The sequence below is a fragment of the Mesorhizobium sp. M0317 genome (assembly GCF_040321555.1).
Classification (GTDB): Bacteria; Pseudomonadota; Alphaproteobacteria; order Rhizobiales; family Rhizobiaceae; genus Mesorhizobium.
Window position 1 is genome coordinate 57672 of the sequence record NZ_JAMYRV010000020.1, and the last position, 42591, is coordinate 100262.

General features: G+C 60.6%; 35 protein-coding genes and 2 pseudogenes (1 of these 37 cut by a window edge). 15 read left to right on the forward strand and 22 right to left on the reverse strand.

Annotated features, from left to right (window positions below; all coding sequences use genetic code 11):
* The 3 genes from NKI88_RS15990 to NKI88_RS16000 all read right to left on the reverse strand — a co-directional run.
* Positions 1-820 carry the 5' portion of a GlxA family transcriptional regulator gene (locus NKI88_RS15990; protein WP_032888631.1) on the reverse strand. Its footprint begins 179 nt before the window's first position, so only the first 820 of its 999 coding nucleotides appear in the window; the start codon lies at positions 818-820; the stop codon falls past the left edge of the window.
* A 17-nt stretch (positions 821-837) separates the two neighbouring features.
* Complete coding sequence (gene folD, locus NKI88_RS15995) at positions 838-1737, reverse strand: bifunctional methylenetetrahydrofolate dehydrogenase/methenyltetrahydrofolate cyclohydrolase FolD (RefSeq protein WP_352656061.1); 900 nt, start codon at positions 1735-1737, stop codon at positions 838-840.
* A 355-nt stretch (positions 1738-2092) separates the two neighbouring features.
* The gene (locus NKI88_RS16000; RefSeq protein WP_352656063.1) at positions 2093-4390 is read right to left on the reverse strand and encodes a GumC family protein; all 2298 of its coding nucleotides are present in this window, start codon (positions 4388-4390) and stop codon (positions 2093-2095) included.
* 198 nt (positions 4391-4588) lie between these two features.
* Here NKI88_RS16000 and NKI88_RS16005 point away from each other — a divergent pair, with 198 nt between their 5' ends.
* Positions 4589-5884, forward strand: a complete 1296-nt coding sequence (locus NKI88_RS16005; protein WP_023701820.1) for a lipopolysaccharide biosynthesis protein — start codon at positions 4589-4591, stop codon at positions 5882-5884.
* Here NKI88_RS16005 and NKI88_RS16010 read toward each other — a convergent pair.
* Genes NKI88_RS16010 through NKI88_RS16020 form a run of 3 tightly spaced genes read right to left on the reverse strand, consistent with a single transcriptional unit; the run spans position 5881 to position 8764 of the window.
* Complete coding sequence (locus tag NKI88_RS16010) at positions 5881-6804, reverse strand: DUF6492 family protein (protein ID WP_023701821.1); 924 nt, start codon at positions 6802-6804, stop codon at positions 5881-5883. The two genes, NKI88_RS16005 and NKI88_RS16010, sit on opposite strands and share 4 nt — an antisense overlap.
* Positions 6801-7595 (reverse strand): WecB/TagA/CpsF family glycosyltransferase, encoded by a 795-nt coding sequence (locus NKI88_RS16015; RefSeq protein WP_023692393.1) that lies wholly within the window; start codon positions 7593-7595, stop codon positions 6801-6803. Before NKI88_RS16015 ends, NKI88_RS16010 begins: the two co-directional genes overlap by 4 nt.
* On the reverse strand, positions 7592-8764 hold the full coding sequence (locus NKI88_RS16020; RefSeq protein WP_023701822.1) for a glycosyltransferase family 4 protein: 1173 nt from the start codon (positions 8762-8764) through the stop codon (positions 7592-7594). The genes NKI88_RS16015 and NKI88_RS16020 overlap by 4 nt, the downstream gene beginning before the upstream one ends.
* Positions 8765-8937: 173 nt before the next feature.
* Between NKI88_RS16020 and NKI88_RS16025 the strand changes: the two genes are divergently transcribed.
* The 3 genes from NKI88_RS16025 (at position 8938) to proC (ending at position 12127) form a co-directional block, all read left to right on the forward strand.
* Positions 8938-9936: a glycosyltransferase family 2 protein gene (locus NKI88_RS16025; protein ID WP_352656066.1), complete on the forward strand. Its 999-nt coding sequence runs from the start codon at positions 8938-8940 to the stop codon at positions 9934-9936.
* A complete protein-coding gene (locus NKI88_RS16030) occupies positions 9905-11224 on the forward strand; it encodes an O-antigen ligase family protein (protein WP_023689342.1) in 1320 nt (439 codons plus the stop codon). Before NKI88_RS16025 ends, NKI88_RS16030 begins: the two co-directional genes overlap by 32 nt.
* An 87-nt stretch (positions 11225-11311) precedes the next feature.
* Positions 11312-12127 (forward strand): pyrroline-5-carboxylate reductase, encoded by an 816-nt coding sequence (gene proC / locus NKI88_RS16035; protein ID WP_023701824.1) that lies wholly within the window; start codon positions 11312-11314, stop codon positions 12125-12127.
* A 22-nt stretch (positions 12128-12149) separates the two neighbouring features.
* On the opposite strand, the gene NKI88_RS16040 is transcribed toward proC, so the two are convergent.
* From NKI88_RS16040 to NKI88_RS16075, 8 genes are all read right to left on the reverse strand, one after another.
* Positions 12150-13049, reverse strand: a complete 900-nt coding sequence (locus tag NKI88_RS16040; protein ID WP_023701825.1) for an MBL fold metallo-hydrolase — start codon at positions 13047-13049, stop codon at positions 12150-12152.
* A 262-nt stretch (positions 13050-13311) separates the two neighbouring features.
* Positions 13312-13704: a type II toxin-antitoxin system VapC family toxin gene (locus NKI88_RS16045; RefSeq protein ID WP_023689346.1), complete on the reverse strand. Its 393-nt coding sequence runs from the start codon at positions 13702-13704 to the stop codon at positions 13312-13314.
* The gene (locus tag NKI88_RS16050; RefSeq protein WP_023689347.1) at positions 13704-13946 is read right to left on the reverse strand and encodes a type II toxin-antitoxin system VapB family antitoxin; all 243 of its coding nucleotides are present in this window, start codon (positions 13944-13946) and stop codon (positions 13704-13706) included. Before NKI88_RS16050 ends, NKI88_RS16045 begins: the two co-directional genes overlap by 1 nt.
* Positions 13947-14017: 71 nt before the next feature.
* On the reverse strand, positions 14018-15340 hold the full coding sequence (locus NKI88_RS16055; RefSeq protein WP_352656069.1) for an NAD(P)H-dependent oxidoreductase: 1323 nt from the start codon (positions 15338-15340) through the stop codon (positions 14018-14020).
* Between the two features lie 152 nt (positions 15341-15492).
* The gene (locus NKI88_RS16060; RefSeq protein WP_352656071.1) at positions 15493-16887 is read right to left on the reverse strand and encodes a multicopper oxidase family protein; all 1395 of its coding nucleotides are present in this window, start codon (positions 16885-16887) and stop codon (positions 15493-15495) included.
* Positions 16888-17069: 182 nt separating this feature from the next.
* Positions 17070-20906, reverse strand: coding sequence for a caspase family protein (locus NKI88_RS16065; protein WP_352656073.1), 3837 nt, complete (start codon positions 20904-20906; stop codon positions 17070-17072).
* 477 nt (positions 20907-21383) lie between these two features.
* Complete coding sequence (locus NKI88_RS16070; RefSeq protein ID WP_352656075.1) at positions 21384-22385, reverse strand: tyrosine-type recombinase/integrase; 1002 nt, start codon at positions 22383-22385, stop codon at positions 21384-21386.
* Positions 22386-22539: 154 nt separating this feature from the next.
* On the reverse strand, positions 22540-23115 hold the full coding sequence (locus NKI88_RS16075; protein ID WP_352656077.1) for a hypothetical protein: 576 nt from the start codon (positions 23113-23115) through the stop codon (positions 22540-22542).
* A gap of 152 nt (positions 23116-23267) precedes the next feature.
* Here NKI88_RS16075 and NKI88_RS16080 point away from each other — a divergent pair, with 152 nt between their 5' ends.
* The 4 genes and pseudogenes from NKI88_RS16080 to NKI88_RS16095 form a co-directional block, all read left to right on the forward strand.
* The gene (locus NKI88_RS16080) at positions 23268-23474 is read left to right on the forward strand and encodes a helix-turn-helix transcriptional regulator (protein WP_352656079.1); all 207 of its coding nucleotides are present in this window, start codon (positions 23268-23270) and stop codon (positions 23472-23474) included.
* A gap of 547 nt (positions 23475-24021) precedes the next feature.
* Positions 24022-24546 (forward strand): hypothetical protein, encoded by a 525-nt coding sequence (locus tag NKI88_RS16085; RefSeq protein ID WP_352656081.1) that lies wholly within the window; start codon positions 24022-24024, stop codon positions 24544-24546.
* Between the two features lie 1458 nt (positions 24547-26004).
* Positions 26005-26490 (forward strand): ubiquinol-cytochrome c reductase iron-sulfur subunit, encoded by a 486-nt coding sequence (gene petA, locus NKI88_RS16090; protein ID WP_352656101.1) that lies wholly within the window; start codon positions 26005-26007, stop codon positions 26488-26490.
* Between the two features lie 14 nt (positions 26491-26504).
* Positions 26505-26813, forward strand: a pseudogene (locus tag NKI88_RS16095) (cytochrome b); the annotation flags it as partial.
* A 300-nt stretch (positions 26814-27113) separates the two neighbouring features.
* On the opposite strand, the gene NKI88_RS16100 reads toward NKI88_RS16095, so the two are convergent.
* The gene (locus NKI88_RS16100) at positions 27114-27356 is read right to left on the reverse strand and encodes a DUF982 domain-containing protein (protein WP_023669677.1); all 243 of its coding nucleotides are present in this window, start codon (positions 27354-27356) and stop codon (positions 27114-27116) included.
* A complete protein-coding gene (locus NKI88_RS16105) occupies positions 27356-27586 on the reverse strand; it encodes a hypothetical protein (protein ID WP_023832316.1) in 231 nt (76 codons plus the stop codon). Before NKI88_RS16105 ends, NKI88_RS16100 begins: the two co-directional genes overlap by 1 nt.
* 1767 nt (positions 27587-29353) lie before the next feature.
* Here NKI88_RS16105 and NKI88_RS16110 point away from each other — a divergent pair.
* Positions 29354-30592 (forward strand): putative hexosyltransferase, encoded by a 1239-nt coding sequence (locus tag NKI88_RS16110; protein ID WP_352656084.1) that lies wholly within the window; start codon positions 29354-29356, stop codon positions 30590-30592.
* Positions 30579-31202: a hypothetical protein gene (locus NKI88_RS16115; RefSeq protein ID WP_352500585.1), complete on the forward strand. Its 624-nt coding sequence runs from the start codon at positions 30579-30581 to the stop codon at positions 31200-31202. The genes NKI88_RS16110 and NKI88_RS16115 overlap by 14 nt, the downstream gene beginning before the upstream one ends.
* A 563-nt stretch (positions 31203-31765) precedes the next feature.
* Here NKI88_RS16115 and NKI88_RS16120 read toward each other — a convergent pair.
* From NKI88_RS16120 to NKI88_RS16130, 3 genes are read right to left on the reverse strand one after another with little or no spacing between them, the layout of a single operon-like run.
* A complete protein-coding gene (locus NKI88_RS16120; RefSeq protein WP_352562530.1) occupies positions 31766-32215 on the reverse strand; it encodes a GtrA family protein in 450 nt (149 codons plus the stop codon).
* On the reverse strand, positions 32193-32885 hold the full coding sequence (locus tag NKI88_RS16125) for a class I SAM-dependent methyltransferase (protein ID WP_352562531.1): 693 nt from the start codon (positions 32883-32885) through the stop codon (positions 32193-32195). The genes NKI88_RS16120 and NKI88_RS16125 overlap by 23 nt, the downstream gene beginning before the upstream one ends.
* Positions 32860-33927 (reverse strand): glycosyltransferase family 2 protein, encoded by a 1068-nt coding sequence (locus NKI88_RS16130; protein WP_352656103.1) that lies wholly within the window; start codon positions 33925-33927, stop codon positions 32860-32862. Before NKI88_RS16130 ends, NKI88_RS16125 begins: the two co-directional genes overlap by 26 nt.
* Positions 33928-35086: 1159 nt before the next feature.
* On the opposite strand from NKI88_RS16130, the gene NKI88_RS16135 reads away from it, so the two are divergent.
* Positions 35087-36919: an OmpA family protein gene (locus tag NKI88_RS16135; RefSeq protein ID WP_352656086.1), complete on the forward strand. Its 1833-nt coding sequence runs from the start codon at positions 35087-35089 to the stop codon at positions 36917-36919.
* Between the two features lie 905 nt (positions 36920-37824).
* Positions 37825-38190, forward strand: a complete 366-nt coding sequence (locus tag NKI88_RS16140; protein ID WP_352656088.1) for a response regulator — start codon at positions 37825-37827, stop codon at positions 38188-38190.
* Between the two features lie 63 nt (positions 38191-38253).
* Here NKI88_RS16140 and NKI88_RS16145 read toward each other — a convergent pair whose 3' ends face one another.
* Together NKI88_RS16145 and NKI88_RS16150 are read right to left on the reverse strand one after the other, a co-directional pair.
* Entirely contained in the window at positions 38254-39264 is a 1011-nt protein-coding gene (locus NKI88_RS16145; protein WP_352656090.1) for a sensor histidine kinase, read from the reverse strand.
* Between the two features lie 61 nt (positions 39265-39325).
* The gene (locus NKI88_RS16150) at positions 39326-39628 is read right to left on the reverse strand and encodes a hypothetical protein (RefSeq protein WP_352656092.1); all 303 of its coding nucleotides are present in this window, start codon (positions 39626-39628) and stop codon (positions 39326-39328) included.
* Positions 39629-40271: 643 nt separating this feature from the next.
* Between NKI88_RS16150 and NKI88_RS16155 the strand changes: the two genes are divergently transcribed.
* From NKI88_RS16155 to NKI88_RS16165, 3 genes are all read left to right on the forward strand, one after another.
* On the forward strand, positions 40272-41066 hold the full coding sequence (locus NKI88_RS16155; protein ID WP_352656094.1) for a PRC-barrel domain-containing protein: 795 nt from the start codon (positions 40272-40274) through the stop codon (positions 41064-41066).
* Positions 41067-41264: 198 nt separating this feature from the next.
* Positions 41265-41543 (forward strand): GlsB/YeaQ/YmgE family stress response membrane protein, encoded by a 279-nt coding sequence (locus NKI88_RS16160; RefSeq protein ID WP_352656096.1) that lies wholly within the window; start codon positions 41265-41267, stop codon positions 41541-41543.
* Between the two features lie 481 nt (positions 41544-42024).
* Positions 42025-42243 carry an Hpt domain-containing protein gene (locus tag NKI88_RS16165; protein WP_352656105.1) on the forward strand — a complete coding sequence of 73 codons (219 nt, stop codon included), beginning with the start codon at positions 42025-42027 and terminating at the stop codon, positions 42241-42243.
* Between the two features lie 15 nt (positions 42244-42258).
* On the opposite strand, the pseudogene NKI88_RS16170 reads toward NKI88_RS16165, so the two are convergent.
* A pseudogene (locus NKI88_RS16170) lies at positions 42259-42591 on the reverse strand (glycosyltransferase family 2 protein); the annotation flags it as partial.

The following is a 42591-nucleotide window of genomic DNA, read 5'->3' on the forward strand; positions in this document are numbered from 1 at the left end:
GCGTGACGCTCAAATGGCGCAGGAACAAGCGCTCGACCTGGCGCACCGACAGGCCCGCCGATTTAGCAAGCTGCACGGCTGATAGCGGCTCGTCGAGATGGTCGGCCATCAGTTCGACGATGCGCCTTAGCTTCTCCGACTTGCCGGTCAGGTCGCGCTCCGGCCCGACGCGCTGGCGGTCGCCGGCAGAGCGGATGCGCTCATGCTGGAACTGGTTGGCAACGCCGTTGGCGAGGTTCGAGCCGAAGTCGCCACGCACGATCTCCAGCATTAGGTCGATCGAGGTGGTGCCGCCGGCGCAGGTGTAGCGCTTGCGGTCGATCTCGAAGACGTTGCCGGTGCAATTGATGTCGGGAAAGCGCTCGACGAAGCCGGCGCGGTTTTCCCAATGGATGGTGCAGCGATAGCCTTCGAGCTGACCGGCTTCGGCCAGGAGGTAAGAGCCCACCGACAGCGCGCCGAGCGCATTGCCGCGCCGGCCCCAGCTGCGCAGCGCCGCCAGCACCTTGCTCTTGCCGGGGAACTCGACCGACAGGCCCACCGACACGAACAGGATATCGACGGGCGGCAAATCGGCGACGGCATAGTCGATCTTGAGCGGCAGGCCGTTGGAGGCCATGACGGGATCGCCGTCGGCCGAGACCGTCGTCCAGCCATAGAAATCGCGGCCGAGCAGGCGGTTGGCCGAGCGGAAGGTATCGATCGCCGCTGCCAGCGAAAACATCGAAAACTTGTCGACCAGCAGGAACGCGAATTGCCGGCCCCCTTGAACGGGATCATCCACGACCGGCCGTTCAGAGGGTATAGTAAGGTTCGGCAAAGAAGCTGCTTTCTGGGTCAGAAGGAAGGCCGCTTCAAGCCGGCCGCAAGGTAGGCAGAGGCTAACGTATTGGCCATCAGCATGGCAATGGTCATCGGTCCGACACCGCCGGGCACGGGGGTGATGGCGCCGGCGGCCTTGGCCGCTTCGGCATAGGCTACATCGCCGACGAGGCGGGTTTTGCCTTCGCCCTTCTCGGGTGCGGCAATGCGGTTGATCCCGACATCGATCACGGTGGCGCCGAGCTTGACCCAGTCGCCCTTGATCATTTCGGGCCGGCCGACGGCGGCAACCAGAATGTCGGCTGTGCGGGCCAGTGCCGGCAGATCCTTGGTGCGGCTGTGGGCGATGGTGACGGTGCAGTTGGCGGCAAGCAACAGATTTGCCATCGGCTTGCCGACGATGTTGGAGCGGCCGACGACGACCGCGTTGAGGCCGGAAAGATCCTTGCCGCGCACGCGTTCGATCAGAAGCATGGAGCCGGCCGGCGTGCAGGGCACGAAGGCTGTTTCGAGTTCGCCGGTGCCGAGCTTGCCGACATTGATGAAATGAAAGCCGTCGACATCCTTTTGCGGTGCGATGGCCTGGATGATCTTGCCGGCATCGATATGGGCGGGAAGCGGCAGCTGCACCAGAATGCCGTTGATGGCCGGATCGGCGTTGAGTTCGCCGATGATCTTCAGCAGTGCCGCTTCGGACGTGTCGGCCGGCAGCGTGTGCTGCAGCGAATGAAAGCCGCATTCCTTGGCGGTGCGCGACTTCGACGCGACATAGACCTGGCTTGCCGGATCCTCGCCGACGATGACCACCGCTAAGCCGGGCTGGGCCTTTCCCTTGGCGACCAGGTCCTCGGTCAAGGCCTTGACCTTCTGAACCACGTCTGCGGCGACGATCTTTCCGTCAATCACTTCGGCCATGAACCGTCCTCGACATCATTCCAGCCAAGGCGCGGCGCGCGCCTTGAACGTTGCTTCGTGCATGTCGTTGTTCCAAACGTTCCGCCCATTCGGGTAAAGCCCGACGGCAGCGCTTTTTGGGCGCCATGCTGCGCGGCATTGTCACGAAATTTGGCCTAAGCAATCCCGTCAAAGCGCCGTCACATGCCGTAAACTCGAAACCGGCAGCTTTTATTCTGTGCTGACGGGCTCAGAGCGACTCATCCTTTCACGGAAAGGCTGAACCGCTCTATTTCTTGTTTTGACGCAATTCCCAAGGGAAAGCGCGCTACGCGCTTTTCCCGGGAAAACCGTTTCACACTTTTCCTGGAATTGCTCAGAAATAGCGGCGGTGCGAACGGCTTTCGGTGAGTTCGCGCACCGCTTCGCGAAATTCGCGCAGGCTGGCGCGGATATCGTCGATTTGCGCCTGCTGGTCTTCCGGCGCCGCCCCAGCGGGCTGCGGAGAAGACCACGGCCCGGACGCCGCGGGCATCGGCTGAGCCTGCGAATAGGCATAGTCAGCCGGCTGACGAGGCTGCGCGTAGCCAGGCTGCTGCGCAGGGGAATTGGCGTGCGGAACCTCGTTCCGGAAGTCCGGCTGGCGATAGCCCACAGGCTCCTGCACCGGCCTTGTATATTCGGCGGCTGGTTGGGCGCGGTAGGTCTCGACGGGTTCGCCTGACGTCCCGCTACCCGGCGCGGCTTTGCGCATCGCCGAGAACAGTCCGTCGAACAGACCTGGGCTCCGGGCGGGAGCGGCCGCGGTCGGCAACACCGGAGGTGCTGCCGGTGGCGGCGCCACAGGCAGCGGCGCGCGATAGACCTTGTCCTCGACCGGAGGGCGGCGCTCGTCCATTCTGCCGCGCGAACGCGAATTGGCAGCGCCGCGCAGGCTGGCAAAGGCGCCGCGCATGGCGCCGACACCGGTGCCCGAAGCAAGCCCGAGCAGCAGGCCGGCCATCGCTATTACAGCCCGCGACGGTCCGTTGGGGTCGAGCGGCGGTTGCGCGGGGGTCATCAGATTAATGTTGGTGGTGTTGATGTTTTGCTGTTCGCCGGTCTCCTTGGCGCGCAGAAGGTACTGTTCGTAGACGGAGCGTTTGGCCGTGGCATCACGCTCCAGTTCGCGCAGGCTGACCAGATCGCTGTTGACGTCGCCGCTCTGGACCTTTGCCTGAGCCAGGCGGGAAGCGAGATCCTGCTCAAGCTGGACCGAGCGCTTCAAGTCGACCTGCAGCGACGAGGCTATGCGGCGCAGTTCGCCTGCGATGCGCTCGCGCGAGCCGTCGAGCTGGGCACTGAGCGCCTGGTATTCGGGATGACGCGGTCCCAGACGCACGGCGGCGCGGTCGGCCTCCTGCTTCAAAACTGCATATTGCGCGCGCAGTTCGCTCATCGTGTTGGAATTGATTTCTTCCGGCAAGGTGCCGTTGATGACCGAATTGACGTCCAGCGAACGCGCCGACGCGGCCCGGGCATTGAGTTCCAGCGTACGGGCCCGGGTGACTGAGAGCTGCTCGTTGAGCTTCAGCATCTGGTCGTCGCTGATCAGATGGCCCTGCGCGTCGACGAGATCATGCGTGGCCCTGAAATCCTCGACCTTGCGCTCCGCTGTCTCGACATTCTTGCGCAGGTCATCGAGCTTGGCCGTCAGCTGGTCCGTCGCGCGCCCGGCCATCCCGAACTGGTATTGGGCCGCCTCCTGCTGGAAAACGTCCCTGGTCCTATTGGCTATCTCCGCCGATTTGTCGGCGCTTTGAGTGGTGGCGCTGATGGAAACGACAAAGCTCTTGCCGCTGCGCTCAACCGACAGGCTCTTGGCCAGATTGCCGACCGCCAGCGCCTGGCGGCGCACTTCACCGCCGCCGCCAAGGCCATCCTGGCGCGACAGTATCGAGCGAATGAGCGACAGGACGCCAAGGCCGCCAGAGCCCTGTCCGTTGAATTCCGGATCGTCGACGAGATTGAGATCGGCCACGACCTTGTCGAGGACCCTGCCGGATGTCACCATCTTGATGCGGGTTTCGACAACAGCCAGCGCCGCATCGGGCTGCCCGACCGGTTGGGTGAGATCGTTGTCGGAAAGCTTCAGGTCGCCTGGCTCGATGACCATCTGTGTGGTGGCTTCGTATTTCTTCGGTGTCGAAACGGCGACGGCGACGCCGAGCACTGTGCCCAATATCGTCATCGAGACGATCAGCAACTTGGAACGAGTAATGCCGCGGACGACCTGGAGCGGATCGATCAGCGGCTTCCATTCCTGCCCGTCATCGTCGTCGCGGTCCGGTTGCTGCTCGTGGAAAGAGCGGGGCTCATAGGCCGCGCGGGAGCTAGGCTCCTGACGCCGGCCGGAAACAGGCTCCTCACGCGCGCTGGCGGCCGAAACGGGTTCGCCGTCGGCCTGGAACTGCGGCGGCTCGGGCGGTGACGTTGGCGCCGGATTCGACCGCGCCTCGCGTTGCGAGCGGGCTATGCGGTGACGCGTGGCGGCATCCTCGGGCCATGACGGATCGGCCCGGTCACCGATGGAGACCGCCGACGCATCCGCCGCCTCATCGCCGCGCACGGCTTTGCCGAGCGCCAGGAGGGAGCGCTCGCGCCTCCAGTCTTCACGGTTTTCCCTGTCGACCATTGTCTCGAAACTTTACCTTCGACGGCGCGGGAGCGGCGGTCGGCCAATCGTTAAGTCACGCTAAACAGGCATGGGAAACAAAAGGTTAATTTCCGAAGTCTGCAAGTGAAAGTTTCTCGCTTCGCCACGCATTGCCGGGATCTGTAAAATGGCGTCAGAACCGCACGTTAAGCTTTGCGGCTTACGGCTTTCCTCGATATGACGCAGGCCAGCGACATACCGCAAAGGCGGACACTCGCCCGCATCGGCACCTTCCTTGCCGAAAGACGGGGGCTGGTTCGCGACTATCTTTCAGCCATCAGCGGCGCCGGCGGGCGGCTGGTGTTCTCGCTTGCCTATTTCATCGCACTTGCCAACACGCTGTCGATTGCCGAGTTCGGCATGTTCGCCACCGCCTCGGCGGCCGGCGTCATGCTGTCGCGCATCCTCGCTTTCGGCTTCATCTCGGCGCTTTACCGCACAGCCACCATCCGCCCCAATCTGATCGGCACCTTCACCGCCGGCTTCCTTTTGCTTGGCGCCGTGTCCTTACCACTGCTGGCGGCGGCCTCCTGGGGCGTCTACCTGATCTTCTTCGCCAGCACCGTGCCTCTGGCCGTCTTTGCCGCAATCGTCTTTGCCGAAGCGCTTTTGTGGCGGCCGGTCGAGGTGGTGCTGATCGTCAACAACGGGCTCGGCAAATTCGGCCGCGCCGCGGTGCTGTCGATCGTGACCACGGCGTTCCGTGCGCTGGGCGCCGTGCTGTTCATGCTATCGGGCCAGCACAGCGTCTGGATCTGGTCGTTGTTCTACATCGGCGCCAACGCCGCCTCGCTGCTGCTGGCCTTCGGCTTCTATTATCCACGCCAGCGGCTGAGGCTGCGCACCGAGCTCTATCTCAGGCGGCTTGCCGATTCGATCTATGTTGCCGGCGCCGAAGTGCTGTTCTACCTGCAGTCGGAATTCGACAAGCTGCTCGTGCTGGCGATCGGCGGGCCGCATCTGGCCGGTATCTATGCCATCATCATGCGGCTGGTCGACCTGACGGCAATACCGATCCGCACCTTCTCGATGATGTTGGTGCAGAAGATGATGCGGGCGCCGGAGCTGTTGTCGCGACTGCGGGTCAAGAGCGGTATCGAAGCCGGCGTGTTCCTGGTGTCGACATTGGCGCTGGCCGCACTCGGCATCGTGCTGCATTTCTTCCCAAATGCACTTGGCCGGAATGTTGCCGAGGCGTCGCCCTTGGTGGCATTGGCAATCGGCGTGCCGGGACTGCGCAACCTGGTCGAATACCAGGCCGAGCTGCTGTTCGCGCGCGGCCAGACCGCGCTCAGGGCGCTCAACCTCGGCCTGCTGGCGGGGCTGAAGGCGGTGCTGTTGACCTATGTGCTGACCACGATTGCCGACACGCCCAGGCTTGTCGTATCGCTCAATGTCGTCTTCCTGCTGCTCTATCTCGCCTCGGCGCTGCTGACCTATTCGGCGCTGCGCAAGCCCGCCAAGGCAGTCTAAGCCAAACCGATCAAGCGGCGGATGCGGCCGATATCGGTGCCGATGAAAGATTGCATGCCGATCGCCACCTGCCCCGGTGCCATGGCAGCGACGAAGCTGCGGAATTCGTCATCCGACAGCGCCTCGCCGGTCCAGTGCACGCGGCAGAATTCCTCCGAGCCGTGGAAATGGCCAGCGCCCTTCAGCACATCGTCGACATAGCGGCCATAGATCATGCATTCGGAGAACCGGCGCACTGAAGCGATGACCTCGACCCAGCCGCGCGCGTGCACCTTCTCGATTTCGGCGCACATCGCTGTCACGGTCTGACGGCGCCAGGCGATCAGCGTCGAAATATAGTCGTGGTTCGAAACCTCGGATGCATCGATACCAATCGCCGAGGCCGCATTGCGCGACCAGATGCGATGCTCGTCGTGACCGTCGCTCGACAGCACGCCGTCGCGCCGGAACAGCCGCACCTTGCCGTCGCGCCAGAAGGCGCTCAGATCGAATGGCTTGAGGAAGGCGACGTCGGAATCACAGAAGATCAGCACGTCTTCTCCAGCATGCGCAGCGATGGCGATGCGGCGCAGCTGCTGCACATGCCAGCCGCGCAGCGGCTGGGCCTTGAAACCGAGCCAGATGCGACGGCGAAAGAGGCTCATCGGATCGTCGAACACACGCAGCCAGCGCGGCAGCAGGTCGCGCTCGTCGACAACGCTGCGGCGGTCGTTTTCCAACTGGCGAAACAGCGCCACGTCGCGGTGCTCGACCAGAATGTAATGATGCGCCACGCCGGAGACATGGCGGTCGAGGGTCTCGCACAACAGGCGGCAGCGTTCGAAATCCGGCGCATAGCTGGCGGTCACCACCGCCGCCGTCGGCGTTTGCGGCAGGGCACCGGTCTCGGCTGCAGGGCTCGGCACAAAGGGGCTGTTCACCGCAACTCTCCGGCGGGCTCGGGCCGATGTGAGAATTTCTGCCTGACGACACGCAGCAGGAACACCGGATTGCCAACGACGTAGCGGCGCCACAGCCGGCCGGGCTCAATGCACAGACGGAACAACCATTCGAGCCTCAGCTGGCGCATCCACAGAGGCGCCCGCGGCACCGTGCCGGAGAGAAAATCGAGCAGCGCGCCGACGGCGATCGGCAGCGTGCAGTGGCGGGCATCGATATGACGGGCGATCCACAATTCCTGGCGCGGCACGCCCATGGCCACAAGCAGCACGTCGGGCCGCAATGCCTCGATGCGATCGACGATCGCCTGCTCTTCGGCGGGAGAGAAATAGCCGTCATGGATGACGACGAATTCGTGCTGCACCGCCAGCGCGGCCAGCCTGACCGACGCCGCCTCGGCGTTGGCGCGGGTGGCCCCAAGCAACCCGACGGTCAGCGGCCTCGCCGATGCCTGCAGAAAGGCCGGAATGAGATCAGTGCCGTTGAGATTGTCCGGGAACGGCGCACCGTAGAGCAGCTTTGCCGCCAGATCGACGCCAACGCCGTCAGGCAGGATGAGGAAATCGTCGAGCGCCTCGGCAAAGACCGGATCGGTAGAGGCGATGTTGGCGTTGTGAGCGTTGAGAAAACTGACCTTGGTGAAGCGCCGCTCGGCAATCAGACGAGTGAGCAGCGCGATCGCGTCATCCCAGCCGATGGCAAGGACCGAAATGCCAAGGATCGTCTTCAGCGTATCGAGCCCGAAGGCGGCGCGGGCGGTGTGCATGTTCATGCAAACACCTCCTCCCCCACCGGCCCGAGCTTTTCCAGGCCGAGCCTGATGGCGGCATCCAGTGCCTTGATCTGCCGGCGATGGAAGGCGCTGCCATCGACATCCCTGACATCGGCCGCCGCTGCCTCCAGCGCGCCGGCGAAGGCGGCCGGATCGTCGGTGACGAAACAATTTGCCGGGCGATGATCGATGCCGCGCAGCGAACGGCTGGTGGCGACCGACGGCAGGCCGAGTTCGAAGGTTTCGATGGTCTTGAGCTGAACGCCGCTGCCCGCGGTGCTGATCAGTGGAATGACGGCGGCGCCGCGCACGAAATCCTGGGCGTCGGGCACGCGGCCGACAAATTCGACACCGGGATGGGCAGAGGTGATATCCGACGGCATGTTGCCGGCGACCCTGACGCGAAAACTCCGGCGAAGATGCGGCACGACCTTTTCCAGGAACCAGTCGAGGCCGATGCGGTTCGGCTGCCAAGTCCAAGTGCCGATCAGCGCCGCGTCGCAATCGATACGGCGCGGCTTGACCGGCTTTGGCGCAGTGGCAGTGGTCACCAGCGGCAGCACCGCCGAGCGGTCGTCGCTGGCAACGCCGAGTGCGGCGCGGTCTTCCTCGGCCAGCGTGAAGACGAAGCGAGCCCGGCGGCAGAGCCGCTCCTCCATGGTCTTGAGCAGCCTGGCCTCGCGGGTAAACAGCAGGCGCTGGAAGCGACTGTTTGCTGCCGCCGCATTCTCTTTGGCCGAACCATGTTCGACATTGTGGGCGACGAAAATCGACGGACGGTCGGCGAACAGTTTTTCGAAGGCGCCGGCAAACTGCACGGAATTCAGGACATAACCGTCGAAGGGACCGGCGCGCTCGATCGCGGCACTGACTTCGCTGTCGGAAACCGCGCGCAGCTTCACGGAAGCGAAGGTGAGCCCTGACAGCACCGCCTTGCCAAGCCAGGCGAGCTTCTGCCGCGCCGAGGCGCTTTCCGTGCGCACGTCGACGGCGCCGAGCACGATGGTGTTTTCGGGGTCGCTGGGCGCCTTGCCCGGCCAGATGAAGCCGATGACGGTGAGGCGCACGCCGGCGCGCCGCAAGGCGGCGATGATCGCAGCGTTGGCGATCTCATAGCCCGAAGCGAGAGCGCCGTCGGGCACGATCGATGTGGCGAACAGCAGATGCATCTCACCTATCCAAGCGTCAGCCACTAGCAAAGCTGGGTGAACCCTTGATTAAATCATGCGACGCAACGGCTGAAAGGCGCGGACCGGCAGGCGCCGCTGCGAAAGGTGATTAACGAAACGTTATCGTCGCGGTGTTATCAAAAAGTCAGATTCAAAACATGCGGCTGGAGCGGATGATCCCTTTGCCATCGGACGGTTCGGTATCGATTGCGGGACGCTCTGCGGGGCTCGCCGCAGAGACGATCGAAGCCGTCGTCACGCTGCCGACCTTCAAGCGGCCGCAACTGCTGCTGGAAACGCTGGCGTCGCTGAAGGCACAGCAAACCAGCCGGCGCTTCGCCGTCATCGTCATCGAAAACGAGGCCAAGGCGCGTGAGGGCGCCAACGCGGCCGTGCCGCTGTTCGAACGCGACGATATGAAGGGCATGGTCATCATCGCGCATGAGCGGGGCAATTGCAGTGCCTACAATGCCGGCTGGCAGACGGCGATCCTGCATTTTCCGGATTTCCGCCATTTGCTGGTCATCGACGATGACGAGATCGCCGACGCGGACTGGCTGGAGCGCATGTGCAAGACGGCGGAGACGCTTGGCGCCGACATTGTCGGTGGCCCGCAAGTGCCAGTGTTTACCGATCCTGCTCACGCCAAATGGGCCGAGCACCCCGTGTTTGCGCCGCCCTATCGCCAGACTGGGCGCGTGGCCGCACTCTATTCCTCTGGCAACCTTCTGGTCGGGCGCAATGTGCTCACCATCATGGGGCCACCCTTCCTCGACCTGCGGTTCAACTTCATGGGCGGCGGCGATTCCGACTTCCTCAGCCGCTCGGCGCAGAAAGGTTTCGTGCTTGGCTGGTGCGCCGAGGCAAAGGTGCGCGAAGGCGTTCCGGCCCGGCGCGTCGAGGCTGACTGGATCCGCGCCCGATCCTTACGCAACGGTGTAATCTCGACGCTGGTCGAAAAGAAGAAGCGCGCCGGCACGCCATTCGCCGGCGCCAAGGTGTTTGCAAAAAGCCTGGCGCTGCTGATAGCCTCGCCCGTGCGCGGCGCAATCAAATTGGCGCGGACAGGATCGCTGTCGACGGCGCTTTACCCCGTCTATGTCTCGCTCGGCCGCGTGCTTGCCGAATTCGGATACGCCAATGAGCAATACAGGCAGCCTGAGAAGAACTGACGAGCTGCTGCTGGGCGGCATCGTCACCCGCGACGGCGTGGCGACGGCGATTGCCGCGCTGTTGTTTGCCGTCGTCATCGTGTCGTTCCGGCCGTTTCAGCCGGCAGGCGCGGAACTGACCGGCGACGGCGGCGACATCGTCAACCAGCTCGGCTTCAGTTCGCTCGGCGCCATTTCGATCTTCTCACTGCTGACGTTCGCCGACCCCAAGGTGGTGCGCTCGCTGCTCAGCCCGTCCTGGATTCTGATGCTCGGCTTTTTCATGCTTTCGGTCATCAACGCGACCGACCCGTCCTCGGCCATGCGCGCGGCCTTCTTCACGCTGCTTGGCGTTCTGACGATAGCGACGGTCCTGGTGCTGCCGCGCGATGCCGACAGTTTTTCGAAAGTCATCATATTCTGCGCGATCGTCGTTATTGGCCTGTCCTATATCGGCCTCATCGTCTTTCCGCATGAGGCCCTGCATACGGCCGATTCGCAGGAGCCCGAACATGCCGGCCTGTGGCGTGGTGTGTTCGCCCACAAGAACATTGCCGGACCAATCATGGCCTGCTTCAGCTTCGCCGGCCTCTATCTCTTCCGGCGCGGCCAGAAATTCTGGGGCGTGGCGATCTTCGGCGCGGCGATGATCTTCATGCTGCACACCGGATCCAAGACGACGGCCGGCCTGGTGCCGTTCTCGATCCTGATCGTCGTGCTGCCGGGCCTGATCGGCATGCGGTTCGGCACGCCGATCCTGTTTGCACTGGCGATCATTGCGACGGCCATCGGTACCTTAGGCATCGTCTTCATCCCGCCGGTGAAAGAGCTGGCGGCCACCTATTTCCCCGACCTCACCTATACCGGGCGCACGACGCTGTGGGAGTTCTCCGGCGAGATGCTGGCGAAGAAGCCTTGGACCGGCTACGGCTATGAAAGCTTCTGGGGCACGCCGCTGCTGCTGAGCCAGGACCAGCCTTTCGACCGGGCCTGGGACATCCGGACCATCGTGCATGGCCATGACGGCTATCTCGACATTGCGGTGCTGATGGGCATCCCGGCGCTGTGCGTTGCCGTCTACACTTTCGTGATCGCGCCGCTGCGCGACTACATGCGCATCCCGCCGCGCAAGGAGAACATCTATCTCGGTGATTTCTTCATGATGGTGGTGCTGTTCACGGCGCTGAACGCGTTCCTGGAAAGCTTCTTCTTCCATCGCGGCGACCCGGTGTGGCTGTTCTTCGTGCTCGGCGTGCTTGGCTTGCGGCAAGTGTCGCTGCGGCCGATCGCGGTACGCCGGCGACCTTGACCGGCTGGCCTGATCCAGCACCCCTTGAGGGGCTTTCCCGTCTGCCCGCTAGCGTCTAAGGAGAACCCTTGTCTCGGAGGGCTCTCAATGACGATCAGGCTTGTTCTCGCCGGTTGCGGCAATATGGGTTACGCCATGCTTGCGGGCTGGCTGAAATCCGGCAAGCTTGCCCCGCAAGCCGTGTTCGTGGTCGAGCCCAATGCCGAATTGCGCAAGCGCGCCGAGCACCTCGGTTGCAGTGTCGCCGCGGGCGCGAACGGGATCCCCGCCGACGCAGAGCCCGACCTCGTCGTCATCGCCGTCAAGCCGCAGGTGATCCGCGACGTCACCGCCGCCTACAAGCGCTTCGGCGACGGCAGGACCACCTTCGTCAGCATCGCCGCGGGCACGCCGGTCGCCACCTTCGAGCACATCCTCGGCCATCTCGCGCCTGTTATCCGCTGCATGCCCAACACGCCGGCCGCGATCGGCAAGGGCATGATGGTGGTCTATTCCAACCCGCTGGTGACCGACGACATCAGGCGTTTCGTTGCCGAGCTGCTGTCGGCGAGCGGTGTGGTGACGACGATCGACGACGAAGGCCTGATGGACGCGGTGACGGCGGTTTCGGGGTCCGGTCCGGCCTACATCTTCCATTTCATCGAGGCGCTTACGGTTGCAGCCGAGAAGGCCGGGCTGCCGACCGAGACCGCCAGGCTGCTTGCCATGCAGACCGTCTATGGCGCTGCTGCACTCGCTGCCGAAAGCGGCGAGGAGCCCGGCGTCCTGCGCCAGCAGGTGACCAGCCCCAACGGAACCACGGCAGCCGCCCTTGCCGTGCTGATGGGCGAAGACCGGCTGACGAAGCTGCTGACCGAGGCGGTGGAAGCCGCGCGGCTGCGGTCGGTGGAATTGGGGAAGTAGCCCAGACGCTCGCGGGGCCGTATCAGCCCCACTTCATCTCACCCTTGGCGACCTTTGCGCCCAGTTCCAGGGACGAGACGTCCAGAAGATCGGGATAGCGCCGCTTCATCGCTGCAATCAGCTCGACGCTGGATTTCGATTTCCCGGCTTCCTCGTTGAAGGCTTCGAGGTAGGCGCGGGTGAATTCCACGGCCGCCAGACCGTCCGGTGCACCGGCTACCTGATGGGACGGCACCACGATGTTGGGTTTGCGGGACGCGATTTCGTTGAGCGCAGCAATCCATTTTTTACGGTCGTCTACGGTTGGCTCGTCGGCAACCCAGACATGCACGCCCGACGAGATCAGCACGCCGCCGAACACCGCTTCAAGGCTGGGCACCCAGAGATACCGCCGGTCTTTCAGATCGGCGACGGTGACGATCTCGATCTTGTTTCCTTCGATTTCAAGTGAGGTGATATCGGATGCCTCGGGAATGACGACATCCGCCAGGACCTTCGGTCCATTGTCCTTGAGCTGCGGGCCCCAGACATCCAGCTTGGCTTGCACATTGGCTTTGATGGCCGCCACCGTCGCAGCGGCCGCGATGATCTTGGCGCCGGGGAAAGCATCCGCGACGGGACGCAAGCCAAAATAATAGTCAGGGTCGCTGCAACTGACATAGATCGTCGTCAGGGTCTTGCCCGTCGCCTTGATCGCATCCGCGACCGCACGGCCATCGGACAGGGTAAATCCGCCGTCGAGGAGGATGGCTTCTTTTTCCCCGGTCAGCAGCACCGGCGTGCGGCGGAAACCATTCTCGTCAGCCTGAAAATAGGTCCATTCCAGCTTGGCGGCGGCCCTGGCTGCAAAAGCCAGAGGCTGAAGCATGGCAACCATGCCCGTTGCCAGAAGGGTTTTCATCGTCTCGCGTCTTGTCCAAATGGTTTGCAAGATTTCAATCCTCAATGGGGGTTCAGCTGATCGAGATTGGCATCTCGGCATCGTTTGAAAAACCCGGATCAAAAAGACAGACTGTATGAATCGATCATACAATGGCAGCCGATGGTCTGCGTCGTCAGCACGAGCGCAATGATCATGCGCGAGCAGGTCAACAGCCCCATGGCGCGAGCGCGGCAGCATTTGGCCTGCTGGGCGGGACCGGCTGACGAAGCTGCTGGCCGAATCGTAGAACTGGGGAGTAGGATCAGGCCAGATCGGTGTGGGAAAAGTCTTTCCCTTTGTAGAGTAAGGGCATCCCACAGCTTTTTGCCGAGGCATATGACAGGCAGTCAGCGAGATTGAGCTGAGCCGGGTGGCCGCGACCTTTGCCATAGGTCGAAAAAGCCTGGATCGCGAGCTTGGCATCACCGATTTCGATCGGAACCACCTCGATCTCGGCCTCACGCAGGAAGTCCTCTATCGCCTTTTCGGCGAAGAGCGGCTCCACCACCAACTTCGATGAAAGCCGCATCGCCGCTTCGAGCACGACCAGCGGGGATGTGATCCGTACCGAGGCCTGCCCGATCCGGCGGCTCCAATCGGCGGCGTCTTCCTCTCCGGCGAGGACAGCGATCACCACCGAGGTGTCGATGAACATCAGGAATGTCCCCACATCTCGTCGATCTCATCCTTAGTCAAATCCCTGCCGCCGCTTCCCGCCTTGGCCTTCAGATCGTTCGATATGGCGGCCAGCCGCTCAGCCAACGGAACTCGTTCACGTTCGCGCTGAAGCTCGGATTCGAGCGCTTCGATCACCGCTTCGGTCAAGGAAATCTTTCGCTTTTCGGCAAGCTGCCGGGCGAGGTCACGGGCGCGCGGGTCTCTGATCTGGAGATTCATTCTGGAAGCCTCCGTTCGCTGTCACTACAATATAGTGATCTTGTCATGACAAAGCCAGAGAGCTGGCCTGTTCATGCCATCTCAGCCCCGTAGAGCATATCATCCTGCAGCTTCCGCAAAGCGAACAGCCTCGTCGTGCGGTCGGGCGTAGCATTGTCGGCGGTGAGCAGTTCGCCCTTCCTCACCGGTTTCAGCACCTTGCCGCCTTCGAGCAGGCCGACCGGCACTGCGCGATTGGCGCGCGCCTCTTCGACGGTCATGGTCCATGAGCGGTAGCAAGTCTCGCCGATGGCATCGAAGGTCTCGCCCATGGCGAGATCGCGCTTGGCCACCGCGCAGACCTCGGCGACCGGCCTCGGCAGCGGCACCATGTCTGGCCGGCCATAGAGCATGATGCGCGCCGCGGTCAGCGGCACTTCCAGCGAGGTCAGGTGATACGGCCGGAAGAAGCTGTAGTAGGGGCCGTGGCCTATGTGCAGGTCGTCCATGCGCTCGACGATGCGCGGATGCGTCGCCTCGACGATGACGAACACGCCGGGCGCCACGCCCTTGCCGATGGTGTAGTCGACAACGCCCTTCTTCAACAGGATGCCGCCATCCGCCTTCGGGATGAGCACATTGGCCAGCTGATCGCGGTCGGCCTTTGGGCCGTGCATGCCGGGAACGTCTGGGACCAGCCCGGTGGCGTTGGCGATGGCGCACATCTCGACCATGGTTTTGGAACCGTCGACGAATTCTACCAGCATGCGCGGGTTCATGTTGCGGCGGATCGCTTCCTCGCGATAGTCGTCCGGAACGGCATCGTGGTTGAGCGGGTTGTTCTTGCCCTTGCCAGCCGAGACGATGGTGTAGCCGAGCGCTGTGGCAAACTCGATCAGCTCCATGCAGCTCGACGGCTCGTCGCCGGCGCCGACCGAATAGACGACGCCGAGCCGGTCTGCCTGCTGCTTGAGGTAGCAGCCGATCGTGACGTCGGCCTCGACATTCATCATCACCAGGTGCTTGCCGTGCTCCATCGCCTTCAAGTCGAAATCGGCGGCGACACCAGGTTTGCCGGTGGCGTCGATCACGACGTCGACCAGCGGATTGGTGACCAGCATCTCGTTCGAGGTGATGGCGATTTTCCCAGCCTCGATCGCCGCGGTTACTTTCGAACCCATGTCGGCCTCGACCGCCATCGCCTCGTCGCCATAGGCGATGCGGATGGCGTCACGCGCCGTGTGCGGACGCCGCGTCGAGATGGCGCAGATCTCGATACCGGGCATCAGCATGCCTTGCGTGACCAGGTCGGTGCCCATTTCGCCGGAGCCGATGACGCCGATGCGCACCGGGCGGCCCTCGGCGGCGCGCCTGGCGAGATCGCGGGCCAGTCCGGTCAGGGCGACATTGGTCATGCAAGCGTGTCCACGGCTTCTTGATTGCAGGCGGGAATAGCAGGGAACGGCCCCGCTTTGCCAACGAAACCAGCGGACGGCGGCAATTTCTCCGACAACAGGCCCGGCAGGTGAGGCCAACCCCGGTAGAGGCTGATTGACCCGCCTCGGCGTCAAACCACCCTGATATAGCTCGTCATGCCGGTTTTCTGATGTTCGATGATGTGGCAGTGCAGCAGCCAGTCGCCGGGATTGTCAGCGACGAAACCAAGCTTAACCTTCTCGTTGGGCTGCATGAGATAGGTGTCGGAGATGACCGGCTGAACCTGGCGCGTCGAAGACGACAGCACCTTGAAGCTCATGCCGTGCAGATGCATGGGATGCGATTGCGGCGTCAGGTTTTCCAGGTCGATGACATAGCTTTGGCCGAGCTTCAGCTCGGCCAAAGGCGCGGTCGGGTCCGGCGTGTCGCCGGGCCACGGCACCTTGTTGATGGCCCAGAAGGAGTAGCCGAGCGTGCCACATATGCTGTCGCTCGGCACGTTTTCCGCGGTGGCGCTGAGCGAGAGCGCGATGTGTTTCGCGCTGGCGAGATCCACCTCCGGCACCGGGTTCGCTTCCAGCGGTGCGAGGTCGCGCAGATCGCGCTTGAGCGAGCTGCCGGTGGCGCGCAAGGTGGCGAGGACCTTGGGTTTGGTGCCTCTGATGTCGCCCAGGCTTACGATCGCGCCCTCCTGGTCAGGCATGCGGATGGCGAGCTCCATGCGCTGCCCCGGTCCGAGCAGCAAGGCATCGGGCGCAAAACGCTGCGGCACCGGATTGCCGTCCAGCGCGATGACCGCGGCCTCCCCACCCTCGACGCGAAAGGCGTAGATGCGGGTGACATCGGTGATGGCGACCCGCATCCGCACCAACCCGCCGGCCGGCGCGTCGAATTGCGGCTGGTCGAGCCAGTTGGCGGTGCGCACCGTGCCATAGGTTCCGGTTTTTGCGGCATCGCGCGGCCGGAATTGCTGGATGAACTGCGCGTCGTCGCCGAGGCGCCAGTCGCGCAGATTGACGACGGCTTCGGCCTCGAATTTTGGATCGTTGGGGTTCTCGACCACGATCACGCCGGTGAGGCCATGGCCCATCTGCTCCAGCGTGTTGCAATGCGGGTGATACCAGAACGTGCCGGCGTCGGGCGGCGTGAAGGCGTAGTCGAAATGATCGCCGGTATAGACGTAAGGCTGAACCAGGAAGGGAACACCGTCCATCTTGTTTGGAACGCGAATGCCGTGCCAATGGATGGTCGTCGGGTCGTCGATGGCGTTGACGAGACGCGCGGCAAAGGGCTCGCCCTTTTTCATCCTGAGCACCGGCGGCATTCCGGCCTCTCCATAAGTCAGCACATCGCGGGTCTGGCCGATATCCATGAACCTGGCCTGGATCTTGGTCGTCTTGAGAACCACCGGCTCCGGTGCGGCCGCGGCCCAACCGCTGAGCCTGGTCATTGCTGCCAGCCCGACGCCGCCACCGCCGGCAACCGCAGCCGTTTTCAGAAGCCCGCGGCGGGTGAATAGGGTCATCTGGCGCTCCAACGGAATATGATTACCTGTCGTCCTGAATGACGGGTGGCGACCGGCGCACAAGCCGATACTGCCACATCGCATCTCTGTCATGCCATGGCGAGCCGGTGACATCTGCTTGCGCAACAGCGTGAACGCTGGCGTGCCCACCATTCGCCCGCATCCGGGAGCGCGGGCTCGGATTAATGCAACTCGGCCAGCAACGCCTGTGCCTCGGCGAGGTTCTTTTCGGAACCGGCGGCGAGATCGTCCATCTTCTTGTCACGGAAGATGACGAGCGCGTCCTGGCATGCGGCGATCGCTTCCTGTGCCATCGCCTTGTCCTTGTGGGCGGCGCCCAGATCGACCAGCACGTCGCACAGGCTGTCCTGCGTGAAGGCGACAGCCGGCACCGAATTGATCTTCTTTTGCACCACGATCGCCTCGCGCAGGACCAACACCGCCTCCTCGAAATGCGCGACATTGTTTTCGGCGCGGCCGGCCATGGTCAAGGCATAGCCCATCTCGTTGCGCGCATTGGCCCAACGTTCGGGATCGCGGTCGCGACCGAGCTGCTCGGCAAGCGCCCGGTTGACGACAATCGCCTCCTCGTACAATTCAGCCGAAGGCTCGCGGGCCGCGATCATGCTCAGCGTCTGCGCGAGACTGGTCTGGTTGGTGATCCAGAGATCGGGATCGCGGGCGATCGTTCGCACCGTGGCGAGGTCGCGGTAGATCTGAGCGGCTCGTTTCAGCTTGCCGACATCGTTCGCCCAGTAACCAAGACTCGACAGCCCGCCGGCGAGATTGTTCTGATTGTTCTCCCAGACAGCCAGCGCATTCTCGCGCGTTACCACGCTAAGCGCTGCGTCATAGGCGGCAATCGCGCGGGTGAGCAACTCGACGTCCTTGCCGTCCGCGGCCATCAGCAAGGCATTGCCGATATCGCCCTTGGTGCGCGCCCATTGCATGCGGTTGGGAAAACCGTCGTAGATCCGCGCTGCCGTCTCGAAGCTCTGCACGGCCTTGGCGTAGAACGTGGCGTCGCCACCAATCCGGCCCTGGCTGTAGAGGGCAAAGCCGAGGTCGTAATTGATATTGGCCCACTCCTCCGGGTCGGCGTCCTTGGAGTAGGCGGGGAGCGCGGCTTCCAGCATGTCGGCTGCTTGCGCCAGCAAGTCCAGGTTGGATGTATTGTCGCCCAGGATCGACAGGGTCTGGCCGAGCACGCGCCGCGTCTGGCCGATCTCCGTGACATCACCGCCTTTCGTCTGCCCGTCGAGCGCCGCCCGCAGCGCGTCGACCGATTGCTGCAGCAGTTGATCGTCAGAGGCCAGCTTGCCTGACATCATCAACGCGCAGCCGAGGCGGAATTCCGTCTTGGCCCAATTGGCTGGGTCCTTGTCGCGGGTGCGAACCCTGAGCACCTGACCGTAGACATCGATCGCCTGCCGCAGGATCGAGATGTCCCCCGCGCGTTCGCCCCAGTTCGATAGCGTGCCTGCAAGGCTGTAGCCGATCGAAGCGAACTCGCGCGGCGCGGCGGTTGCGGTATAGACCTCCCATGCCTGACGATACGCGGTCACCGCCTGAATGTAGTAATCGGTTCCCGTATCGAGATCGCCGAGCGTGTCGTTGACCGATCCCAGATTCTGCTGCAGCGAAGCCCAGTCGAGCGGCAGTTTCTCACGCGGATATTCGGACAGAGCGGCCTGGTACGCGGTGGCTGCCTGCATCAGCAGTTCCTTGTTCTTCTGCTTGGCGCCGAGGCGTTGCAAGGCGTTGCCGAGCGTCAGCTGGCCGTTGGCCCAGCTCGCCGCGGCGTGCTCGCGCGTCCAAACCGTAAGCGATGCCAGGGCGGCGTCGCGAGCCTGCTCAAGCGTGGCGACATCGCCGTTAATGGTTCCGATCGATTCCAGCGCCGTGCTCAGATTATTCTGGATTGTCGCCCATTGCGCCGGCGCGCGTTCCCTGGTCATTTCGCCGGTCGCCGCCTGATAGGCAGCAACCGCCTGCTGCATGGTCGCGATATCCTTTTCGCGCTCACCGAGGCGGTAGAGCGCAGCACCCAGATTGACCTGGCTCAGCGCCCAGTCGAGCGGCACGCGCTCTCTGTTGTATTCCGTCAATGCCGCACGATGCGCTTCGATTGCGGCGCGAAAACTGTCCGATGTGGTCTGGCGTTCGCCGATCTCGGACAGCACGATGCCGAGATTGTTCTGCGTCGCCGCCCATTCAAGCGGCAGTTTTTTCGACGACTGTACCTCGAGCGCCGAGCGGAAGGCCCCGACTGCCCGCTCAAGCAGTGCCGTCCCGTTCTCGCGCTGGCCGAGCCGCCAGTAGACCGTGCCCAGATTGCCATAGGTCGATGCCCAGTCGTCAGGGTAGGCGTCATGCGTATAGACGGTCAGCGCCTGCTCATAGGCGGCAGCTGCCTTGTCGAGGTTGTCGCGGCCGGCTTCCCGTTCGCCCAAAGTAGCAAGCGTGGCGCCCATATTGTTCTGGGTGGCCGCCCAAAGCAGCGGCAACTTTTCGCGGGTGACATAGGTCAATGCCTGTTCATAGGCTGTCAGGGCCTGGGCGAGATACGCATTGTCGCCGGAGAAGTCCCCTTGTTCCGACAGAGCGTTGGCCTCTGCCGCCTTGTAGTAGAACGCATCTTCGTCGCTCCATTTGGCAGCTTGCTCGAAGGCCTTGGCGTAATCCTGCGCAGCCTCCTTGAAGTTGAAGGAGATTTCATAAGTCCTGGCACTGCTGGCGAAGACCTTTGCGAATTCCAGCCGCTTTGCCTTCAGCTCGGCCTCGGCCTGGTCGACCGTAGACGAAAGTTCGCCGATGCGGGCCTTGGCCTGCTCGTTGAATTTCTGCGCCGCTTCGAGCGCGCCTTCCTGAACCGCCTGTTCGGCGAGTTTCGATAGCCTGGCAATTTCGGGGTCCGGGTTTTTCAAAGTCTCGCGTTCAGCCAACACGTGTTTCAGCCGTTCGGTCTGGCCACGCAGCAGCTTGTCGAGCTCAGCCGGATCCTTGGGTATGTCGACCCCGAGCGCCTTCAGCATGGCGTAGAGCCCATCCATCGGCACCTTGCCGTCACGCGATATGGTTTCGATCTGGCGGCGCTCCGGCTCGGGTAGCGTCGAGATGGTCAGCAGGAGCTGGCGCCGCTCCCTGAGGATTTCGCCCTCATCACCTTTCGGCGCCTCGGCGGGGGTACCGAAATAGAGCAGCCGGCGCAGGCTCTCATTGACCCAGGGCCGCTGCTGGCCATTGGTCTTGAGATAGACCTCCTCGCCGATCATGCGCAGAACGGTGCCGAATTCCTCGCCGCCCATCGTGTCGATGTGGCGCAGGATCGCTGCCGCATAGGGGCTGTTGCCATCGGCCGGACCGTCCAGCGCAACCTTGCCGGGCTCGGCGGCAAAGGCGATGACCTGGCCGAGGCTGCCGTCGACCGAGCCCTTGGCGTCGGCGCCGCCCTTCAGGGAAACCACGCCGCGCGTTTCCCCGAGACCGCCGGCGCCGATCGGCTTGCCTTCGTCGCCCGGCGCCAGCTTCAGGAGCGTGCCCGGCGGGAACGGATCGTTGCGGCAGGCGTCCAGCAGAACGATGGTGACCGGCACCTTGGCCTTCAGTTCGGCGACGATGGACGACAGCGGCACCAGCTTTTCGCCGGCATTGTCGAGCGCCGAGATATCGGCATCGACAGGGACCAGATAATTCTCGCCGCCGGCTTCGATGCCGTGGCCGGAATAGTAGATGATGGCGACATCGGCGCCCTCGGCATCGTCGACGAAGCCTTCGAGTTCGCGCCGCAATTTGCGTGCGTCGCGATTGGTGGCGACATTTGTCTCGAAGCCGAGCCTGTCGAACATCTCCTCGAGGGCGCGGGCGTCGTTTTCCGGATTGGGCAGTTTGCCGACATGCTGGTAGTCGGACTGACCGATGATGAGCGCGACGCCTTTCAGCGCCTTCGGCTCTTCAGCCAAAGCGGGGCCAAACGCGCATAGGCACAGCGCCAGTGCCGCAGCGATTGCCGCGCACATGCGCCCTGTCGCACCTGCCGTTCGCCCAAAGAGCATTCTCTACCCCAAAACCCAACGCTATCTTCCGCAGGCGAGATGGCATCATGATGGCCGGCCGATGGCAAGTCCTTGGGCGAGCTGTGTTCTTGTCATGGATATGCGTACGAGGCGGCTGGCTTTCAGCGTGCGAGCGGTAGTGTTCAGCATGCCGGATACGGCCAGTCCGGCCTGTTCATGAGTTGACAGGTCCGGACTTGTTGAGCAGTCGTCCGGCCCCGTAGAGCCTCTTTCTCTCAATGTTTCCGGGCGAGGGGGCCACGGTTGGATGCGCGGGATTGGCACTTTTGCGTCAGCCGGCTTTTTTGGTCCGCAACGAGACCCCGACTTCGCGACGCATCTTTTTAAAATCGAAGGAATGAACTGGTGCTGCGAGAGAGGATTGAACTCTCGACCTCTCCCTTACCAAGGGAGTATTCTTTTTCTGCAAAGTGTTGTTCCTTATGCCTTCTTTGCCTTAGCGTTGAAGTCGTCCCCCAGAAGTCCCCCAGGCAGGCGATCTATGGTATGAGAAAGCTCGCTCACATTTACGTGGGCGTAGCGCATCACCATCTTCTCCGACTTCCATCCACCAAGGCGCATTAGAGCTCCGAGGTCTCGGTTGGCGGCATAGTGCCAGGTTGCCCAGGTGTGGCGACAGTCGTGCACTCGAAAGTTCGCAATTTTGGAGCGGGTTAGAGCCGCCCGAAAGGCGGTCCCGATACGCGTACCGGCCGAGGTGTCGCTGAATGATCGTAGGGGAGCGTAGGGCTCGCCGTCGGGGCGCCTAAACACACAGCCCTTCTGATGCTTAATATTCTCTAGGGCGTTGATGACGCGGGGGTGAAGGGGAACGCCACGGGACTCGCCATTCTTTGTTTTGGGGAAGCTGACATGGGCCCGCTCCAAGTCGACATTCTTCCAATCGAGCCAGAGCGCTTCGCCAATCCTTGCGCCTGTGTAAATTAGAAATATCACCAATGGCCTCAGAGCCCGCCCGCAGCTGATTATCAACCTATCGGCTTCATTGAGCGTCAGCCAGCGAACGACACCGTCCGGTTTTTTGGGGCGACTGATGATTGGCATAGCGCACCACCCGCGCTTGGCAGCGTGCTTCAATACCGCACATGATGGCGTGAAAAATTGACGGTCGCGCGTAGCTGGTGACGCCTTTGCGTAGTGCTTCTTGGCGCCCGCCTCGATCTCTGCCAAGCCAATCTTTCCGAGCGGCGTCGTTGCGAAGTGACCCAACGGCTTGTCAAGAAAACGCCCTGACCCACCCTCCTCCAGGTAGCTTAACGCTGCTTCGGCGAATGTTTTTGAAACGGCACGACCGTAAAGGGACTGCTGGTAGACTTCTGCTTCACGTTTGACACGGAACTCTTCGGCAATGCGGATTCCGCGGATCGTTCCCCGGAGGATAAGGAAGGGCGATTTTTTTCGCCGAACGAGTTTGAGGGGCATGGCAAGACCTCATAGAGTTCTTCGACAGCTCGCGCGGAAAATATGACGCAGCGACCCATCTTCTTTCCAATTTGGTATTTGCGAACGCCTTCCGTCACTGGAAAGACCGAACCTGCGAGATCACGAGCCGTTACAAATGCAGGAAAATCAACCATCACAAATAATACCGATACTCGGAAGCCATATGCAGGATCGTTGATCCATATATCTTCCTGGACACTTGTATTTCCGACGCATATTTTTCTATCAATTTCTCTTTATCAGCTTCCTTCATCCATGATGAAAAATAAAAGCCATATTTACTTGAGTTATCATGTACAAAGGCAGTCGGAATCGTTGTTAGTACCTCAATACTTGTACTTCCAAACCTATCCCTAGCAAGATGCGGGCCCGATGATATCATCTTCTTAAACAGATCGACTAAGAAGGATTCAAAAGTTATCTCCGAGGGCGATTCTGTAGCTGAGAAGATTCCACGCGCTGCTGGCTGGTGCGTCATTCCGCCGAAGTTGATGACGGCTTGGCACGCCTCCGACGGCCTATCGGTACAGAGGAGCGCAATTGCAACACGAACGCCATCTAGCAATGTGGAGTGTGGTCCGTTAACACCTCTGGCACCGTTGAAAGACAGAAGTTTGGCTTCGCTGAGCGAGCGATACATCAGCGCAACGAGGCTCTCAGGCCTCCCTAAGGCTTGAGACAAGCCCTTTACCAAACCAGCCTTTTTCATCGCCTGACACGACCCCGACGCTAAATGCAATTTGACATTTAGCCCCATTGCGAGCTAGACGCAATATCTAAATGTCATTTTCCACTAAGCGGGCGGGAAGACTTTGGAAGCCATACCGGATCAGACTATCAGCGCGCGACGAAAGGTACACTATGGCCAAACGCATTGTCAGATTAAAAGAGATTATTTTTCGCTCCGGACTAACGCGGAGTTCAATTTACAAACTCGCCGCTGAAGGAAAATTTCCGGCCCCCCTCAACATAAGTGAGCGTGCGGTTGGATGGTTGGAGAGCGAATTCGAAGATTGGTTGGACTCAAAGCACGCCGCTCGCGAGGAGGTGCGGAAACGCCAGAGATGATACACTCCGTAGCAAGTGAAAGGCGGGGCGGCTCAGGGCCGCCGACAACGGAGCCCCAGCCGGCTAGCTGCGTTCCGCACCGTCGTCCGTCGCAGGGCCTGAAAAGCCCTTTGCGCGAAGTCCCCCGTCTCGCTCGATTTTTGCCGAAGCAATTCGAGCTCGGAGGGCGTCAGCATCGCGGAGGTTGTTGAGGATTTGCTCCGCTTCGGAGCCGGTGAGGGCTGACGGCCGGAGGTTGAATTTTTGCCTGACGACATCGCCATACCTCCTTTCCATCTCTCGGATTTGCTCTCGGCTCGCCGCCGTTTTTAGCGGAGCGCGCCGCGTTTACAAGCATCACCTTCCCAACGACCTTGCCGCTGACGTCGTCGGCGATGACATACCGTCCGCCCTTGGTGACGGGCCTGTCAAATAGTGGTCGGGCAACCCGGCGCCCCACCGCCTTAGCACCGGTGGCATGCCTGATTTGCCTGCACCACACGGGTGATCGACGGATGCTCCGAGATTGGCGACATAGAATTCCTCGAGCGTTGTCAGGGATAGCATTATGTCCCTTCGCCTCGAGAGCGACGACTGGCGCAAACAGCACGTCCGGGCCAAAGGCTGCCTTCGCCTGCTTGAGCGCTTCGGTTGTCACAACGTCGGGCACCAGGCGCACGGCCGCTGTGTTGTCACCGGCCTTTGCGGATTTATATGCAGCATGCGCCTTAATCGGCTGATCGTTGCGGCAGGAAGCAATCTGCACGGCATCAGCCGGGATGCCGTTGCGCGTAGCGGATGCACATTGACCGAAAGTTGGGCATCGTCGGGTGCGGCTTCGCGGCAGGCGCCGGTTGCGGCTTCGGGCGCAGCTGCGCCAGCACTTCCTGATTTCGCTTTAAGTCTTAAAACGAACACGGCTGCTACCGACGATTTACCTTTCATATGGCCAACTACAATCAGCGCGTCCCTGCGCTCAGCTGCGAGGTCGGTCAAATTGTACCGATTGCGCGCGGCTCAAAAGCCGCGGCGGGTAAGCGGCGTCCAATGGAACACGCTCGGCGCTTTGCCTGAGAATTTCGGCGCCGAATAAACACTAGTTCGTTACGAAAGTTGATATTCACTCAGAAGCCCAAGTAGTGCATCTCGACAACTGTAAGCGTTCCCCGGCGATCCGAGGCTAAGGCCCTGCCCTAGCAAGTCAACAGAATCGCTTCTAAAAGCGACTCATTCGCCATCACAACATTGGACGGTTCTGGAAGTTGGCGGCGCGCCTTGAACCTGCTGTTCAATCAATTCTCGGTTGTTGACCACTATTGGCCTTCATAGGCTTTTTGCGCCGCGCTGCGCTTGATTTGCGCTATCGTCGATTAACCATAGGCCGCAAACTGTTTGACTTAGCAGCACGTTCTCAACATCAGAGCCAATGAATGAGGTGGTCCAGTTTTAACATGCACGATACCGCTTTCGGCGGGGGCGATTTAGCATAGCGAAAAGTGGAAGTTGCCAGACGTCACAGGCGCTCGGTGAACACTGATTTTGCTAACGGCATTTGCTAACATTTGCTAACATTATATTCGCTGTTTTAGCGGCCGGTATTCCGCGGCTTTCCGCTCACGTAGGAGGCTGCAACAGCCTAGGTCAGTGCTTTCGGATGCTAGTGGCATTCCGCGGCGGTCCAAAGCTACGGGTTCTCGTAGGTCAACAAAATCACCTAAAAAGCATCCGTTTAGCCATCATGAAATTAAACGTTATGGGACGCTCGCGGCGCGCCATAGACATGCCATCCAATCCATTCGTTTGTTGACTAATGTTGACTTTCGTAGCCTTCAATTTGTTGCGTTTTTTGAACGACCAAGGGCCGGGGTGTTGGCATGAGAGCTAAGGGCTTTTGGAGACCATCAGCAATGGGTGCTCTGGCTGTACCATGGAGCCGAAAACACTGGCGAAACGAAGGGGCTTCAGTATCTCGAAATGGACAATACTGGACGTCTATATCAAAATCGAATGCGCATTTTCGCACAGCGCTCGCCCGCGGAGAAACCAGGATGCCAAAGTGATCGCATATGCCATACATCGGCATCTGTGCCCCTGCGCTGGCTATCCAAAGTGGAGATGCTGTGCTTGGTCTACGGACGGTCAACTGTCTTAAAGCAGGCACCACGCACGTGGAATGATCTGGGGGGCGGCGTGTCGCAGCCGAGCTACTTGTTCGGAGCCTCCGCGCTGAGCAGCGAACGCATCAATGCGGCCTGGCTGCACACCCGTTCTTGTCTAAAATGCGCTGCAGCTGAGTACGCAGCGTGTTGACGGTGACGGGAAGGGCAGGTTGGGGAAACGCTGCATCCTCGTGGAGCCGTTTCCTGCCCATCCTTTACTGCGAAGGTCATAGACTAAAGTATTGGGCTCGCCCGCCTTCGGCACGATGGCTCACATCCGACGACGGTCGCCATATTCCAACTCGACGTGAGGGAAAATTCAGAGAACGTGGCTGCCTTTGGTCGCACGATTGTCGCCGAGGCCACTGAAAGCGCCAACAATAGGAGCCGTCATCGTGGCCGACCTTTCCGAACGGGAAACTGGCATTGCCGACCACGGATTGCCCGCCAAGGCGCTGGGCTCGGTCGAGGTCGACGTCTCTTCTCTGACGCCCGGAAGATCGCTGGTCGTGAACTGGAACGGCAAGCCCGTCGTCGTGCGCAACCGTACCGAAAAGGAGTGCAAGGATAGCGAGGCGGTCAATTTGACCGACCTCAAGGACCCACTCGCCCGCAACGCCAATTTGCCGGCCGATGCGCCGGCGACCAATGCCAACCGCACCACGCCGGGCAAGGAAGCCTGGATTGTGATGGTCCAGGTTTGCACGCATCTGGGCTGCATCCCGTTCGAACAGGAAGGCGATGTCGGCGGCTGGCTCTGTCCGTGCCACGGGTCGCAATACGACACCCCAGGCCGCATCCGCAAAGGCCCGGCACCGGAGAACATGGCGGTGCCCGTGTTCCAATTCATTTCCGACACCAAGATCCGTATCGGCTGAAAGAGGACATGTCGATGAAGGAGGGACGTTCGACCTATAAGCCCAGGACCGGTATCGAGCGTTGGTTCGACGCCCGCCTGCCGCTGCCGCGGTTGGTGCATGATTCCTTCATCGTGTATCCCGTCCCTGGCAACCTGAACTACGCTTATACGTTCGGCGGCATTCTCACGGTCATGCTAGCGGCACAGATCCTGACCGGCGTCGTTCTGGCCATGCACTATGCGGCCGACACCACTCTTGCTTTCAATTCGGTAGAGAAGGTCGTTCGCGACGTAAATTCGGGCTGGCTGCTGCGCTCCCTTCATTCGAATGGCGCCTCGTTCCACTGGGACTTTGAGCTCAGCTCCGCCACTGTTTTGGTTCCGAATGGTGCAACTGATCTCGGAGTTTGTAATTCCGCTGATGATTGAGGCGCCTTTCAGCACCCGCTGCCTCCGTTCGCGGCGATGCTCTTCATCAACCATGTGACCTCCATCGGTCACCCCCCGGCCCTATGGTACGCCCACCGGCGAACAACTGTCCATCTCGGGCGTCGCTCGGTAGCCGGACGGCATAGATGCCCGTTGCGCTGGTGAATTCGCCGACCAGACGCGAACAGACCCGAATGGTCCCGTCCAGCGGTGTCAATCCGGCAGCAGCATCTCCTCTTCATCAGCCGCGGCCTCGAACAGCAGCCGGAAGTCATTACCTGGCATTTTGCCATCCATCGCAGATAGGCAAGCCTCGGCGGCCAGTCGCCACTTGGGGCCACGATTGGACCACTTTAGAAGCTCCTCCGCGGCGGCATCAACTCGGTTGACACCAAGGCGAAGCCCCGGGCGCTCAGTCTTCACATAAACCGGAGGGTTGAACCAACGGTGGGGCATCAAGCCTCTCGAACGTCAAAGGCGATGAACAGTCCCCAAACGGAGGCTGATTTGACGATCATTTCGACCAACTGGCAGTCAGTCTCACGAAGATCATGGCCGCGCTCGCGCACCGCTGCAATGGTCGCCTTCACGGAAATTATATTGCCCGGTTGAGAACCCAACAGGACCTCGCGAACCAACTCCTTGGCCGTTCGCTGTGCAGGCCGAACAGGTGCTTGAATGTCCATCCCATCCTCCCAGAGAGATAGAACGTCAACCAGCTATTCTGTGGTGCATCTTCCGAGAAAGGCAAGTGCCGGAAACGTACAAAACAGGTTGTTTAGGGGCGCAATTCCCTTCGACCGATTTGCGCTTCGTTATCGTGGCGACGGATGGCGGTGCTCGGAGCGTCTCGGAGCCGTGCACCTCAACTCGACGACATCGACCCGAGGCGCACGCTGATCCGAGGAGCAGGACGAGGGAGGCTGGGACCGAAAATGTGAGTCTCCTTTGTGGTTCGACGCCGTTGCGGCGTCGAATCCGAATCCCGAGGAAAGGCACTTGTTCCTGTAGAGAGCGGAATTGAATGTCATGATCCATGCGCACCAGTCTTGGGTCTCGAATGCGATGCCGGAGCGCTTCAACGACCACCGAACCGCAGGCAAGGGCAAGCGGCCGGCAGCGGCCAGGAGGGCGACCAGAGCGCCGACAAAGAAAGGAAGGAGGTAAGCAAATATTCGCTTCCGCTAATTTAAAGGACCGCACTTGTGGTCCGCAGCGAAGTTAAACTTTGTCAACATGCGGCCTTTTTTGCCGCAGCGGCGCCATATGGCTTTCGACCAGGCGCACGTGCTCGGCCTCGACAGCAGCGCCTACGAAGCGATCCTCAACGCGGTCGTCCGCCGTAACGACCACTTGGCAAACTGATCATGTCGCGGTGCTAAGGGCGAGAGACAACGATAGAACAGGTCTTCCTTTGTTTGGCAGCCCTGTAATCAGCTTCCCACGGCAATGCTTCGATGTCGGGCTTGTGCCCAGCTTCACGGTAGGCGGCCTGAGCCAGGTAACTTGCTTTGTCCCGCTCCACAAGGCAGACAAACGGCGGATTTCCCGGGCACCTGTAAAGGCCTACAGCTTTTTCCATGCAATAGGTGTCCTACGGGTGCTCGAGCATGTCGTCCTTCATTGCGATGACAGAACAAGAGAGAAGATAGCATCGGCCCGGCACCCCTGTAAGGTTTTCGGCGAGCTTATTAATGTGGGGTTTACCATTGCTTTTGAGGGTGGCTGCGATGGTTGCAACGCATACGGATATCGCTCTGGCGGCCCTTCAGGCCACCTTCCTATCTCGGCAGCGGTCCATGGCCGGGACCACCGCACTTCGCAGGGAGATGGACAACTCGACAAAGAATGCGGCTTCACGCGAACTGCTGAAGCGCCTTCCGTCAACGTCATCGCGACGACGTGGCGCGAGGCAGGGAAGATGCCGACCCGGCTCCTGTTGCCGTGTCCGCGTTACAGGCCGACGTTCTCCGCTCTGCATTCCGAAACCTAGTCAAGGAAACGGGTGTGCCTGAGTGTCAATGGTGCGATTTTTTGGCGGAGACGGCTGATGGCCAAGGTTCCCGAAGGCCTTTGCCGGCCGTTGGCGCATCGTCGGTATGGATGTTTGGGGCAACGACTTCCTCGATCTGGTCGGCGGAAGCACATCTGAATTCAAAGGCTTGGCGGATGGCGAGATCGCCTTCAAGGCGGCCCTCACCGGAGGGGTACCCAGCGCGGTCGGCCGCCCAGCCATGCATGTAGATGAAGAAGGTCGCCCATTGCGAGGAAACGGTGCCGTTGAAGCGCGAATATCGCTCCCTTCCTCGGCTGGTGTGATCGGTCGACCTGACTCAAGGACTTCCTGCTGCAGAAGGAACCGAAGCGGCGCGGCATCGTTGATCCTTAAGTTCAGTCGCAGACGGGGCTTCAAGTCTGGTTGATGATCTTGATGCTTTCGAGGGACCGATTTTATGGCTGGCAGCGCCATCGAGCAGGCGAACACAGGCTCGCCATCGGAGAGTCTGGCGGCCTCACCTGTGGAGACACAACTGGCGCTTGGAGACTTGGCCCGCGCAAACGCTGGCGGTCGCCTTTGGGTCATCGCCGCTTCGGTTCCGCTCCTGTTCATGATCAGCGGGCTTGTCATTCGGTATGCTGCATTCCATTCAGTCTCGGCAGTGCCAGGCTTCGAAGCTTATGCGCGTGCGCTCTGCAGGTGGGACTGCGCGTGGTATGTGGACATTTCCGAACACGGCTACGAGCGTTTTCCCATTCCAGGCCAAAGCAACGTCGGACGCTGGGGCTTCTTTCCATTGTATCCCATGCTCGTGAGGACCCTTCGGTTTGCTTTCCCTTTTTCCACGATTCTGATCGCGACGATCACCTCGACTGCGTGCAGCTATGCCGCCTGCCTTGTGGCATGGCCACTTCTGGAGAAGAACGTCCGCGCTTACATACTGTATTGCGCTTTTCTGCTTAGCGGGCCGTTCTCCTTCCACTTCACCACGTTCCTTACCGAACCTCTTTTCGTGCTCCTGACGTCGTGCGTCTTTTTGGCACTCAAGCGCTCCAACTACCTGGCCGCTGGCGTTACATGCGCTTTGCTGTCGGCAACGAGGCTGGTCGGGGTCCTTGCTGTGTTTGCAATGGTCAATAAAATGTTCGAGCAGCACCGCCAGCAGGGCGGGTCGGCGGTGTCTTTCCCGCGATGGGTACTTGGTCGTCCGGATATGCTGGTAGCTATCTTCATCTCGCCCGCCGGCCTGTTTGCTTACATGCTCTTTTTGTATCTCACTGTCGGGGACGGGTTTGCTTTCTTGCACGTCCAGCGCGCGTTTGGCCGGGTTGCTGGCGATCCGCTCCTTTTTCTATGGGACGGTCTCGCTGCTGTTCCGACAAAAGGCTGGCTGCCCACGGCGCCGCAATGGAGCGCGCTCGCAGCGATTATAGGGCTGACCCTATCGGTCGTTCTGGCGGCCCGCAGGCGATATGGCGCTGCGCTCTTCTGTGCGAGCAGCATCATCCTGCCGTTGATCACCAACCTGGCTTCCATGGTTAGATACGTCATTGGGCTTGCGCCGCTGCTGATGTTGATTGCCGAGCTGCTGTCGGTATCGAAGCTGACCTATCTGGTGATTTTGGCTCTTTTCCTGAGCGCATCTTATTTCATGACTTTGGCGTGGATTGGAGGCTATCTTGCCCTGGTCTGACAGCCTGTCACTCTATGGCCGTGCTGGCTCGACTCGCGGCTACGCGCTGGCGTTGGTTCTGGCCGTGTCCGAGATCATCATCCTCGCACTCGCTCTCAATCCAGATGTCAACGCCGATTATCGGGCCTATTACATCGATCGCACGACAACGTGCCTCAATCGCGATGCGGTTGGCAGCTACACTCCTGGCCAGACGGTATCGTTTCGATCCGACGGCGCCAAACAAGCAGCCGGCATGATGGTCTGCGGTTGGTCGGGCCCGGTAGCCGACGGAACCCATTCGCTGGGCGAGACCTCTCGGTTGAGACTGGAAATACCTCAGCTTCGCGACGAGCTTACGGCAACGCTACAAATGTCCGCCGTCATTCGTCCACCACAGACCACCCAAAGGGTAATCATCTCGGTGAACGGAGTTCGCGTACACGAGGTAACACTGTCGAGCAAAGACCCGACGACGATCTCGTTCGCGATCCCGCACGCAGCGTTTGCTAGCGCAAAGGTACTCGAAGTGACTTTCGATTATCGCGACGGGATTCCGCCAAGCCCAGCCGCCAGCAAGATCTACAAACGCGCTATTAAATTGGTATCGTTTCGGCTCGACGCCGGCTAGAGAGCACTTCACCGTTTTGTGCAAACGGTGAAGTGCTCTAACTCTTTATTTAACGCAATTCCGGAAGGAACACCGTTTCACGACTTTCTGGAGTTGCCCTATTTCAGCAGCACAACAGTTCCGTGATCATCCATGTGCCTGCACCTCCCGGATGGAGGAGAGCCGTCGCGTGCCTCCTCGCCGCTGGCCGGCAGCCAATCGCGATAGGGTAGAGCGCGGCGGGCTCGAGATCATTGGTCGCCGGGATTGCGGCACTGCGCAGCGTCCGCCGGGGTCACGTTTTCTTTTGCGCGTCGTTCGCCTCGAACGGCTGATCGGTACGGGACGCAGGGCTCCCTTCGGAACGGAAGATTAATGAAATTAGGGCTTGTCTGCGGCGACAAACCATTCGGTGATCACCACCCTGCGTAGAGGGCACATCACTGATCGTCACGTCGTCCTGGTCAAAATTATCTGCATGAGATCGTTTCTTGCGTTGGCCGTGATTCAGCAAGCGGCTTTGGAGCAGTTCACGTTACCGTGAAACGGTGTTTTTAGAACGAATCGTTCTGGCGGATTGCGTATCAGCCATCGCCGGTCTGATCGGGAATGTGTTCCGCAAAGACCCATCGGTCGAGCACGACGAAATTGATCCCGGGTACAAGCAAGCAGGTAATCATGATGGGAAAGATGAGGGGCAGGCCCAGCTTCGCCGTCAAAAGCGCCGGCGCGCCATAGGCGATCGCCAAGCCGATCGCCGCCAGCAAGAGAAAACGCGGAGCCTCTGATCTGTGCGACCCGCGCGACATGAAGGTTACTGACCTGTGCGCGAGATAGGAAAACAACGCCGCGGCTGCGTAAGCTGCAAGGGACGCTCGGACGGGGCTGAAGCCGAACCGTTCCGATTTGACAAAGGCGGTTGCCAAGGCGGCATACAGGATTGTGGCGGCGATGCCGACCAGGCCGAAGCGGGCCAGAAGCTTTAGGGTGCCGCCGCCGGCAGATCGATGCTCAGACACGCCCACTACACGCATACTGGGCTCCAAGCGGCAGCAGCGCCAGGGCACGCTCAACCTGTCTGGCGAACCCGCCGGTCGACGGGAGCAGCAGGAAGTGCTCGGATCGAACCTCCCTAAAGCCTGCTTGTCGAAAGAGGGCCACTGCTCTGACCGCGTTGAGCAGGACCGCGTCTTGGTCGAACGGACACCGGAGCACCGCCAGACGCGTCAGCGGATTATAGGGATTGTGCTCGATGATGCAGGCGACGCCGCCTTGCCGCACGACCCGTCGCATCTCGCGAAAAAAATCGAGCCAGGATGCGGGCGAAACATGATGAACAACACAACTGGCAAAGGCCAAGTCGAACACGCAGTCGTCATAAGGCAGGCCCGTCGTGGTGCATGTCCTATAGACGACGCCCGGATTGTCCTCGCTGGCGCGCTGGATCGACCCTTGCGAGACGTCGCAGCCATCCAGGCGATCGAAAGCGCCGTCTAGATAAGGATGGAGCGAACCGACACCGCAACCCACATCAAGCGCCCGCACCATGGCTCCCCGGCGACGAAGTCCTCGCTCGGAGACTAGGCGCCGCAGCAGGTCGGCCTTTGCAGCCAAAAAGAAATCGTGCTTGAGTCCGGAAAAGCTGATCGACCCATCGATCGTCTCTGCATAACTGGATCTATAGCTGTCGAAGAGTTCGGCCACCGGGAGCGACTCCGTTGTTGGGCTTGCGAAATGATCTCCGGCGCCCACCAGCGATGGCAGGCACCGGCTCGTCGAAGCCGGTAAGCCGATTGATCACGTAAAGAGGGCGGCGTTTCACCTCGGCGTGGATACTACCGACATAGAGGCCGACCACGCCGGTCATGAAAAGATTGATGCCACACAGAAACGATACGATCACCACGGTGGACGTCCAGCCGGCAATGACGCCGGTCTCAAAAATCCAGGCGAACACGGCGTAAGCGCCAAAGGTCAGGGCAAGTGCGGAAATCGCCGATCCGCCCCAAAGCGCAAAGTGGAGCGGCTTTTCCGAGAAGCTGACAACCGCGTGAACGGCAAGGTGCATCATCTTCCAGAAAGGGTATTTGGTCTGGCCGATGGTCCTCGGAGGGCGTTCGAATGGCACCGCCGCTTGCTTGAATCCCATCCAGCCGAACATGCCTCTGACGAAGCGATCATGTTCAGGCATGTGTCTGAAGACGTCCAGCGCATGGCGGCCGACCAGGCGGAAGTCCCCGACGTTGCGCGGGATGTTGACCGCCGTCATCTTCTCCAGGAAACGGTAGAAAAGATCGGCGCTAAGCCGCTTGAACCACGATTCGCCTTCGCGCTTAACACGGCGGGCGTACACGATCTCGAAACCTTCCTTCCACTTTGCCACGAGATCAAGAACGACCTCCGGTGGATCTTGCAGGTCGGCATCCATGACGATGACGGCATCCCCCGCAGCAGCATCCATGCCTGCCGTGATCGCAATCTGGTGTCCGAAATTACGGGAAAGCTCGATAAGCCGGAAGCGAGGTTCGGCGGTGACCACCCGCCGAAGGTATTTGACGCTGCCGTCATGACTACCGTCATCGACGAAAATCGCCTCGGTCTCTCCGTCCAGCCGACTGATCAGTGATCTGATCCGTTCGATCAGTCGCGGCAGCACTTGTTCTTCATTATATATCGGCAGGACCAGCGAGTAGCGCGGCGACGCGTTCACTCCCGTCCCGACGCTTTGGATCACAGAGGCTCGCATGCGGATGAAAATGAAGAGCCCGCACCAAAGTTCCATAAGGTGTAACTAATTTAGAAACTTTAGATATGGCGACTCGGTTGGAAAGGCAGGCGCGTGTGAAACTGGTTGACAGGCGCGCAGCCTACTTCGACGAGAAAACAGTTCGCCGGATCTAAAGGTTATCGTCTAGCTGCTTAACCCGCTATTGGGGAAGCGTCCGCCCAACGCGACCTCGGACACGTTCCGCACATTCCGACGGACTCAAAATCCAGTCGCAACGCTACCTACAAGCGCTGCAGACCCTTAATCCCTTATCGAGATATCGTGAACGGCCGGAGCATCATGGTTCTGAGCCGGATTCCGCGTCTTTAAAAGCAAAAATCCCGCAACAACTGAGGCAGACCGCATATACGTCCGATTAGCCCAAACTGTGTGGCTGCGGGGCAGCGCCCGCGCGGTGGCTGGCGCCGGTCGGCCAAGCAGAGTCGCTTGTAAATAAAATTCCTCCGAGCGGCGCAAACGGCCATTCTTGTTCGCTCTGGACATTGAAGCTCACAATCTCGGCATCCTCGCTAGGGGCGGCTTGAGGTGGCGCCTTGCGGAAATCCAACAACCGTGGTCGGCCGTGGCAACCAAAAGCCGAGTCCTGCATTGTAGTAGATGCTGTTATACCAACTCCCTATGTGCTGTTCTCGATGCGGTGCGCGCGGCCATGATTATGAGCACTGCACGCATCTGAACCATGGCAGCCTCTCCGAGGCGCCTGCGCCTTCCACCCAGGGCGATGAACGGCACAACCAACAGGTTCCGGTTAGCAATCCAACCCAGATCGCTGGGCCGGGCCGAATATTTTGACACTGATTGAAGTCGTGCGCCTGCAGCGTCAGTTCGCGGCACTGGAAGCCATTCGCCCGCTCGGTCCGTCCAGACGGTCAGAAGGTCCAGAAGGCCCGTCCGCTAGCTCCCGGCCAGCGGGCGTTCTCATACAAGAGACCGCAGATTACCCCGGAACAGGCCGCGGCGTCCTCCGGCGGACTGTATCTGCGGCTCGGCTCGCGGCGTCGCCTCCGAAGCAATCTGCCCGTCGGCTGTTAGCAAGCGCGGCATTCCAGATCGAACCGGAACGAATGTAGCAGTTGCCCAGTTTCAGTAACGACGGGACACGTCAAGGAGAATTCAAATGACACGCCGACCAAAAATTTTGGCCAGCACTGCACTCGGTTTGCTGATCGCGTCCGCGCCGTTCGGGCCCTTCGCGCCCCTCAGCAGCGCCGCCTCCGGTTCCGCACGGTTCGTCGCATCCCCACCGCCGATCTTTATCAAGTTAAAATGCAAGGAGGGCGAGTCCGCCGAAGCCTGCGCGCTGAGGCAGCAGGCTCCGGCCGAAAACGCTGCTCCACTTCCAGCGACCGAACCACAGCCTGCTCAGAAACCGCAGGAGCAGCCAAAAGAGGCAGCACCTGCGTCCGAGGCAGCTCCCGTTCCAGAATCCACCCCACCGGCCGAACCATCCGCGAAGGAACAGCCTGGTCAACCGGCCGCGCCGGCGCCGGCGTCCGAGGCCGCGCCAGCGCAGCCGGCCCCCGACAAATCGGCTCCAGTTAAGCAAGTCCAACCACCTGCGGATAAGACACCTTTGCCCACCCCGGCTCCCCAGGCGCCTGCTACGACCGATCAGCCTGCGCCTGCCCAGGGCGAACAGCCGGCGGAACCTACGAGCAAGCCAGAAAAGAAACCTGCCGCCGAGCAGCCTGCCGCCGAGGCGCCTGCACCAACGCAGCCCGTGACTGGAGAACAACCTTCGACCGATCAGCAGCCTGCAACCGCCCCAGCTAATGGTGAGCCAGCGGCGCCCGCCCAAAGCGAAAAGCCAGTTCAGGGCGAGGCTCCAGCAGATCCGAACGCCGCACCAGTCCTCGACAGCGAAAAAGATGCAAAACGTCCGGGCAAGGACGGCAAAATGCCCGCTCAGCAGAGCGATGGAGGTCAGGCCCCCGCTTCTGCGGCTGCCCCCGTAGACTCCGGACCGCCTCCTGCGGACGACAAGGCAGCGCAGCAGGAAATCAAGCCTGAGAAGATTGTTCCGGTGACGGATGAAAAGGGTACCCGCCGCGACAAGGCCCCGGATAGCCAGGCGCCGGAGCGTCCAAAGGGCGCCGATGTTCTCACCGAAATTGGCGGCCGGATCATCATCCAGTTCAACAACCAGACGATCGTCCAGAGCAACGAAGCTCCGCGAATGAACCGTGGTGCCAAGGACGTATACTACGAGGATCTGCCGGGCGACCGCACGCGCGAGACAATCGTTCGGGACAATGGCATCCAAATCGTCACCATCCGCAACCGCTATGGCGATGTCATCCAGCGATCGCGCATCACGCCCGACGGCCGCGAGTATGTGCTGAGCTATGTCGACGAGAGGTATTACCAGGACGTACAGGATTGGCGCGATCCTGGTGATGACTTGCCACCGATGCGGCTGAACATCCCGCGCAAACAATATATCCTGGAGTCCGATTTGGTCGAGAATGCCGACGACTACTATACCTTCCTGGAGCAACCGCCGGTGGAAAAGGTCCAGCGGCTCTACTCGGTCGACGAGGTCAAGCGCTCGGCGCGTGTGCGCGATATCGCCCGGCGGGTTGATCTCGACACGTTGAATTTCGAGTCCGGTTCGGCGGCGATCTCGGACAGCGAAGTCCAAAAGCTGCAAGGCGTTGCGGACGCAATGGAGCGGCTGCTGAAGAAGAACCCGGCCGAAACATTCTTGATCGAAGGCCATACCGACGCCGTCGGTAGCGACAATGCAAACCTGGCCTTGTCCGACCAGCGAGCAGAGGCCGTTGCCGAGGCCCTCACCACCTCCTTCGGCATCGCGCCAGAGAACCTGACGACCCAAGGCTATGGCGAGCGCTATCTTAAGGTAAACACGACAGGGTCCGAACGGCAGAACCGCCGCGTCGCAATTCGCCGCATCACACCGCTGGTGGCGCCGGTCGCCAGCGCCAACTGACAACGGGTCTCGCGACGCGGAAAAGAGTGCCGAGTCGCGAGACCCTTGCCAGCCAAGCTGATCAATGCTCCGGCCTCCTCTGCTGGCCGAAGATGCTTGTCTTTCAACCCCGGCGCGGCCTGTCAGCCTTCCGTGCGGTTTTACCATTCCACTTGCGGCTAAGTTACATTCGCGCATGTTCAGGCAAGGCTGGGGAAAGCACCATCGTTTGTCATCGAGGCCACTCCGGTTGCGCTCGATGATGCGGGGCAAATCGCGCCTTCTGCTGATGGTCCAAGACCAGCCAAGGAAATCTGCCTGGCCCATGCATTTTCGCGGCCATGCTTGCGCGCGGCGCGACGAAGCCGTCTGTCCGTTTTCACCCCAAGAGCCTCCCGACCGGCGGTCACGCCATCGCCGACTTCTGCCAAATCCGAAATCCTAGTTTAATAGCTATCACCTGTGACCCGAGGTTCCTTGCCGGGGACTTTCGTACGCCTGCTAGCGCCCGAAACTCTTCACGATAGCAGTCCAAGCTTCTGGTGGAGAGGCATAAAAACTGGACATCGGGTTGCGGGCGTGCCGACGGCTCAATTGGGGCCGTCTCCGGACTGTCCGGTTTCGGGTCCGCACTCGCGAAAAGCTAGCTTTTGGCTCGCGCCCGTTGAACCCAGCCCGCATGGACAAAACAGGCCACAATGGATGTGTTTGCCTGACAGATTGATGCGCAGGAACTTGCAAGCGGGTTAGCCACAACGTTCCGATGACGTTTCTGCAGGCGGCGGCGACGATCCCTGAGAGTTTTAGCGTGGACGCGGCGGTTGGCTGCAGTCTGCGCCAAATCGCCGTCGTGAAATATTTCAATGGAGCGATTTCGGAGCACAGGAGTTGAGGACCGTGAGATTATCAATTGTAGGTAGAAACCGATGTCGCTACCTCTAGGTGTTTTGGTTGTCGAAGACGAACCTCTAATCCGCAATGACATCGCGGATTTTCTTCGGAGCGAAGGATTTCTGGTTTTCGAGGCTTCCAATGCCGACGAAGCCATCGCCATACTCGAAACAGGTGTAATGATTCAAGCGATGTTCACCGACATCGACATGCCGGGCAGTATGGATGGCCTGAAACTTTCGGCTGCCGTTCGCGATCGATGGCCGCCCATCAAGATCGTAGCGACGTCAGGTCACCGCGCCATGGCGGCAGCGGATCTCCCGGAAGGGAGCGCGTTCTTCGGCAAGCCATATGACCACGCAGGGGTGGCAACCTGCCTGCGAGGTATCCTGTCGCTCTGATGGCAATGACGGAAGCTGGCCAACCCTTAATGAACGTTTAGGCCACCGAGGTCACTGAAAGATCTATTGCGCAAGGCGATCAGGCTGGACTTTCAGCGTGACAACAAGACCATCCTTTGCCCAGTCGTAGACAATCGAGCCGCGCAGATGACCAGTTACGCTGCGTTCGACCAATTTGCTTCCATATCCCGGAGCCGCGGTCGGCGCCTCGACGGGAGGCCCGCCGCTTTCCGTCCAGACGATCGAGACGGCCTCGCTTTGCGCCGAACACGAAACATCCAGCGTCCCAGTCTCGGTCGACAGAGCGCCGTATTTGAGGGAATTGGTTGCAAGTTCATGGATGATAAGCGCGAGAATTGTTGTTGAAGACTCACCAACGCTCATCCTGGGCACCGCAACCCGAATGCGACCGCTGAAAGCGCCCAGATCATCATACGGCGCCAGAAGTACTGTCAAAAGATCGCCTAGCAGCGCCGAAGCAGCCTCGGTTTGACCTGGCACGGGCCTGACGAGATCGTGGGCGCGGCCCAAGGCAGTCAGCCTCTGTGTCAACTCGCGCGCCATGTCGTTGGTCGTGGTCGTCGAACGGGACGTGATAGCGGTAAGGCCGGAGGCGATGGTCAGCAGGTTCTTGACACGGTGGCTCATTTCGCCGGCCAGAAGCTCCCGACCTTCCTCCGCCTGTTTTCTCCCCGTGACATCGATGAAAATGCCGAACATCAGCCGCTGGACCATACCTTCATCGTCGCCTTGCCCTCGGGCGGAGATCCATTTGAGCTCTTCGCCGATCATGATCCGGAAATCGATCTCGTAGGGGCCCACAATTGCCCGCGTCGCGTTGAACGCGGCTCGCACACGGTCGCGGTCGGCAGGATGGATGTGTGCGGATAGATCTTCAAATTTGACGTCCGTGGCACGCGATATGCCCCACAGGTCATAGGCCCGATCATCCATGGCCAAGGCATCGCTGTCCACGTTCCACGACCATAGGGTGACGCCTGCGGCTTCGATGGCGCGGATCAGGTTCCTGGGCTCCCATAGGAGTGGTTTCAGATGTTCTGCTGTGGTTTTCATGGACGCTCGCAAGATCGCAAGGGAGGTTTTGACGAATGGCCAAAAGGGATCTCAGATCCAGTTATTCCAGGTCTGAGAAAAAGTCGCAGATCAGATCGGCAAGTTTGGTTGCCTCAAAATCCGTCATGTGGGCGGCTGTTTCTACGGCAGCCGTTGCGAGATCGTCCTGATCGACCGCCAAAAGATCAAGAATTCGGGCAAATCTGATTTTGAGTTCATGCGCGCCTTCGAATTCGTCGATCGTGACCTGAAGAATCCTTGGTGTAGCATCGATCAATCGGGTTTGGATGCTGTCAGGCGACGATGCAAGGATACGTATAGCCGCGAAAAACTGCTCGCGCGCATTGGTGTGTATTTCGTCCATCAGGTACCTTCTTTGCTGCCGGCACGCCCTGGACGCGGGGCATGAAGCGCGAGGTTTAAGAGCTGAGAGATAGGGCGTGCTGTTTCGGCGCCGCTACGCTCGCTGAGGCTGGATCGCTGGGATGGTTTCGGACCCTCCACGTTAGGAGAGCAACCCTAGGTACCATAGATCTCCACCATTACCCAGCCCTCTAGGGACGCGCGCGTTTCCCCGGGGCACGTGCTGGGACGGCGATCAGTGAAATGGCGAAAAAATGCACAGGGCGACGCATCGCGACGGCAATTCCACGCACGACCAGGCAGGGTGTCAGCCGCTTTACATCACCGGCCGCGTCATCCGTATCTGCTTTGACATGTTACGTCTTCAATAGCCCTTTGGGCGACCCTCAACGTCTGCATCAGTTCGCATCGAGGCCACCTCTATCCCCAACGCTCGGTGCATAGGGCCCGACATGGAATACTCGTTGACCATCTCGCGTGCACTGATGATAGGTTCATCAGCAATTTTCCTGTCAGCAACCGTCGCAAGCTGGAACCAAAGTCCGTATGGAGTGTTGAGGTGGGCTCGTTCCGCGGTGGATTTCCTCCCGACTGGCGCGTGCTTGAGACAAGAGTTCGAACAGTAGCCGCCGAGGGAAATTTTAATGAGATTGGTTTGGATGGCGGCGCCGGTAGCGTTGCTGCTGGGGCTTGGCCTCCAACCGGCTTTCGCCGTCTGTAACATTTCCGATGCCAAGCTCGAAGAGGCAGTCCTCAAGAGCCCGGAATTGCGTAATCCGGAAAATCGCTACCTTGTCCGTGACCTACGAACCCTTAGAGATGCCGCCTTCTTGCTGTGGTCGTATGGCTTACAGGAGGACTGCGAACGCTTGCTCGCCAACATTCGACAACTGATTGCCGCGCCATCAATGGCGAAGCTTGGGGGCAACGACGAGGACCTTGCCGATGAGCAGGTGGCCGCAGAAGAACCACAGCGGCCGCAGGGTGGTGAAGTTCAGGGTAAACGCAGCACTCCAGGCGCAGGACCTCTCACCAATATTGACGAGCTTGAACCCGGTCTACGTGTCGACGAGATTGTCGGCGCCGAGGTTCGCAGTTCGGATGACAAGATCGTCGGTGAAGTTCGCAACGTCATCATTGGAAGCAAGGACCGATGGGACTACGCAGTCATTGCCTCAGGCGGCTTTTTCATCGCCGGCAAAGACAGCATCGTCGTCCCTCTGCGGTACATGCAGGTCAATCAGGAGCGGAACAGCTTCTACCTGCGCATCTCCAGTACCGATGTGAAAGCCGTTCCGTTGATGCCCGACCAGGAATATCTGTGGCTCGCGGACGACGCATGGCGTGCGAAGAACGATGCTGTCTTCGAGAAGCTAGATTCTCACCCGGTTCGATACGATCTGCCGGCAGGGCAGCAACCCACGACTAAAGTCCAGTGAGCTTTAAAACGGTACTTGCAACACGAGCCTCTGACGGCGATGTGCTAAGGATTCCATCACCTAAAGATAGTGTTTGCGCGCTGGGACGGATAGCACCTCTGACGCGCTTTGGCTTTCGTGGGGATAGCGGATCGGCTATGGACTAGTCGCCGGTTGCAGACACGAATTGCGCTGCGGAAACGAAGCCTGGAGGACACCATGCACCTGTCGAACGAGAGCATAATAGTTATATTGGTAGTGGGACTTATTGCCGGATGGCTGGCCGGAAGAATTGTGCGAGGCGCCGGCTTTGGTGTGATCGGGGACATCGCAATCGGGATCATCGGAGCCTTCATAGGGGACTGGCTGCTACCCCGCGCAGGCGTCCATCTGGGAAGCGGAACGATCAGCCTCATCATCAATGCAACCGTCGGCGCCATTGTACTTCTCCTAATCATCCGCTTGGTTGCTGGTGGAGGGCGTTTCGGAGGCGGATAGAGGGGTCGGTGGCGGTAGCCATCTCACGTCGGCGGGGCGATCCGCCCTTGATCCATGAGCAGCCGCACTCAGGCGAAGAGAGTGGCTGCTACGGCTTCTGTATCACAGGTTTGCGACCTGGTTCTGCATCTGCGCCGGTTAACCGGTTGTAGCCGGCCACATCGGAGACAAGGAACGCTGCTAGTTTGCGGATCTCTCTCATCTCACCTTCAATCTGAATTAGCGATCCGACACAGCTTCCCCGTCGCAAACAAGGCGACGGGGTCGGATGCAACGGCCGATATGAGGCGCGAAGCTGCCGTTTGTTGGGGCACGGCCCACTCTAGTCCGCTCTGACGTGCCAAGCAGCTCGTTTCACTCCACCGAATTTTCTGCTTGAATACCTCTGAAACCTGGCCGTGGAGCGCCTCCCATTTTGGAAGATCCCTTCGCCCCCCTACGGCAACGTTTCCTGGCCCGGTGCGCCGCTCAACTAGCGGAGTTGAAGGCTGCGCGTCACACAGTCCTTTTGAAGGGCTCCAACGACTCGCTGATTGGGACGGCGCACTCGCTCGCTGGAGCCGCGGGAACCTTCGGGTTTGCGGAGGTCAGCATGCAGGCATCGGCACTGGAAACATCGCTGATCGAGCAGGCGGATGATGGAGCCGTGCATGCCGCGATCGATGCGCTTATAACTGAAATCGAGCGGACGCTGCGGTGATTCAACTGGCTGGACTCACTTCTTGGGGCCAGTCAGGCCGGTCCTGGTCATCTCGCCCCAGCTTTGGTCGGCGCGCAGATATTGCCACCATCCCTTCACGCGCCAGAGATTGTTGAGCTGGCGGTAACCGAAATTCTCGATCACAGCCACGGCCGTGAGCAAGGCGAGATCCCGCGCGCGCGGAAAACGTTGAAGCTCGGCCTCTTCGAGGACCAGCGAACACACGCTCACGCAAACCCCGTAGGTGAAAACCAGCGACGTGAATGCCAAGAGATATTCGGTCGAAAGGATGCCGAGCAGCCAGAAGGTCGGGATCAGCACATAGCCCAGCACCTCCGATATCGGCCC

Coding starts and splice junctions, on each gene's coding strand:
- folD (WP_352656061.1), bottom strand. CDS start 1,737: ATGGCCGAAGTGATTGACGGAAAGATCGTCGCCGCAGACGTGGTTCAG.
- NKI88_RS16000 (WP_352656063.1), bottom strand. CDS start 4,390: ATGGTCGACAGGGAAAACCGTGAAGACTGGAGGCGCGAGCGCTCCCTC.
- NKI88_RS16005 (WP_023701820.1), top strand. CDS start 4,589: ATGACGCAGGCCAGCGACATACCGCAAAGGCGGACACTCGCCCGCATC.
- NKI88_RS16015 (WP_023692393.1), bottom strand. CDS start 7,595: ATGAACATGCACACCGCCCGCGCCGCCTTCGGGCTCGATACGCTGAAG.
- NKI88_RS16020 (WP_023701822.1), bottom strand. CDS start 8,764: ATGCATCTGCTGTTCGCCACATCGATCGTGCCCGACGGCGCTCTCGCT.
- NKI88_RS16025 (WP_352656066.1), top strand. CDS start 8,938: ATGATCCCTTTGCCATCGGACGGTTCGGTATCGATTGCGGGACGCTCT.
- NKI88_RS16030 (WP_023689342.1), top strand. CDS start 9,905: ATGAGCAATACAGGCAGCCTGAGAAGAACTGACGAGCTGCTGCTGGGC.
- proC (WP_023701824.1), top strand. CDS start 11,312: ATGACGATCAGGCTTGTTCTCGCCGGTTGCGGCAATATGGGTTACGCC.
- NKI88_RS16045 (WP_023689346.1), bottom strand. CDS start 13,704: ATGTTCATCGACACCTCGGTGGTGATCGCTGTCCTCGCCGGAGAGGAA.
- NKI88_RS16050 (WP_023689347.1), bottom strand. CDS start 13,946: ATGAATCTCCAGATCAGAGACCCGCGCGCCCGTGACCTCGCCCGGCAG.
- NKI88_RS16055 (WP_352656069.1), bottom strand. CDS start 15,340: ATGACCAATGTCGCCCTGACCGGACTGGCCCGCGATCTCGCCAGGCGC.
- NKI88_RS16060 (WP_352656071.1), bottom strand. CDS start 16,887: ATGACCCTATTCACCCGCCGCGGGCTTCTGAAAACGGCTGCGGTTGCC.
- NKI88_RS16065 (WP_352656073.1), bottom strand. CDS start 20,906: ATGTGCGCGGCAATCGCTGCGGCACTGGCGCTGTGCCTATGCGCGTTT.
- NKI88_RS16070 (WP_352656075.1), bottom strand. CDS start 22,385: ATGCCCCTCAAACTCGTTCGGCGAAAAAAATCGCCCTTCCTTATCCTC.
- NKI88_RS16075 (WP_352656077.1), bottom strand. CDS start 23,115: ATGAAAAAGGCTGGTTTGGTAAAGGGCTTGTCTCAAGCCTTAGGGAGG.
- NKI88_RS16080 (WP_352656079.1), top strand. CDS start 23,268: ATGGCCAAACGCATTGTCAGATTAAAAGAGATTATTTTTCGCTCCGGA.
- NKI88_RS16085 (WP_352656081.1), top strand. CDS start 24,022: ATGTCCCTTCGCCTCGAGAGCGACGACTGGCGCAAACAGCACGTCCGG.
- NKI88_RS16100 (WP_023669677.1), bottom strand. CDS start 27,356: ATGCCCCACCGTTGGTTCAACCCTCCGGTTTATGTGAAGACTGAGCGC.
- NKI88_RS16105 (WP_023832316.1), bottom strand. CDS start 27,586: ATGGACATTCAAGCACCTGTTCGGCCTGCACAGCGAACGGCCAAGGAG.
- NKI88_RS16110 (WP_352656084.1), top strand. CDS start 29,354: ATGGCTGGCAGCGCCATCGAGCAGGCGAACACAGGCTCGCCATCGGAG.
- NKI88_RS16120 (WP_352562530.1), bottom strand. CDS start 32,215: ATGCGTGTAGTGGGCGTGTCTGAGCATCGATCTGCCGGCGGCGGCACC.
- NKI88_RS16130 (WP_352656103.1), bottom strand. CDS start 33,927: ATGCGAGCCTCTGTGATCCAAAGCGTCGGGACGGGAGTGAACGCGTCG.
- NKI88_RS16135 (WP_352656086.1), top strand. CDS start 35,087: ATGACACGCCGACCAAAAATTTTGGCCAGCACTGCACTCGGTTTGCTG.
- NKI88_RS16140 (WP_352656088.1), top strand. CDS start 37,825: ATGTCGCTACCTCTAGGTGTTTTGGTTGTCGAAGACGAACCTCTAATC.
- NKI88_RS16145 (WP_352656090.1), bottom strand. CDS start 39,264: ATGAAAACCACAGCAGAACATCTGAAACCACTCCTATGGGAGCCCAGG.
- NKI88_RS16150 (WP_352656092.1), bottom strand. CDS start 39,628: ATGGACGAAATACACACCAATGCGCGCGAGCAGTTTTTCGCGGCTATA.
- NKI88_RS16155 (WP_352656094.1), top strand. CDS start 40,272: ATGAGATTGGTTTGGATGGCGGCGCCGGTAGCGTTGCTGCTGGGGCTT.
- NKI88_RS16160 (WP_352656096.1), top strand. CDS start 41,265: ATGCACCTGTCGAACGAGAGCATAATAGTTATATTGGTAGTGGGACTT.